This is a genomic window from Aestuariivirga sp., assembly GCF_041738905.1.
Lineage (GTDB): Bacteria > Pseudomonadota > Alphaproteobacteria > Rhizobiales > Aestuariivirgaceae > Aestuariivirga.
In genome coordinates this window covers 1-45690 of sequence record NZ_JBGSOZ010000117.1, presented here as the reverse complement: position 1 = coordinate 45690, position 45690 = coordinate 1, and the positions used below count along the sequence as shown (strand labels likewise).

Here is a 45690-nt window from a genome sequence, read left to right as displayed (position 1 = left end):
GCGGCCAGCGCCGCAATGGCATAGATGGGCTGCGCCGTCGGGCCCATGTGGCCGATGCGCGTGAGCTTTCCCAGCGTCTCGCCACGGCCGGCGGAAAACACCACGCCATAGCGGGCGCGGGCCTCGCGGCGGAGTGCTGCCTCGTCGATCCCGGCGGGCGTCCGGATGGCTGTCGCCGTGGGAGATGCAATGGCTTCACTCGCGGCCCAGAGTTCGAGCCCCATGGCCTTCGCTCCAGCGCGCGTCGCTTTGGCTGTGAGGGCATGGCGGGCCCATACTTTTTCGGGTCCCTCGTTCAGATAGAGATCAAGCGCCATATCGAGGCCGTTGATCTCGGCCACCGAAGGCGTGAAGGGAAACGGCTCCTTGTGGCTCCAGGCATTCTCCCAATCGAGGATCGAGAGCATGGAGGCGCGCGGTGCCGCAGGATTGGCCTTCATCCGCGCCCAGCCACGGTCGCTCACCGCCGCGAGTGTCAGGGCGGGTGGAGCACCAAGGCACTTGTTGGGTCCGGTGATGTAGATGTCCGCCGCGCAATCGTCCGGATGCGTGTTCATGCCGCCGAAGGACGAGACCGCATCGACAATGAGATACGCGCCATGCGCGCGCACCAGCTTGCCGATCTCGTTGATCGGATTCAGCGTGCCCGACGGCGTATCATGATGGCAGACCGAGACGATGCTGATCTCCGGATGCTTCTTCAGCATCGCGGAAACGGAGGCCGGATCGATGGCCTCGTTGTAAGGCACCTCGATCTCGACCAGCTTCGGCGAATAGCGCTTGGCCCAATAGCCGAAGCCCTTGCCGTAGACACCCGAGGCGAGGTTCAGCACGGTGTCATCCGGGGTTATGATCGAGGCTGCCGCTGCCTCAAGGCCCAGCACCGGCTCGCCATGGAGGATCAGCGCGTGGCCCGAGATGCGCAGCGCTTTCGAGGCTTTCTCCACGACGCGTTCATAGTGCATCTGGAAGGCCGGATCGTAGTCATAGAGCACCGTGCGCCCCAGCGCCCGCAGCACGTCGGGGTAGGCATTCACCGGACCGGCGGTCAGGGTGATGACGGGATCGGCGGTTTCCGCGTAGCGCATGGTCGGTCTCCCAGTCTGTCGTCTAGCTGTAGAATTGCGTGCCGGTCTTGTAGGTCTTGAAGTTCTCCAAGTCGTGCGAGAACATCAGTTCGGCGCCGTGGTCTTCCGCCAGCTTCTTCACATGGCGCATCGAGCGCACGCCGGCGACGGGATCGATGTGGAACGAGGCTTGGCACAGCGTCTCGAGACTCTTCTGCGTGTAGGCCGCGTCGATGGTGAAGAGGATGGGCTTTCGCTTGGGGAAATCGACCATCAGCGAATAGTGGCCGATCGAATGGCCGGGCGTGAAGATGAGCTTGACGCCCTTGGCGAGTTCGACGTCACCGTCGATACCTTCAAAGGTGGAATTGGCGCGCGTGGTGCCGGGCAGCAGCTGCGTGGTGGCGCCCCGGGCTTCGGCGGCTTCCGCCGAGAAGCTCAGGTCGGAATACCCCAGGTGCTCGAAAGGCTCGGGGTTGCAGGCCTGCGGGACTTCTGATCTGTGGCATATCTTCTTGGCATGCGGGAAATACTTGTTGCCGCCGCAATGATCAAAATGGAAATGCGAGTTGACGACGACGTCGATGTCCTTCGGCTCGAGGCCCAGCAGCGCCAATGCACCCGGAATGGTCTGGTCCTTCGACTGGATGGGCTTCTCGAAGGGCAGCACCTTCATCACATGGTCGTAGTCGAAGCCGGTGTCGATGAGGAAGCGGCCTTCCTTGTGCTCGACCAGGATCGAGTACACGGGGAACCGGATTTCGCCCGCAGGCCCCCGATTCCAGAAGACATGGTAGCCATCAATCACCAGCGTTCCGCCGTCGAGAAGATAGACCTTGGTATCCGACACAATCGACCTCCAGTGTTTCCGGCGGAACTTAGCGCGCGCCGCGTTGATAGGGTAGTCCGAGGGCAGCCGGCAGGCTCGCCCTGCGGCCGAACAAGATGAGCATGGTCATCACCGCGATGAAAGGCAGCATCTGGATCACGTCGGTCGGCATGTTGATCCCTGCAACCTGCATGGCGGTGGTGAGCGACAGGCATACGCCGAACAGCACAGCTCCCGTCAGCACCCAGATGGGGCGGCCGCGCGCCAGCATGGCCAGCACGATGCCGAGGAAACCAGCGCCATTGGTGATGTAGGGCACGAAGATGCCGGCCCCGATGTTGGCGAGATAGGCGCCGCCGATGCCCGCCATGGCGCCGGTGACCAGAACGGCGATGCTGCGGGTGCGGACGACATCGACGCCCGCCACATCCAGCGCGGCGGGCTTGTCGCCCGCGGCCTGTAGGTTGAGGCCGAGTTGGGTGTGGCGATAGATATAGCCCATTATGAAGACCATCAGCACCGCAAGGTAGACGATGAGGTGATGCTTGAACAGCGCCGGCCCCAGCACCGGAATGCTGGAGAGGACGGGGATCACTGTCACATCAGCCGCTTCGAGGCGGGGATAGGTGCGCGAGAACTGAAAATGATGCAGCAGCGCGGTGAGGCCTTCGCAGGCGAGCGTCAGTCCGATGCCGATGACGATCTGGTTCAGCCCGAGGCGGACGCAGAGCAGCACCATCACCAGCGCAACCGCCATGCCAGCCAGAGCACCGGTGAAAAAGCCGAGCCACAAAGAACTACCGTAGTAAGCGCCGAGGAAGCCCGCATAGGCTCCGCTGATCATCATGCCTTCGATGCCTATGTTGAGGACGCCGGCCTTTTCCGACATCTGCTCGCCAAGCCCTGCGAGGAGCAGCGGCACCGCGGCGGTTATCGCGCCGAACAGAAGTGCGCTGATGAAGACCTGCGTGAAGAGCGCGCTCATGATTTCACTGCACCCTTTAGCTTGCCGGAATGCTGGGTGTAGTATTCGGCAAGCGCCAGCACGATGAGAGTGATCGCCACGAAGACCAGCGTGAAATCCTGCGGCACGCCCAAGCGGCGCGCGGCACTCTCGCCGCCGATCGACAGGATCGAGAACAGGAAGACGAAGGCGATGGCAGCAAAGCCGTTCATCCGCGCGAGGAAGACGACAGGAATGACTGCCATGCCATAGGCCGGGTTCCAGTCGGCGCGGACATTGCCCTGAACCCCGATGATGTCGACGGCGCCCGCCAACCCCGCGAGGCCCGCCGAGAGGGCGAAGACGGCAACGGTAAGCGCTGGAACGGGAAGCCCCGCATGCACGGCGGCGCGCGGGCTCGATCCCACCATGCGCAGGCGCAGGCCAAAGGCCGTCCGCGTCATCATCACATGCACGGCGATGACCACGATCAGGCCCATGATGAGGCCTGACGAAATCGTCGTGTCGAAGAGGCGCGGCAGCCGGTCCTCCACCGGAAGCGTGCGGGTCTGCGGCACGGTCGTTGCGGGATCGAGGAAGACGAGCTTCACCAGGACATTCGCCAGAGAGGTGCCGAGGAATGTCATCATCAGCGTGGTGATGATTTCGTTGACACCCTGATAGGCGCGGAGAAGGGCTGGCAGTAGCGACCAGATGACGGCGACCAGTGCCGAGAGCATGAAACTGATGACGAGGGCCAGCCACACCGGCATGACCGCAACGAGCAGCGGGGCGCTTGCCGCCGCAGTCACCGCACCAAGCAGGAACTGCCCATCGGTGCCGAGGTTCCAGATGCCGGCGCGGAAGGCGATGATGAGGCCGGCCGCGATGAACAGCAGCGGCGCCATGCGGGTGAGCGTCTGCTGGATGCCGACTGAGGTGAAGAGCCCGCGCTGGAGCACATATGAATAATAGGCGAGCGGATCGACGCCCGCAGCCGCGAGAATGATCCCGGCGATGACAAGGGCCACGAGGATGGGACCCACCATCAGCAACACGCGCTGGAACATCATGCTGCGAGCCCGGTCATCAGGCGGCCGACGGCTGTGCGGGCGTTATCGGCATTCTCGACAACGCCTGCGATGCGGCCAGCATCCATCACGGCGATGCGGTCCGACAGCGCGAGGATTTCTTCGAGATCGGTCGAGATCAGAAGCACGCCGAGTCCTTGCGCCGCCACCTTCTTGATCATCTCACGCGCGGCGAGCGTGTTGGCGAGGTCAAGGCCATAGGTGGGCTTGTTGAAGATGATGAGCTTTGCGCCGTCGGCGAGTTCACGGCCGAGAAGCACTTTTTGAATGTTGCCGCCCGACAGTCGGCCGACGGGTGTGCGCGGACTTGGCGTTCGCACGTCGAACTGCTTGATCAATTCGACGGCACGCTCCTCGATGGCGCTGCGCCGCTCGAAACCACGGAGCCAGAAGGGAGGCGAGCCCACCTCCTTCAGAAAGAAGTTCATGGCGACGGGGAAGCTGCCGACGGTGCCTTCGCCCAGCCGGTCATCGGTCAGGTAGCGCAGTCCCGCGACGCGGCGCTGGCCGACGGACAAGCCGCCAATTTCGGTGCCGCCAAGGCTGATGGAACCAGATGCATGAAGCTGGCCCGCGAGTGCTTCCGCGAGTTGCTTCTGGCCGTTGCCGTCGATCCCTGCGATGCCAAGAACCTCACCGGGCGCGATGCTGAAGCTGATAGTTGCGAGGCCCGGATGACCTGGTGCGGGAGCCAGGTTCAGATCGCGGACAGCGAGCAAGGCATCCGCAGAGGCGGGCACATGCCGGGCGCTATGCTGCACGGTCTCCGGATCACCACTGCGCTTGCCGAACATCAGTTCCACGACACCCGATATGACTTCGGCCTCGCCGCGCGAGCGCATGTGATCCGGTCCGATCTCCCCCACCTTGCGGCCGAGCTTGAGGATGGAGATGCGGTCGCCGAAGTCCACGGCTTCCTTGAGCTTGTGGGTGATGAAGATGACGGCCTGTCCCCGGTCCGCCAGGCGGCGCATGAGTGCGCCAAGCTCGGCGATGCCCTGGGGCGTCAGCATCGAGGTCGATTCATCGAGGATCAGCACACGGCTGTTGCGGAGTTGCGCGCGGAGGATTTCGACTTGCTGCTGCTCGCCGAGCGAGAGGCTTGAGGTGAGCGCATCGAGGTCGACCGACATGCCAAGCTGTGTGGAAATCGCAGCGGCGCGGCTGCGGAGTTCGGCGAATTTCGGGCGCTGCCACCAGGGCGCTCCCAGAAGAAGATTTTCCGCAACGGTGAGGCTCGGCACCAGCATCGAATGCTGGAACACGGTGCCGATGCCAAGTGAGAGCGCATGACGCGGCGAGGAAATGCGGGTTTCGGTATTGTCGACGAGGATGCGGCCGCCATCAGGCTGCTGGACCCCGGAGAGCATGTCGATGAGGGTTGACTTGCCCGCGCCATTCTCGCCGAGCAGGACATGCACCTCGCCGCCACGAATGGTGAGACTGACGGAGTCGTTCGCGACGACACCCGGAAACCGCTTGGTCACCTGATCGAGAACGATGATGTCAGGCTTGGCTGCCTTGTCTTGAGACGGCGGAATCACTTCGGCTCCGGAAGACGATGAAAGACCGGGGGCGCTGTTCGCGCCCCCGTTAATGCGTTGCCGGTTCTTATTGAGCGGCGTCAGCGGCGACGTCGGTCATCAATGCGCGCACGGCGGCGGCATCGAAGATCGGCTCGACGGTGATCTTGCCCGCGATGATCTCGTCGCGGAGTGCCGAGATCTCGGCCCAGGTCGCATCCGGAATCTGCGGCGTCTTCAAGAGCTTGATCGAGTCGTCGTTGAGGCTGATCGAGTAGCTCTTGGTGCCGAAGGTATCGGCCTTGAGGTCGTTGATCATGGCGACGTAGACGGGTGTGATGTTCCACACCACGGAAGACAGCAGGTGGCCCTTGTCGATCGGCGTCTTGTCGCCGATCACGTCGATGAACATCACCTTGCCGCCGTCCGCCGCCTTGGTGGTCTCCACCGCCTGCAGCATACCGAAGCTCGAGCCGTTGCCCTGGCCGAAGATGATGTCCGCGCCGGCGGCAATCACCGATTCCGTCACGCGCTTGCCGCCCGCGGCATCACTGTAGGCCGCCGGTCCGATCACCGCATAGCGGACCTTCACGTCCGGGTTCTCAGCCTTGACGCCTTGTGCGAAGGCTGCCGACTGCGAGTTCCATGACGGCGGTTCGCCGGAGACGACGATGCCCACGGTCTTGGTGCGTGTCATCTTGCCCGCGAGGCGGCCGGCCAGAAAGGCGCCCGTATGGCCGCTCAGCGTGTAGTCGGCGACCATGCCCGGCTTGAGGGCATTCGGCGTATCGACGATTGCGACCGGAACCTTCATCTCGGCGCCGATTTCAGGAGCGGCCGTGTTGTAGCCGCTGGCATGGGCAATGAGGAGGCTGGCGCCATCGGTTGCCAGTTCGCGCATGGTGGGGCGCACGTCGCCGTAGCCCAGGCCCTGGGCCACGATCACTTGCACGCCGGTCGCTTCACCAGCGGCCTTGGCGGCATCGACACCCTGCTGGTTCCAGCCGTAGTCGGTGCCTTCTTCAGGCGTGAGGATCGCAATCGACTTTACTTCGGCGGCATAGGCGCTGCCGGCCATCAGGACGCCGAACATCGCGGCGGTGATGGTGGTTTTCAGAGATTTCATTTTTACACTCCCTATTTAGTTTCTTGAGGTTGAAAGACATCGCAGAGTAGTTCAGAGAACAGGCTTCGAAATACAAACGGCAGGACAGTCTGGTGAAGTGGCGGTTAGGTGTTGCAGCGTTCCTCCTCTGGCCCATTCAGGCCCAGGCTGTTGAACTGCGTCATATCGACGTGGTGACGGGAACGGACGGTCTCAACCATGTTCCGGTCGACGTGCGGAACACCGGCGTCGTGCCGCTGTCCTGCACCATCGAGCTCGCGCACTGGTACTCGATCACTCTCGGCGATGCGCTGCCCGGTGGGCGCTCCGTCATCGACCTGTGGTTCGATCCTGCCAAGGGCGCTTATCTGATCCTCAACGGCAAGCAGGAAAATATGCCTGTCGAGTCTGCGTGGTGCGGCATCGCCGGGCGTGCCTACCAGACGCGCACGCCGATCGTTCTGAGCCGCAACACGGGCGCCATCCCGCAGCCCCGCGAAATGACCTGCGCCGCTTCGGGTGACCGTCTCGCCTGCAAGTAACTGGCTGTGCCCGGCCATGGTCAGCCCCGCCCTTCGAGGATGCGGCGGACCGCGACGAGCTTCTTTGCCCGCTCGCCCTGAAGCGCCGGGATGGAGCCAGTCTCATAGCTGAACATGCCGCCGCCACTCTTCAATCCGAGCTTTCCGGCTTCGATCTTTTCCTTCACCACCGGAGCAAGGTCGGCGCGGTTACAGAGATCGGCGTTGAGGAAGCTCGAAACGGACTTGTAGATGTCGAGGCCAGCCATATCGAGAAGCGCCATGGGGCCGATGACGGCGATCTTGTAGCCGATGCCCCATGAGACGCAGGTGTCGAGGTCTTCGGGTTCGATGACGCCGCGCTCGACGAGATCGACGGCCTCGCGCAGCAGCGCGTAAAGCACACGGTTCTCGACGAAGCCGGGCACATCCTTCTTCACCACGACTGGCAGCAGCCCGATGGCGCGGATCAGGTCGCGGATGGTCGATACGGTCTCAGGCGCGGTCTTCTCCCCGGCGATCACCTCGATCATCGGAATGATGTGCGGCGGGTTCGACCAATGCATGCCGACCATGCGCGCCGGGTTGGAGATATGAGCCTGCAGCTTGGTGATCGGAATGCCGGATGTATCAGATGCAACGATGACGGATGGAGCGATAAGCGGATCGATGGCACGATAGACGTCCGCCTTGATATCGATGTTCTCGGGCACGTTCTCGATCACAAGCTCGGCTCCCGCGACGGCGTCGGAAAGCGAACTGGTAAATTTGATTGTGCCCGCACCCCTATCCGGCGCTGCGATGTCGAGGCGGTCGAGAACGCCATCGATGGTGCCGAGCATGGACTTTGCTCTCTCGATGGCCGCTTCCGAAAGATCATAGGCCGTCACATCGATTCCGCCGCGCGCCAGGCGCGCCGCTATGCCGGGGCCCATGGTTCCCAGCCCGATGAGTGCGGCCCGCTTTATCATGCGGTCGCTGCTTTGAAGGCGTCGCGGCCAGCAATCGAGGCCATCCAGCGCTCGAGGTTCGCCATGGCCTTGCGTTCGATCTTGAAATCGAGGCAGCGCTTCATGATGGGGGCGAGTGCGATGTCGGCAATGGTGAGCTTGCCTAGCGCGAGGAAATCCTTCCCCGCAAGATGGCCGTCGATGATGGCCATCTGTGCGCCGAGGTCCTTGGTCTGCTCCTTGTATTCGGCGGTCTGCTCCTCAGGCGTGAGCTTGGCGCCCTTGAAGGCCGCCATGTAGCCGGGGTTGACGGCGGCCAGCAGGAAATCCATCCAGCGCTCGACCTCCGTGCATTCGGCGGGCGTTGCGCCCGTCAATGCAGGGCGCTCCTTGGCGGCCAGATAGCGGAGGATCGTGTTCGATTCCCAGATCGTCGTCTCGCCATCAACCAGCGTCGGTACCTTCGAGGTCGGGTTCAGCGCCTTGTATTCCGGCGTCGCCGTGTTCTCGTACTGGCGGCCATAGTCGAGGCGCTCGAAGGGAACGCCCAGTTCGCCGAGCATGAAGAGCACTTTTTGAACATTGCCGGACGTCTTGCGTCCCAGGAGTTTGTACATTCGGAAATCCTCAATCTTGCGTTTTGGGAAGCGGCTTGTAGACGATCGCTTCCATTTCGATCTTGGTGTTGATCACGGCCTTGGCCTCCACAGTGGTGCGGGCCAGCACGGCATCGCCGATGCCCTGCAGGAAGGCCTTGTTGTAGCGGCCGAAGTCGCGGGTGTCTTCGAGATAGGTGGTGATGCGGACAATGTCGGAGAGCGTTGCACCCTCCTGGGCAATGATGCGCTCGATGGTCTTCAGCGTCGCCAGCGTCTCTTCCTCGATGGTGCCCGAGATGACGTCGTTGTTCTCGTCCTTGGGCACCTGGCCCGACACGAAGATGAAGTCGCCCGCGCGCACCGCCGGATGGAACGGCAGGTTGGGGTTCTTCTTGCCGATGGCGTAGTGGGTGGGAGAGCGTTTGGCGCGGTCAGTCATGGCGATGTCTCACAGGACGCTGGATTCGATGATGTCGACGCCGCCGATGCGGTCCACGAGATAGATCAGGCCGCGGTCATCCGTCGTGACGTCATTTGACGACGAACGATCAGCACCCGGCTGCGGGTCGGGCAAATAGTGGCCCACTTCCTTCGGCGCGAAGGGATCGGTGATGTCGACGAGGCGCAAGCCTTGCGCAAACCATGCGAAGGGAATGATGTTGCCACTGAAGCGCTCGGACGGCTGGTGGCAGCCCATCATCTGCTGCTGCGGCGCGCCATCGGGATCGAGGCCGGCAACCTGGAACGTCGAGATTGGCAGCGGGTTGGTCTCGTCCGTGACGTCGTAGATCCATGTGAAAGCCGGAGGCGACGGCCTGAGCTTCGCCACGTCTTCGTCTGCAACGACCATGATGCGGCGGCCCTTCAGGTCCTGCGGCACGGGCAGGCAGGTGTGGGTCGGATGCGGGAAGCTGGGGCTTGAATTGACATGCGCGATGGCCCTCGGCCTCGACATGTCGGAGATATCGAGAATGAAGAAGCCGTGGTGCCAGTAGCTGACGAAGAGCCTGTCGCCCATGCGGATGGGGTGATGGCAGCGCGGGGACACGTAATTCTCCCACGGATAGGCCTCACCGCCACCGACGTGCTGACCAGGAATCCACCAGCGCCCGACTTCAACGGGATGCGCTGGATCAATCAGATCGAGGATCATCACGATGTTGCCGACATAACCTTCCGCCGTCGGCGAGATATAGGCATAGCGTCCGTCGAAATCGTAGCGATGAACGCCCTTGCCCGCGGTCATCCATTTCGAGATGGGCTTCGGATCATGCGGCTTGCTCACGTCATAGATCGCAAGGCCGCCTGTGAAGTCTTCCGGCCCGCCGGTGCCGAACTTCTCGTGGTTGACGATCATGATGCCGTTCTGGACCCGCACCTTGTGCGAGTGCCAGCCCGGCGGAACCTCGATCGTGGTGATCTTGCGGGGGTTGCGCGGATCGGAAATGTCGAACAGCGTGGTGCCGCTCGGCGGGCGCATGTGGCCCACATACATGACGTTGCCATCGACCCACACCTGCCCGCCGCCCGGACAATCGGCATGGCCGAGAAGCTTGGTGTTATGTGAAGACGCCAAGATCTCAGCTCAGGCGCAGCAGGTCGCCGGCGGTGTTGCGGCCCCAGCGCTTGTAGAGCAACAGGGCACGCTGTGTCGGCGCATCGGTTGCGCCAAAGAAGATCACCGGGTCCTTGTCCGAGCCGTTCACATGTTCGACCCAGCAACCACCGGGAACGGCAAGCGTATCGAACTGGTCCCAGTCATGGCGCTTGCCGTCGATGATCGAATGACCCTTGCCCTTGAAGGGCGCGAGCAGGAGGCTAGCCGTTTCGCGCTGGGGCAGCGTGCGTTCACCCGGACGCAGCATCTGCGCATAGAAGTTGATCGTGTGGAACACCGGCCCACCCGTCGTCGGGTCGATGTAATCGACTACGATGCCCTCATGGGGGTCGCCGTCCCAATCCTTCAATGCGTCAAGCGTCGCCTGCATACGGTCCCAGCGATAGACCCACATCGGTGACGAGAGGCCGCCGCCGCGCCTGTGGTCGAGGAAGCGCGGCTTCAACCCGCCCTCGCCATAGATGCGCTGCGAATAGTCCGCCGGATAGCGCGCGGCCTGCACTTTCTTGGCCACTTCCTTGCCGTTTTCGATCTCGGTGTACTTGTGATCGAAATGCACCGCATGGAGCATCTCGACCAGCGGAAGGTCGAGAACCGACAGGTTCACGGCGGGCTCGCCGCCGACGGTTCCATGATTGTGCCAGGCATCGTTCGGCGTCAGCACCATGTCGCCCGGTCCGAAGATCACGTTCTCGCCCTCGACGCCGGTGAAGTTGCCGGTACCCGTGAGGCCGAAGCGCACGGCACTCGGCGAGTGCTTGTGCGGCGGCATGATCTCGTCGGGGTCATTCAGGCGGTAGGCGGTGTACATGGTGGAGACCGAGGCGCGCTTCGGCGCCAGCCCCGGATTGACCAAGATGAGCGAGCGGCGCTCGCTGTCGTCCATCGTCACGAGGCGTGCCGCACGCTGCAGGAGCGGCTCAATCTCGGAATATTTCCACACGAAGGGCACAGCCTTCGCGGTTGCCATCAGCTGCTTGATTTCGTCATGCTCAACGCCCTGCGAGGTGGCCCAGAACGGAAACATGTTCTTGGCGTAGAGCTCGTCATAGAGGCTCTTCAGGGCGGCCTCCTTCAGAGTGAGACTTTCGGCTGCCGGTTTCGCGGTAGACATTCTCAGGCACCTCTCTGAATGGAAAATTTCAGTAAACCAACCCGACCATAACAGTGGTGGTTGGGATGATCAATGTGAAAAGTTCAACCATATTCAACCAGATTGTCAACCAGAATCAGGCAGCAACCCGTTGCGTAGCGGAGGCTCGGATGAGGTCCGCCGCCTTCTCTGCGATCATGATGACGGCCGCGTTGATGTTGCCGCAAGGCAGGTCCGGCATTACCGACGCGTCTGCAATGCGCAGCCCGGCGATGCCGCGAACCCGCAGCTCGGGATCAACCACGGAAGATGCATCAGAGCCCATGCGGCAGGTTCCGGCCGGGTGGTGAACGGTGATCGACGTCTTGCGGATGTGCTCGTCGATCTCCTCGTCGGTCTGGCATTTCGGGCCGGGCAGGAATTCAGCCGCCACGAATTCCTGCATCGAAGGCTCGGCCGCAAGTTTCCGCGCCACGCGAAACCCGGCACGCAGCGAATCCCAGTCACGGGACGAAGACAGGAAATTCTGGTGAATGAGGGGAGCCGCCGCGGGGTCGGCCGAGGCAAGTTCGATGCGCCCCCGGCTCTCCGGCTGGGTGGCCACGATGCGGGTGGCAAAGCCGTCGGCGAAGGGCTGCTTGAAAGGCGCGAAGTAGGGCCATGCCGCGAGTGGCGCCGCCGTGAACAGGATCTGCACATCGGGCAGCGGTCGCGTGGCATCGCTCTTCAGGAATGCCACCACACCACCGGGCACGTCGGCGGAGAAGCCCCTGCCCGTGAGGTAGGTCTTCATGAAATCGAGGCCGATCCGATCGGCTCGCATCATGCGGAAGAAGGGTCCCGGCGTCTTTCGGCTATACATCAGGATGACCGAGACATGATCCTGCAGGTTCAGGCCTACTTGCGGACTGCCCACCACCGTCTGAACTCCGAGGCGCGCCAGCTCGGCGGGGTCGCCTATGCCTGAAAGCATCAGCAATTGCGGGGTGTTTATGACGCCGCCCGCGAGTATGACTTCGCGCCGGGCCAGGGCCTTCAAGGCCGTACCGCCGCGCGTGTATTCGATGCCCGAGGCGCGGCCGCCCTCGATCAGGATGCGGCTGGCAAGGGCTTCGGTCTCGACCTTGAGGCCGGCACGTTTCATGGCAGGGCGAAGATAGGCAGTCGCCGTACTGGCGCGGCGGCCTTTCTCGATCGTCATCTGAAGACGGCCGAAGCCTTCCTGCACTTCGCCATTATAGTCGTCAGTCTGCGGAAAGCCCGCCGTGCGGCTTGCCTCCGCGAAGGCCTCGATCAGTTCGTCCTTGTATTTGCAGAGTTGGGTGTTCAGCGGGCCATTTCCGCCGCGATAGGTATTGGCGCCCCCCTCCCAGCGTTCGGACTTGCGGAAATACGGCAGGACCTTCTCGTATGACCAGCCGGCCAGGCCCTGGGAAGCCCAGCGATCGTAGTCGCCGCGGTTGCCACGCACATAGGCCATGGCATTGGTGGAGGACGATCCGCCAATCACCTTGCCGCGCGCGCATTCCACCCGGCGGTTTCCGACATTGGCCTCGGGCTCGCAGAAATACATCCAGTCATGGCGGCGCTCGACGAGGATCTTGCCCCAGCCGAGCGGAATGTGGATCATCGGGTCGCGGTCCCAACCGCCCGCTTCAAGGAGGAGGACTGTCGTCTTGCCGTCCTCGGTCAGCCGGTTGGCCAGCGTGCAACCAGCCGAGCCTGCGCCAACGATCACATAGTCGAAACTCGCAGGTGCAGGCATTGAGTCACTCTCGGTGGGCCCGCGCGGCTTGATCGACGCGCCGGAATTCTGACATGGTGAAAGTCAACCACCGCAGGACATGGTTGTCAACCAGATGGTTCTGGCTTAACAGATGGTTCTCGCTTAATATGGTTGCGATTGGTTGATGAATATTGGAGCAGTTGCATTGTCAGTCACCGGCACCCAGGACGCGGGATCCCCTGACACGTCCAGCATTATCGCCGCCATCCGGCAGTTGCGGGAGACGGGCGGCGGACTTCCGTCCGAGCGTGAGCTGGCGGGAAAGCTGAACGTGAAGCGGCACCAGCTGCGCAAGGCGCTCGACCAGTTGCGGAAGTCGGGCGACATCGAGCCGTCGCGGCGCGCTGCCGCCACCCGGCAGCCGCGCCACAACGAAGACCTTGTGCGGGTGACCAACCCGCTCGAAGTGATCGAAATGCGGCTCATTCTCGAGCCGAGCTTCGCAAGGCTCGCCTCGCTCAGGGCTTCCTCGCTCGACATTGCGCAGATCACCCAATGGTCCACGACACGGGCCGACGACAAGCCGGACGAAGTGGACCTCAACTTCCACCTCGCCGTGGCGGCGGCGGCGCGCAACCATCTGGCCCATGACCTTTTCGTCATGCTGCGGCAGATCGGCGTCGATGCCCGCATGAGGGTGGCGCGCGCCACCCCTGCCACCTGCCCCACGCGGATTGCCCAGCGCGACCAGGAGCACCAGCGCATCGCCGAGGCCATTGCATCGCGCGATCCGGAAGCTGCCGAAGCCGCCATGCGGGCTCATCTTCTGCTGGTGCAGCGCCGCATCATCGAACGCTCCAACGCCGGGCTTGCAGCGGCGTGAGCGCTTGACACGCCACTTCGATATTCTCGTCATTGGCGGGGGCTCGGCAGGCTGTGTTGTCGCGAGCCGGTTGAGCGAAGACCCGTCCTGTACCGTGGGGCTGCTCGAAGCTGGACACACGGCAGCAGACCCGGACATCGCCGATCCGTTGAAGTGGACAGCATTGCAGGGCCGAATCTATGACAAGGACTACAGGACGGAGCCGCAACCTTTCACCGCCAACCGGGTTCATTCCTGGGCGCGTGGGCGGCTGCTCGGCGGCTCCATCTGCATCAATGCCATGGCCCATGTGCGCGGTCATCCGGATGATTTCGATTCCTGGGCTGAAGCTGGCGGCACACGCTGGTCCTATGAAGGCCTGCTCGACGGCTTCAGGCGATCTGAGGATTTTTCCGGTCCCCTCACGCCCGCGCGGGGCAAGGGCGGTCCACTTCCCGTATACCTTCCCGACGCCGAGGTGAGCCCGGTGGTGCGCGCCTATATGGCGGCAGGCGAGGTACTCGGCGTGCCGCGCCTCGCCGACCACAACGGACACGAACTTGCGGGGGTCTCTCCCAACTCACTCAACATCCGGGATGGGCGCCGTGTCACGGTGGCGGATGCCTACCTGACGCCTGACGTGCTGAGCAGGCCGAACCTTTCGCTGCTGCTTGGATGCGAAGTGGAACAGCTGACATTCGATGGTCAACGAGCAACCGGTGTGCTCGCCGTGCAGGGCAATGAGACCGTCGTGTTACGGGCAGACAGGATCGTGCTGTGTGCGGGAGCAATCGATACGCCCCTGTTGCTGATGCGCTCGGGGATCGGTGAGCGCTCAGTGCTTGCCAATGCCGGAATAGACTGCCGTCACGCACTTCCCAGCGTCGGGAGAAACCTGCAGGATCACATGCTCGCGCTCGGCAATGTCTACGCCGCACGAAAGCCCGTACCGCCGTCGCAGCTTCAGCATTCGGAATCGCTGATGTATCTGCACAGCGATGACATCACGCGGGCAAGGGGCGCGCCCGACATCGTACTGGCCTGCGTGGTGGCACCTTCGGTCACGAACCAGTTCACGGCACCCGCGTATGGCAGCGCCTACACCATCCTGTGTGGCGTGACGCACCCGACGAGCCGTGGATCGATCACCCCGACCGGTCCGGGGCGAACCGACCCACCACTCATCGACCCGCATTGCAACGAAACCGAACACGACCGCGTGACATTCCGCAAGGCGCTGAAGACCGCAAGGCTTGTGGGGCACCACGCAGCATTGGACGCGTGGCGCGACCATGAGTTTCTGCCCGGCGACGGCGTGTCGAGTGATGATGATCTTGATGCATTCATCGCCCGCAGCGCGTCCACCCATCATCACCCCGCCGGAACCTGCCGGATGGGGACAGGCGGAGACGCGGTAGTGGATGCCGAACTCGCTGTACATGGCGTGCCGGGGCTGAATGTGGTCGATGCCTCGGTGTTTCCATCTCTTACCACGGGGCCGATCCATGCAGCTGTGATCGCGGTCGCGGAGACCTGGTGCGACATGACCCGGAATGGGAAGGTCAACTGAAAGCGGGACTGAAGAGCCTCACAAGGTCGCTCAAGCGGCGGACGGCATGGTCGACGTCATCGCCAATCCATACTTCTGGCGAATAGCCCGCGACGACGAGGCCCGCGGCACGGGCTGACCGAATGCCGGTGCGGCTGTCCTCTACGGCGAGTATCTGCTGACCGGCCAAACCAAGTCTGCGGCAAGCCTCGGCATATGGCAGGGGATCGGGCTTCCCGGCAGCGACGTCATTGAGACTGATCGAAAATTCGATGCAATCGAGGATACCGAGAGAGTCGAGATTGGCATCGACAATCTTCCGGCCGGAGTTGGAAACGCAAGCCTGCCGAACGCCCATCTTGTTCAGTATACGGATGGTTTCGGCGGCACCTGGAATTGCGCCAAGCTCGTCGCGGTGTTCGGCGTAGTAGGATTCGATATCGGCAAGCCATCGTTCCTGGTCGAGCGTTGGCGGCAAGCGGTGGCGGAGTGCTATCCACACGTCGCCCATGTGTATCCCGCGAAATGCCTGTTCTGGAAGGTCGGTCAGGTCGACGCCATGGTCAAGGCTTGCGGCAACGAGTGCGCGATGGTGCAGCGGTTCACTGTCCACCAGCGTTCCGTCGATGTCCCATGCGACAGCGAGAAGCGTCATTGTGTCCCCGCAGATTTCGCAGACAGGCGATGATAGAGTTCGCGGAAGCGCTTGTATCCCGCGTGATAGACGTCTGCCTTGCTACGATCCGGCTCCAGCCGGTCGAGGCGGGTGACAAAGCGGTTCACGCCGGACCAGTCATCGGTGAGTCCCGCGCCAACCGCTGCCGTCCACGCCGCGCCAAGGCAGGAACCGGGATGACCGGCGAGCCGCTGAACAGGCTGCTGCAACACGTCGGCGACGATCTGCATCCAGACCCGGCTGTTGGAGCCACCGTCAGACACCACGTAGTTCTCGGTACGATGGCCCATGTCGTTCAGCACTTCGATGTGATGGACGATGGCATAGGCATAGGCTTCGAGCATCGCGCGCCACAGGTGCCCCATGCCATGCGAAAAGGTGAGACCCTCGAACACGCCGCGCGCGCCCGCATCATGGATCGGCGTCTTCTCGCCAAGGAAATACGGCAGGATGGTGAGGCCGTCGCAGCCAGCCGGAACTTTCTCGGCAAGCGTATCAAGATATTGGTGGACCGTCAGACCGAGATTGGCGGCGGCCTGCGCTTCCAGCCCTGCGAAGGTGTTGGCGAACCAGTTAAGACCGGAACCTCCGGTCGACATGCAGCCATTGGGCATGAAGAGCCCCGGCACCAGATGATAATCGAGAAACATGCGCGGGTCAGGCGCCACGCGATCCGTGGCGATCAGCACATCGACGGAGCCTCCAAATTTCAGCAGCACATCACCCGGATTGACGATGCCGGCCCCGAGTGCCGACGCAATCAGGTCCGCTGCACCTCCGACGACGGGCGTGCCTTCTGCAAGTCCGGTGGACTCGGAGGCCTCGGCGGTGATGTGGCCCAGCACCTCAGGCGACACGGACTTGCGCGGGATTGCATGTCTCGGCACCCGCGCGAAGGCAACGAGGCTGTCATCGATCTGGCCCGTTGCGACATCGACGAAGCCTGCTTCCAATGCCCAGTTCTGTTCGATGGCCTTTTCGCCTGTCAGCCGCCAGTTGACATAGTCATAAGAGCCGAAGACTGTGGCGACGCGGGCATGAATGTGTGGCTCGTTCTGCTCGATCCAGCGGAGCTTGGCGCCAACGAGCTGCTGGTTGATGCCGTTGCCCGCCTTGGCGATGAATGCGGCCTCGTCCCATTCGCTGCGCAGTTCCGCCACCTGTTTGCCGCAACGCCCGTCGCTCTGCTGGATGCTTGGCCGAAGGATCCGATCCATGTCATCGAGCAGCACGACAGCGGGAAGCATTCCGGTGACGCCGACGGCCGCAATCGCACCCGCTTCGATGCCGGCGGACCGCAGCAGTTCCTGGGTGATCGCGCAGACATTGCTCCACCACTGCTGCGGGTCTTCCTCGGCCCAGCCGGGATGGGGCGCGTGAAGTGTGACGGGCCGCGAGGCAACGCCCGCGATCCGTCCCGGCAGTTCGATCAGGATGCCGATGGTCGATGTGGTACCGATGTCGAGACCGAGAACATACGCCATGTGATATCAGCGCAACGTCTCAACGCGTTCCATGAAGCGCTTCACGCGGGCGCCATCGACCGCGTTCCAGGTGATGCCATCGACCTTGAAATGCGTACCGATGATGACACCGCTCGCCAGTGCCAACGTGCTTTTTACGTTTTCCATGTTGACGCCAGTGTTGGCAAAGACCGGAACGTCGCGCACGGTGGAGCAGACTTTCTGCAACTGCGATTCATCCGCAGGCTCACCCGTGACCGGACCCGACACGAGAATGGCATCAGCAAGCGAGGAGAACACAGCGCTCCGGGCGCGGAGCTCGATGGGGCGCTGGTCGAGCGAATGCGCAAACTCGGCATTGATGTTGAACAGCAGCTTCATGTCGCTGCGGCCCAGATTGCGGCGAAGCCTGGCGGCTGCGCCCGCGTCGGGTGCCCAGATGCCCATGTCGGAGGCGAAGACGCCGGTGAAGATTTCGCGCACGAAACTCGCGCCTGTCGCAGCACCGATCGCAACGCTGGCGCTCGGATCCCACAGGTAATTGATGCCGAAGGGCACCTTCAGCATGGGCTTCACGGCCTGCACCACGGCGGTCATCGCGGCCACAGCCTCGGCGGTTGCCTTGAACGCATAGGGACGGTCATTCTCGTTGCCGAACATGATCGAGTCGACGCCACCCGCCTGAAGCTGTTCGATATCGCGCGCAACATCTTCAATCAGCTTGTCCATGCCGCCATCGGCATTGAAGAGTGGCGTTCCAGGCAAGGCCCCGATATGGGCCATGGCAATCACGACCTTCTTCTTCGCACCAAAAAATTCAAACACCATCGTCCCATTCCTTCCGATTATTGAATTGCTGGTTGTTCAGTCCGTGTCCGTCACGATGTCCACACGCACATTTGCGTCTGCAAGCGCCTTGGCGATCTGCGGAGGTGGAGCGGCGTCGGTGATCAGGATGTCAAAACCATCAAGCGGCGCGATGTGGACCAGCGACATGCGCTCGAACTTGGAGGCATCGCAGAGTACCACCTTCATGCTGGAGCGCCGAAGATAGACGCGCTTCATGTCAACGTCCTCGAACGAGTAGTCGAATATCCCGCTTGTCGTCATGCCCGACACGCCGACGAAGGCGATGTCGAACCACAAGTCCTGGAACTGCTCGACCGCGGTACGTCCGCCGATCGACATTTCATCGCGGCGCATGCGCCCGCCGGGCAGATAGACCTCGGCGGTGTGGGCGGCGAGATCGGCGGCGATGCGCACGCTGTTGGTGAATATTTTCGCCTGACTTTCGCCATGGAGCTGCCTCGCCAGCAACAGCGTGGTGGAACCGACATCGAGTGCTATGGTCTTGCAGCCTGCGGCAAGCCGCGCAGCCGCCGCGGCAATGCGCTGCTTCGCCTCGTACTGGCGTTGCAGTCGCGCCTCGAACAAGGGTTCGTCGCGGTCGATCACCGTGCGCCGGTGTTTGCCGGTATCAACGGCGCCGCCGTGAATGCGCGTCAGCCGGCCTTCCTTTTCGAGGTCGACCAGATCACGGCGGATGGTCATTTCGGACACGCGGAGATCCCGCGCAAGCATGCCGACCTGCACCGTGCCCACCGAGGCCAGCTTGCTCAAGATGTGAATGTGACGTTGCTGCGCCAGGGGACGGAACCCAGCAGACGAATGCCGTTCCGGAAGCCGGATCGGCATTCCCCGTTCGCCCTGCCTTTTGACCATCTGCAACATCCTCCAGGCTCGCCTTGTTGCCGGACCGGAAGCTCATCCATAACAAGGATTCGCACAAATTCAAACATCATCCCTCTTGTGTTGTGCGATTTTGTGGACTTATACTCATGGCAATCTTGCGAGGTGCCGCCTTTGCCGAGTTCGCCAACCTTCCCTGAACTTGCCGGAAAACGAGCAATCGTGACCGGCGCCGCCACGGGCATCGGCCGGGCGATTGCCGTGGCGCTGGCTCGGCAGGATGTTCGGGTGGCGATCTGTGACATCAACCTCGAAGCGGCACAGAGGGCTGCTGCGGACATCAAAGGCTCCATTGCCGTGGAGATCGACGTCACCAAGCGCGCCAGCGTGGAAACGGCCTTTTCAAAAGTTCAAAGCCAGTTCGGAAGCTACGACATCCTGATCGCCAACGCAGGTGTTTCGACCATGCAGCACGCGGTCGACCTCACTGACGAGGAATGGGACTTCAACTTCGCGGTCAATGCCCGCGGCATCTTCCTCGCCAACCAGATCGCAGCACGCTGTTTCCTGTCACAAGGTTCTGGCGTCATCGTCAACACGGCATCGCTGGCGGGAAAGGTGGGAGCGCCGTTGCTCGCACATTATTCGGCCAGCAAGTTCGCCGTGCTGGGCTGGACGCAAGGGCTGGCCCGCGAGTTGGCCCCCAAGGGAATCCGCGTCAATGCCGTCTGCCCCGGCTTCGTCAAGACCGGCATGCAGTCGCGCGAGATCGAATGGGAGGCACAGCTTCGCGGCATCACGCCCGAGCAGGTCTTCAACGAGTATGTGGCGCAGACACCGCTTGGCCGCATCGAGACGCCGGAAGACGTGGCGGACGTGGTTGTGTTCCTGTGCTCCGACAGTGCCCGCTTCATGACTGGCCAGGGGGTCAATGTCACGGGTGGCGTCAGGATGGATTGACGCCGCCATGAAAAGATTCGCCAAGGCCGTAATCCCGCACATCATCCTGACAGTGTTTTCACTGGCCATCCTGATGCCGCTGATCTGGCTGCTGCGCGTGAGCCTGACCGACCGCCTGACGGCCTACAAGATTCCGCCCGAGGTCGGCACGCTGGGCCTGATGAACTACTATGAAATCTTCGAGCGCTATGCCTTCGTCAGCTGGTTCTTGAACAGCCTGCTGATCGCGCTGCTGGCGACCGCCATCTCGCTGCCTCTCGCCACCGCCATGGCCTATGCCTTTGCGCGCTTCAACACCGGCGGCTCCCTGCTCCGACTCGGCGTTCTGGCGAGCCAGATGCTGCCGCCCATCATCATCGTGCTGCCGCTCTTCGGCGTCTTCCTGTTCGCCGGGATGCTGCAGAGCCACGCGGCGCTTGTCGTTGCGCACATCACCATCGCGCTGCCGTTTCTCACATGGCTCCTCGTCTCGTTCTTCGAGGGCGACGTCACCCGGCTGGAAGAGGCTGCACGCGTCGATGGCGCCACGCGGTGGCAGGCGTTCCGGCTGATCGCGGTTCCGGTCGCCGCGCCCGGTATTCTTGCCGCGGGCCTCCTGGGCTTCATCCTGAGCTGGAACGAATTCCTGTTCGCGCTGGTGCTGTCTGGCCCCAGCTCGCAGACCTTGCCCGTCGGTCTCGCCAGCCTTGAAACCCATGCCGGCGTTGAAATCGCGCCGCTTGCGGCCGCAACCGTCGTGTCACTGCTTCCCGTCTTCGCGCTGCTGCCGTTCCTGCGCAAACATCTCATCAAGGGACTGTCACTTGGAGCCCTCAAGTGAACAGCATTTACACACCGGGCTAACGAGGGAGACGAAAATGCTGAGAAGGCTTCTGTTTGGTGTTGCGCTTGCTGCCGGACTATCGGCGCCAGCTTCTGCCGAGACCGTCACCATCCTGATGGAGGGGGTTCCCGATACCGAGTACGTCAAGACCCTGGTGCCGGAGTTCACCAAGGAGACTGGAATCGAGGTCAATCTCGAGGTCGTCAACTATGCCGAGATGCACACCAAGCTGGTGCCCCAGCTGGTGGCTGGAAAGGGCAGCTATTCTGCCCTCGTCGTCGACTTCTACTGGGTCGGCGAATTCACCAAGGCCGGCTGGCTGCTGCCGCTGGACGAGCGCATCGCCACGGACAAGTTCGACACCTCGGTCTATGTGCCGAAGATGATGGACCTCGTCGGCAAGGTCGATGGCGTCACCTACATGCTGCCCTTCTACAACTACGCGATGGGCCTGCTGTACCGGAAGGACCTGCTGGCCGACGCCAAGAACCAGGCCGACTTCAAGGCCAAGTACGGCATGGACCTGGGCGTTCCCAAGACATGGGACGAGTATCTGAAGCAGGTCGTGTTCTTCACCAAGGACGGCATGCATGGCGTGGTGAACCAGGGCCTTCGCCCCGACCCGATCGCCATGGAATGGTCGAACTATCTCTTCGCCAATGGCGGTGAGTATCATGACGCCAACTGGAAGGCGACGCTGAACACCGAGGCGGGCGTGAAGGCGGTCGAGCAATATGCGACCAACATCGCGAAATATGGCCCACTGGGCGCTGCAAGCTTCTCCTTCGATGAAGCCTTCAACGTGATGGCGCAGGGCAAGGCCTACAGCTACATCACCTACAACTTCTTCCGCGCCGGAATCGACGATCCCTCGAAGTCGTCCGTCGTCGGCAATGTCGAGATCATGGCGGTTCCCGGCCCGACGCCGGAACAGGGCGGCAGTCTCAACGGTGCATGGGGCTGGGCCATCCCGAAATCCAGCCCGAACCCCGATGCGGCCTGGACCTTCCTCAAGTGGGTCGAATCGCATGAGATCGCGAAGAAGCGCGCCCTGCAGGGCGGCTCGCCGACCCGCACCGACGTGTTCGACGATCCGGAAGTGAATGCCAAGTACCCCTACTCGCAGGCCCTGAAGCAGATGCTGCTGACCAGCCATAACTTCCCGGTCTTCACCTATACGCCCCAGCTCGTCGAAGTGCTGGGCCGCGAACTGAGCCTTGCGGTGGCCGGAGAGAAATCTCCCGCCGATGCGCTGGCCACAGTCGAGACCGAAATGACCGAACTTGCAACGAAGGACGGCAAGATCAAGTAAAGCTGATTGCCGAAACGACCGACATGAACCAGCATCAAACGATCGAGTCTGCCGACAGAAAGTTCGGCTGGTTCATGTCGGCGCCTACCCTGGCCCTCCTGCTTGCCGTCATCCTGTTTCCGGTTTTCTGGGCGCTATTCACCAGCGTCCACGACTACACGCTGATCGCGCCCAACTTCGATACTTTCACGGGCGCCCAGAACTACGTCTCAGCACTTCAGGACGCGGAATTCCGTCACAGCCTGTGGATCACCGCCTTCTTCGTGTTCGTCGTGGTGCTGATCGAATTCGTCATCGGCTTCGGCGTGGCATTGATGCTGAACAGTGTCGAGCGCTTCAAGCCGATCTACTACGGCATCCTGCTCTGCCCGCTCCTGATGAACCCGGTCATCGTCGGGTTGATCTGGCGCATGTTCCTGCACCCATCGCTGGGGATCGTGAATTACCTTCTGAGTGTCGCCTCCATCGCGCCGGTGAACTGGCTGGGGAGCACAAAGGTCGCGATGTGGACCATCGTGATGGTCGACATCTGGCACCAGGTGTCATTCATGATCGTGCTTCTGCTGGCGGGGCTCTCCGCTCTTCCGAAGGAGCCCTATGAGGCGGCGCGCGTCGATGGCGCGGGCACCTTCAAGGCCTTCCGCCACATCACGCTGCCGTTGATGTGGCCCGTCATCATCGTGACGCTCTTGATCCGTCTGATCTTCGCGGTGAAGACCTATGACCTCGTCTACATCATGACGCGCGGCGGGCCGGGCACAGCGACTGACCTTGCCAGCTACTTCATCTATCGAAAGGCTTTCGTCAGCCTGCATGTCGGTGAAGCATCGGCGATGGCCGCCATTCTTCTGGCGCTGGTCCTGCTCCTGACATCCTACCTCTACCGCTACATGCGGAACCTCACCTGACGCCTCACGATTACCAGAAGGCCACCATGGCATCGATCACGCTCAAAGATATCAACAAGACCTACCCGAATGGTGTCTCTGCCGTGCGTGCCGTATCGCTCGACATCAAGGATGGCGAGTTCATGATCCTGCTCGGGCCTTCAGGCTGCGGCAAGTCGACGACGCTGCGGATGATCGCAGGCCTTGAGTCCATCACCTCGGGCGATCTGATGATCGGCCCCAATCGCGTCAACGACGTCGACCCGGCGCAGCGCGATATTGCCATCGTGTTCCAGAACTACGCGCTCTATCCGCACATGACGGTTGTCGACAATCTCTCCTTCGGCCTCAAGCTGCGCGGAGTGGAGGCGAGCGAGATTGCCAAGCGCGTCAAGCGTACCGCTGAAATGCTCGGCATCCAGCCGCTCTTCGACCGCAAGCCCTCGCAGCTTTCGGGCGGGCAGCGCCAGCGCGTAGCGCTCGGGCGCGCATTGGTGCGCGAACCGCAGGCCTTCCTTCTCGACGAGCCGCTGTCCAATCTCGATGCCACGCTCCGCGCGGCCATGCGAACCGAACTCATCAAGCTTCACCGCAATCTCGGCACGACGATCGTTCATGTAACGCATGACCAGGTCGAGGCCATGACGATGGGGGAGCGGATCTGCATCATGAAGGATGGCGAGATCGTGCAGGTGGGCCACCCGATGGATGTCTACCGCAATCCGGTGAACACCTTCGTTGCCGGCTTTCTCGCCAGCCCGCCGATGAACCTGCTGGGCGGGCGGCTGGAAGCTGTTGGCGACGAAAGTGTCAAAGTCCACTCCGGCAGCATCGCCTTCACCATTCCCGCAGCAATGGCCAAAGGTTTCATCAGCCACGCCGGAAAGCCTGTGACGCTTGGCTTGCGGCCCGAGGATTTCTATCTGACGGCCGAGTCCGCAAGGCATACCGCACCGGTCGGCGTCGAGGTGATCACGACCGAGGTGCTGGGGCCAGAGGTCATCCTCGTGGCCAGCACCGGAGGAGAGAATGCTGCTGAAATCCAGGTGCGCATGCCGCGGGACTTCCGCGCCTCACCCGGCGAAAAGGTGATGCTGCATTTCGACCTGAGCCAGATCCAGATCTTCGACATCACGACGACGCGCGCCTTGCCGCGCGTGGCGTAACCGCAGGGGCCACTTCCGGAGACTGCGCTCCGCTTGTAGGATGGGCGCTCTTGCTTACCGCAATATCCCGGAGTGAATGACCATGCCACGCATCAATGCCGACCTTGTCCTCCGGAATGGCACTGTCTGGTGCGGTCATGACGATCCCCATGCGGAAGCCGTCGCGGTCTGGCAAGGACGCATTCTGGCAACCGGTTCATCGGACGATATCAGTGAGCTGATCGGACCCTCCACGACGGTGATCGATCTCGAAGGCCGGCTCGCAACGCCCGGTCTCAACGACAGCCATCTTCATCTCTCGTCCGTGGGCTTGCTCTCGTCATGGGTGGATGCACGGCCGGCAGCGGCACCGACGGTCAGCGGATTGATGGATGCGCTCCGGCAGCGGGCGAACACGCTTGCACCCGGCCAGTGGGTTCTGGCGCGTGGCTATGACCAGACCAAGCTCGACGTGAAGCGCCATCCGTTCCGCGAGGAACTCGATGCGGCGATTCCCGATCATCCCGTGATGCTGGTTCGCACCTGCGGGCATGTCGCCATCTGCAATTCGAAAGCGCTGGCGCTGGCGGGCATCGATGAAGCCACGGCCACGCCGCCCGGAAGCCTGATCGAAAAGCAGAACGGCAAGCTCACCGGCCTTCTTGCAGAGAACGCGATGGAACGGGTCTATGCCGCGCATCCGGCCGCGAGCGAGGACGACCTCGTGGCGGCGATCGAAAGAGGCGGCAAGGTCCTGCTGTCATATGGCATCACCTCCTGCATGGACGCTGCGGTGGGGATGACGGCGGGCTTCACCGAAATCGCCGCCTATCACCGCGCCAAGCGCGAGGGACGGCTGCCGGTCCGCGCCTGGCTGACGCTGCTGGGCGACCCCGGACGCTCGATCGTGCCGCAGTGCCACGCGGCGGGGCTTATCTCGGGCACGGGCGACGACATGCTGATGATCGGTGCCGTGAAGATATTCCTCGACGGTTCAGCCGGCGGGCGCACCGCCTGGATGTCGAAACCCTATCTGGGCGATGACCAGACCACGGGCGTGCGGATGCTCAATGACAACGAGTTGACGGACCTCGTGCTGGACTATCACGGCAAAGGCTATCAGCTCGCCTGCCATGCCATCGGAGACGCGGCGATCGAACAATTGATCACCTCATACGAACGCGCCCTTGAAGCCATGCCAGACCCTGACCGCCGTCACCGCATCGAGCATTGCGGCTTCTCGACCGATGCCCAGCACCAGCGCATGGTGAAGGCCGGGATCTACCCTTGTCCGCAGCAGGTCTTCGTATATGACTTCGGAGATGCCTATCTTTCGGTGCTGGGCGAAGAGCGTGGACATCCGAGCTATCCCATGAAGACCTGGATGGACCTCGGCCTCAAGCCGTCGACGGGAAGCGACGCGCCGGTCTGCGACCCCAATCCGCTTCCGAACATCTATTCGATGCTGACGCGCAAGACCTGGAAGGGCACCGTGATGGATGAGCGCCAGCGTATCACGCTGCCTCAGGCGTTGCAGGCCTATACCGAACACGGCGCCTTCTCGCAGAAGCGGGAGGCGCGGAAAGGGCGGCTGGTGCCGGGGCAACTGGCGGACATTGCGGTCTTCTCGCGCAACCTGTTCAAAGCCACGCCCGAAGAGATACTTGAAGACACGCGCGTCGATCTCACCATTCTCGATGGCAAGGTCGTGCATCAAGCTTGAGACAATCGGGGGGCGGGCTTCCCCTGCGCTGCGATCATGGCGCCCAGCGGCGGCAACCATTGTGCGGCCTCGTGAACAGGCCGAAACCATGCAACCATGGCAACAGGGTCCGGAATGACAGAGAAGGCACGTGGCATCCTGCTGATCATCGCCGCGGTGGGCTTCTTCGGGGCGGTCGATGGCTTCAGCAAGATCCTGATCGAGACGCAGTCCTTCGGTCAGATCATGCTGGCGCGCTATCTCCCGGCCTTCATCGTTCTGATGCTGGTACAGGGTCCGAAGAACTGGAAGGGCCTGTTCCAGACCAATATGCCGGGCCTGCAGATCATCCGCGGCCTGACACCCGCATGCGTGGGCGGACTGATGGTCTTCGCGGTGCGCTACTTGCCGCTTGCGGAGGCAACCGTCATCCTCTTCGCCGGGCCGTTCTTCGTCGTTGCGCTGTCTGGCTGGATGCTGGGCGAGCGGGTCGCCGCATCGAGCTGGATCGGCGTGGCGGTCGGCTTTCTGGCGGTGCTGCTCGTTGCCCGGCCAGGCTTCGATGCGCTCTCCATCTACACGCTGTTTCCAGCCCTCGCTGCGATGTTCTATGCACTGCTCCAGATCTTCTCGCGGAAGCTCGGCGCGGCGGGGGAGAAGGCCCGCACGACACTGGCGTGGACGTTGCTCTGCGGCAGCATCGTGTCGCTCATTCCGGCGCTCATGGACTGGCGGACACCGTCCGCCTTCGACTGGGTCATGCTGCTCTGCCTGGGCGCGACCTTCGGGCTGGGCCAATACTGCCTCACGAGAGCCTTTGCGCTGGCGCCTGCAAACGTGCTGACGCCCTTCACCTATTTCCAGATCCTTTCGGCAGCCGCCTTCGGCGTCGTCGTCTTCCACGATGTTCCCGACATCTGGACGATGGCCGGAATCGCGCTGATCCTTGGTGCTGGAGCCTATGTGTTTGGCCGGAATGCCGTGGGCAAGTCCGCCGCCACGGACTGATCAGGCGGCGCGGCGCTTCAACTCGAGGCCGGCCAGCAACTCGTAGGAGCGCAGCCGCGCCCCGTGGTCATGGATGGCGGAGGCCACCATCAGCTCATCGACGCCGGTGCTTTCCACGAAGTTCTGCAATCCCGCCCTGACCTTCGATGGCGAGCCGACAAAGGAGCACGCCAGCATGCGCGAGGCCTGGGCCTTTTCAGCCGGGGTCCAGTAGGTTTCGATGTCGTCAATCGGTGGCTTGAGATAGCCCCTCGCATTGCGGAACATGTCGGCAAATCGCATCTGGATGGACGTGAACAGCCGTGCGGCTTCCGCATCAGTATCGGCGATGATGACGTTGACGCCCGCCATGGCATGGGACGTCGGGTTGCGTTCGGACGGCTCGAACTTCGCACGATAGATGTCGATGGCCTGGAACAGTGCGTCGGGCGCGAAATGCGAGGCGAAGGCATAGGGGAGGCCCAACATGGCGGCGAGCTGCGCGCCAAAAAGGCTTGAGCCGAGAATCCACAACGGCACATTGGTGCCGGTCCCGGGAACAGCCTGGATCGTCTGTCCCGGCTGCAGGGGCCCAAGCAGGCCTTGCAGTTCAAGCACATCCTGCGGGAAGGTATCGGCGGCTGAATGATCACGCCGCAGCGCCAGCATGGTCTGTCGGTCGGTTCCCGGCGCGCGCCCCAGGCCCAGATCGATGCGGCCGGGATAGAGCGATTCGAGCGTGCCGAACTGTTCCGCTATGACGAGGGGCGCGTGATTGGGAAGCATGATGCCGCCGGCGCCGACACGAATGGTGCTGGTATGCCCCGCGATGTAGCCGATGACGACCGAAGTGGCGGCACTGGCGATGCCGGCCATGTTGTGATGCTCGGCTACCCAATAGCGCCTGTAGCCCAACCGCTCCACGTGGCGGGCAAGCTCGCGGGCATTGTGAAGGGCATCACGCGGCGTGCTTCCCTCGGAAACCGGAACGAGATCGAGAACCGAAAGCTCAACCATGAGACACCCTTCGCGACAGATTCAGTGAATTGACTGGTCAACAGATGGTGGGCCGACTGCTTCACGGCAAGGTGGAGAGACGTTCCAGCATGAGCTGGAAAAACCTGTCCGCATCGATGCGGCCGAGCACGTTGCAATTCTTCCGCCGTCCCGTGACATGCCACCAGTCGACCAGCGTCATGCCGATGGTTTCAGGCGACATGAGTTCGATGGTGACGTTGCATTGCTTCTGCTGGAACAGGTGGGGTGCGAGCAGGAAGCCCGTCACGCAGGCATCGTGTATGGGCCGTGCCTCGGTTGCAAACTTGTGCGAGCCGTAGCGGCGGAAGAAATCCGCCATGTTGGCGGCCTGCACCGCGGTTCTGGTGCCCACGGCCCGCAAGGTGTCGATCCACTCGGGAGTCATCAGGGCGGTATACGTGGAATCGATCGATGCCATGGCCAGCGGCACACCGCTCTCGAAGACCACATGGGCGGCATGGGGATCGACATAGATATTGAACTCAGCGGCAGGCGTTGCATTGCCGCCCTGGAAGAAGCCGCCGCCCATCAGTACCACCTCGCGGATGCGCGGGATGATGCGCGGCTCGAGCGCCATGGCCATTCCCAGGTTGGTCATCGGCCCCAGCGAGCAAACGGTGATCTCGCCTTCCGGCTCCGACATGATCTTGTCGACAAGAAAATTCACGGCGTGCTGGCCTTGCAATGGAGTCACGGGATCAGGCGCTTCCAGCCCGTCGATGCCGGTGGGGCCATGTACATATTCGGCGGTCTTCAGCTTCTTCACCATCGGACCGGGGCAGCCCGCGAAGACCGGCACATCGGGCCGTCCCGCCAGCTCGACGAGTTGAAGCGCGTTGCGCGAGGTGAGTGGGAGCGGCACGTTTCCGCCAACCGTGGTCAATGCCACGACGTCGAGTTCAGCGGGAGAACCGAGTGCAAAGAGCAAGGCAAAGGCGTCATCCTGGCCGGGGTCGGTATCGATGATGATCTTTCGCGCCAATGCTATCTCCCACCTGAAAACGGGGCCTCGTTCTAGGCCTCTGTTGCAGGCGAACATACAGACAGCGACGCATCGGTCAAACCGTGCCATGCGGAGAAAGCGGCGTGGCCATGCCCTTGTCAACATGCCCATTTTCTGAGCAACATTCGCGCTCGTCACGCAGGAGGATCGCACATGCCATCATCATCCAAGGGGGACTTCGACGCCATTCCCATCCTCGACGTCTCGGCCTTTCGCGAAGGCGACGCGGGCGTAAAGGTGATTGCGAACGAACTGCGCGACTATCTCGAAAACATCGGATTCCTCTATATCAAGGGTCACGACGTGCCGCGTGACAGCGTGGAAGCGGTGCGCGCCGAGAGCCGGCGTTTTCATGCGTTGCCGCTCGAGGAAAAACTCAAGCTGAAGATGGACCGCAATTTCCGCGGATACATCCCGATCAATACGTCCACCATCGTCACGTCCTCGGTGGCAAAGGTGACGAAGCCCAACCAGAGCGAATCGCTCATGTTGATGCATGAGGTGGCGGCGGATGATCCTGACGCTCTTGCAAGCAAGCCATTGCAAGGGCCCAACCAGTGGCCCGCTGAAGACCTGCGGCCCGGGTTCAGGCCAGTGATCGAGACCTATGTCGACCAGATGAATGCCCTCGGGCGTCAGATGATGGAGGCGATCACCATCGCGCTCGGCATGCCGAAGGGGTCGATCGCGCCGCACTTCGAAAAGCCGACGACGTTCCTCCGCCTGCTCCATTATCCAACGCAGCGCGAGGAAGACGGACTCTTTGGATCGGCGCCGCATACCGACTATGGCTTCATCACGCTTCTGGCGCAGGACGACGTGGGCGGGCTCGAAGTGAAAAACAAGGCGGAGGAATGGATTCCGGCACCGCCCATTCCGGATACGTTCGTGATGAATGTCGGCGACATTCTTGCGCGCTGGTCGAACGATGTCTTCGTCTCGACACCGCATCGCGTGATCAACCGGTCGTGCAAGGAGCGCTATTCGCAGCCCTTCTTTTTCGATCCTTCCATGGATTCTTTGATCGAGGCATTGCCGTCTTGCGTTTCGGCGCAAAGACCCGCCAAGTACGAGCCGGTGCTCTATGGCGACTACCTGATGGAACGGATCGACAAGAACTACCAGGCCCGCGGCAAGTCTGCCACGGCGGCCTGAACGGCAGAAAGCAAAACATGAGGAGGAACGGCATGACATTCTTTGGATCGCTTTTGAGGGGCGCGGCAATAGCTGCGGTGGCACTGACCTTTGCGGGAACAGCCCAGGCCGCTGAAATCAAGAAATCGCCCGAGGTCGCCGAGACCGGCAAGCTCACCATCGCCAACACGATGGAATACGCGCCCTTCGAATTTGTCGATGAGAACGGCAAGCAGGTCGGCATCAACATCGAACTCGCCGAGGAAGCAGCCAAGATGATGGGTGCAGAGCTTGAAGTGACGCGCATGCCGTTCCCCTCGATGATCCCCGGCCTTGCAGCGGGCCGCTTCAAGATCGCGTGGGAGACATTCTCTGCAACCGAGGAGCGCCTGAAGCAGGTGGACTTCGTGATGTTCATCAAGTCCGGCATCGTCGCCTCGACCACGCCTGACAAGGCCCCCGGGTTCCAGGGGGAGAACAACCTGTGCGGCAAGCGCGTCGGCGTGATCGCGGGTGCCGTATCGGACCAGATCGCGGACCGGCTGAACGAGGAATGCAAGGCCAAGGGCCTGACCGAGCTGACGAAGCAGAACTTCCCGGAAGGCAAGGACATCATCCAGGCACTTCTGTCCGACCGGCTCGACGCAAAGCTCGATGACGCGACCGCCTCGGGCTATTTCGAAGTGACCAGCGGCGGCAAGCTCGTCGTGGTGCCGGGGCTTTATGATGTTGCGCCGCTCGGCGTTGCAGTGCCCAAGGGCGACACGGCCACGGCCGAGATGCTGCGCGCCGCGCTGCAGGCCATGATCGAGAACGGCACCTACAAGACCATCATGGCAAAGTATGGCATGAACTCGGCCATGATCGAAGAGGCCTATATCGTCGACAGCGCCGACAAGATCAGAAAGTAACAGGCAGGAGCGCCCGGCCATGCGACAAGAGCGTGGCCGGGCTCATGATTCTTGCAAGCGCTGACAGGATATGGCGTGACAACAGACAATGCCACGGTGCCGATCGAGCGGCTGGTCGTCGTTCCACGGCGGCAATACGGGTTGTGGATCGGAACGGCCCTAGCGATCCTGCTGCTGTTGCTGGTGGGCAAGGCTCTGGCGACGAACCCGGCCTTCGGCTGGTCCATCGCCGGGGGCTATCTCTTCAATCCCTCGATCCTGCGCGGGCTCGTCAACACGCTGATCCTGACCGTCACCATCATGGCGCTGTCGATCGTGATCGGCACCATCATCGCCATCATGCGGCTGTCGCCCAGCCGCATTCTCAATGCCTTTGCGGGTGTCTACATCTGGTTCTTCCGCGGCACGCCGGCGTTGATCCAGCTCATCTTCTGGTTCAACCTGTCGATTGTCGTGCGCGATATCTCGCTGACCCTGCCGTTCGTGGGCACGGTGTTTTCGGTGAAGACCAACGACTTCATGACGCCGTTCTTTTCAGCCGTTGTCGCCCTGTCGCTGCACGAGGCCGGATACATGGCGGAAATCATCCGCGCCGGAATAAAGTCCGTGCCGAGCGGCCAGACCGAAGCGGCTGGCAGCCTGGGCATGAACCATCGCATGATCCTCAGGCGGATCACCATGCCGCAAGCGATGCGCTTCATCGTGCCTCCCACCGGGAACGAAACCATCAGCCTCCTCAAGATGACCTCGCTCGTGACCTTCATCGCGGTCGACGACCTGCTCTATGCCGCGCAGAGCATCTATGCGCGGACATTCGAGACCATTCCGCTGCTGCTCGTGGTGGCCTTCTGGTATCTCGCCGTCGTGTCGATCATGTCGGTTGCCCAATATTTCATCGAGCGTTACTACGGCCGCAGCGACGCGCGGCAGGAAAGCCCGTTGAATGGCATCTTCCGGCGTGCCTTCACCTTCCGCCGTACACCGCAACCCACATGACGTCGAAAGCGGAGAACCAGCGCCTGTTCGGCGTGCCGGAGAACTCGATGGTCTTCGCGCGCGGCGTGAGGAAGTCCTTCGGGTCCAACGAAGTGCTCAAGGGGATCGACCTCAACGTGCCTGCTGGCTCGGTCGCCTGCATCATTGGCCCGTCGGGGTCTGGCAAGAGCACGTTCCTGCGCTGCATCAACCATCTCGAGGAGGTGAATGGCGGCGTGCTGCTCGTCGATGGCGAGTTCATCGGCTACGACTACCGGAACGGCAAGCTCTATGCCGTGAAGAACAGCCTTCTGTGCCAGCGCCGGGCGGATATCGGCATGGTGTTCCAATCCTTCAACCTGTTCTCGCACATGACGGCACTGGAAAACCTCATCGAGGCGCCAATCATGGTGAAGGGCATGGCACGAGCGGAAGCGCGGGACATGGCACTGGCGCTGCTGGAGCGGGTGGGGCTGGCCGAGAAGGCCAATGCCTACCCGAGGCAGCTTTCAGGCGGGCAGCAGCAGCGCGTGGCGATTGCCCGCGCATTGGCGATGAAGCCCAAGGTGCTGCTGTTCGACGAGCCGACATCAGCACTCGATCCGGAGCTCGTGGGCGAAGTGCTCGTCGTCATGCGGGCTCTGGCCACCAGCGGCATGACGATGGTGGTGGTGACGCACGAAATCGGATTTGCCCGCGAGGTGGGCGACCAGCTGATCTTCATGGACCAGGGACTCGTGGTCGAGTCGGGGCATCCGCGCGAAGTGATCGCCAACCCGGCGTCACCCCGCACGAGGGACTTCCTCTCCCGCGTGCTGTGAACAATTTGGAACAGCCACCAACGCGAACACGTTGCAATCCAGGTCCGGAATCACGTAGTTAGTCCTCCCATTCGGGTTGGAGATCGGAAATGCGCGAAGCGCGGGTGAAACGGCGGCTTGCTGCGATCATGGCGGCGGATGTCGTTGGTTTCAGCCGCCTGATCGAGGCCAACGAGGAAGGCACGCTCAAAGCCTTGCGGCAGCACCAGCGCAAGTTCTTCGAGCCGTTGGTGGCCCAGCATGAAGGCCATCTGTTCAAGAACATGGGCGAGGGTTTTCTCGTGGAGTTCGGCAGCGCCTTCAACGCCGCACAATGCGCCATCGCCATCCAGCGCGGACTGGCGGGCCGCAATTCCGGGGTGCCGGAAGACCGGCACATCAAGCTGCGGATCGGGATCAACCTCGGCGATGTGATCGTGCAGGGCGAGGACTATTTCGGGGACGACGTCAACATGGCGTCGCGCCTTGTGGGGCTGGCGCAACCAGGCGGCATCGCGTGTTCGGCCGGAATCCGCAACCAGATCGGCCAGAAGCTTGACGTAGCGTTTCTCGACCAGGGCGAGAAGACGGTCAAGAACATCTCGCAGCCCGTGCATGTCTATCTCATCAATCTGCAGGATGGCCCTTCCGCAGACATGCCGCCGCAGCAGGCGGGGCCTCAGCCGAGGTTTCGTTCCGGCAAGCCTTCCGTCGCCGTGCTGCCCTTTGCCAACATGAGCGGAGAGCCGGAACAGGAGTATTTCTCCGACGGCATTACCGAAGACATCATCACCGATCTCTCGAAAGTGTCGGACCTCTTCGTGCTCAGCCGCAACACGGTGTTCCGCTACAAGGGCAAGCCCGTCAACATGGAGCAGATCGCAAACGATCTCGGCGTAGCCTATCTGCTGCACGGCAGCGTCCGCAAGGCCGGTTCGAAGGTCCGCATCACGGCGCAACTCATCGAGGGCGCCAGCGGCGGACATGTGTGGGCCGATCGCTATGACCGTGACATGACCGACATCTTCGACCTTCAGGACGACATCACCAAAACCATCGTCGATCAACTCAAGGTCAAGCTGCTGCCGCGCGAGCGCAAGGCGATCGAACTGGCGCCGACGCGCAACGTGGAAGCCTATACCTATTACCTCCGGGGCCGCGAGAATTTCCATCGCGGCACGCGCAATCACTACCTGCTCGCCAAGCGCATGTTTGCCAAGGCCATCGAACTCGATCCGAACTATGCGCGCGCCTATGCGGGTCTCGCGGATTGTGACGCCTTCCTCTACATGGACTACAGCGAGGACGTCGCGGCGGACGTGCTGAAAAACAGCGAGAAGGCGTTGGCACTCCAGGAGGACCTCGTCGAGGCGCTGGCGTCTCGTGGTCTGGCGCTATCGGTGGCGCGCCGGTATCAGGAGGCGGAACGCGAGTTCGAACGCGCCACGGCGCAGGACCCCAACCAGTTCGAAGTTCACTTCTTCCATGGCCGGTCTTGCTACGCTCAAGGCAAGCTGGAAAGGACGGCGCAGCTTTGGGAACGCGCCGCCGAGATCAAGCCCGACGACTATCAGGCGCTCATCCTGCTCAATCAGGTTTATACCTCGCTCGGAAAGCCCGACGACGCCAGGCGCGCGGCAGTGAGCGGCATCGAGCGGGCGGAACGGGCGTTTGCAAGAAACCTCGACAATCCGCGCCCTGCCTACTTCATCGCGACGGCGGCCGCCAAGCTGGGTGAATCCGGGCGGGCCCAAGACTGGGCAAGGCGTGCGCTTGCCATCGCGCCCGACGATTATCTCACGCTCTACAATATCGCCTGCTTCTACAGCGTCAGCGGGCAGATCGATCAGGCCTTCGACCTGCTTGCGAGGCTGCTTCCTCTCAGCAATGCCGAGATGCGGGACTGGATCCTCCACGATTCGGATCTTGATCCGCTGCATGACGATCTGCGATGGGAGCAGGTCAGGTCAGTGGCGGCACCCGCCATCTGAATTCTGGCGGCGTTTGCAACGGCCCTCCCTTCACGCAAGTTTGTCTTCGCGTTAACCTGTGTGGATCAAACGTTCGGACAACATCGGCGATTTGGCCTGCCAGCCGGAATTTGCCGCGACTTCTCCGCAATGGAATGCTAGCGACATCTCCACCAAGGCTTCGCGATCATCCGCGGCCAGAAAGATGACCTCTGACAAACTCCGTTTCCTCACCGGTGCAGCCCGCCTCCTGGGTGTCCCGGCTCGCAGCGTACCGCCATCCCAGCAACCGCCGCGCCATCATCGAAGTGGCAGTCACCGCCATTCCTTTCGTGGCCCTGTGGGTCATGATGGCCTTCCTTGCCCAGTACAGCCTGTGGCTGGTGCTGCTGCTGGCGGTTCCAACGGCGGGCTTCATGGTGCGCCTGTTCATGATCCAGCACGATTGCGGCCACGGGGCGATGTTCTCGTCGCGGCGTGTCAATGACTGGGTCGGCCGCATCCTCGGCGTAATCACGCTGACACCCTACGACTTCTGGCGCCAGTCGCACGCCCTGCATCATGCGGGCTCCGGCAATCTCGACCGCCGAGGAGTTGGCGACATCGATACGCTGACCGTCAGGGAGTATCAGGCCCGAGGGCTTCTGGGCCGTCTGGCCTACAGGATCTACCGGCACCCGCTGGTCTTGTTCGGCGTGGGGCCGGCCTATCTCTTCATTGTGCGAAATCGCGTGCCGTTCGGAGTGAAGGGGTCGGGCGCCATGCCGTGGACGAGCACCATGCTCACCAATCTCGCGATCATCACCCTGTCGGCGCTGATGATCTATCTGGTGGGCCTGGGCAGCTTCCTTCTCATTCACGTTCCCGTGGTTCTCATCGGCGCTTCGATCGGCGTGTGGCTATTCTATGTGCAGCACCAGTTCGAGACCACGACCTGGGAACACGAGCCGGCCTGGACCCATGGAGAGTCGGCGCTACATGGCAGCTCGTACTACGACCTGCCCAGGCCGCTGATGTGGATGACGGGCAATATCGGCATCCATCATCTCCACCACCTCAGCAGCCGCATCCCGTTCTACAGGCTGCCGCAGGTTCTGAGCGATCATCCCGAACTGAAGGGCATTGGCCGCATCACGCTCTGGGAAAGCCTGAAATGTGTCCGCCTCACCTTGTGGGACGAAGACCGCAAGCGCCTCGTCCCGTTCGGCTGAAAGTGGATCAGCCGTCGGACCGGGTGATGGTCTTGACCGGTCCGCGGCTGTTGCCGGACATTTCGGCGATCTTGCGATCCTGATCCATGATGGCCGTCTTGGCATGGGCCTCGCCGTGCTCCTCGATCTCGGCGGCCGCCACCTTGCGGCGCGAACTCCGCGTGCCGTCTTCATATACCACGTCGAAGAACACGAAGCCTTCGGCCACCTTCTGTTTTTTCTTTGCCATCGGTCATGTTCCTTTCAAGGCGTCCGGCAGGGCCGGACAGCCGGGTTCGAAAGGCTTCTCCACGCCTTTGGCCCCTTTGTCCAAGGCTTTCTTTCAGCGCCGGATGGGATGGTCCCTAGCGGATCATGTAGACCTTGCGGATCGTCTCGTGGACGCGGCAGGTGCCCTTCCAGTCCTGCGGGAAGAAGGCAACCGTGCCCGGCACGATCTCGATCACCTCGCCCGATTCATGCGTGTAGGTGCAGCGCCCCAGCAGGAAGTGGCAGAACTCGTCGCGCGTGACGTGGCAGTTCCAGAAGCCCGGCGTGCAGATCCAGATGCCGGTTTCGCTTTCGCCATTGGGGCCCTTGAACAGCACGATGCCGCTGGTGTGGGAGGCGCCCTCGATCATGGTGGGGATGACACCCCAATCCTTGAAGGGACCGGCGTAGGTCTCGGGGCTCACGAGATGGGGGGCGGATGATTCAAGTTTCAGGGTCATGGGTCAGCTCAGCATGTAGACGTTGCGCATGGTGTCGTGAACGGTGCAGGTGCCCTTCCAGTCGGCCGGGAACAGCACCACGGTGCCGGGCACGATCTCGATGACCTCGCCCGATTCATGGGTATAGGTGGCGCGGCCCGAGACGAAATGACAGAGTTCGTCGCGCGGGATTTCCAGCGGCCAGGTGCCCGGCGTGCATTGCCACAGGCCCACTTCGGGTTGGCCATCGGGGCCCTTGTGCAGCAGCACGCCATCGCTCTTGGAGTGTCCCGCGATGGGGTTGGGCTGGTGGCCCCAATCCTTCAGCGGCCCGGCAAAGGCTGCTGGGCCTTCAAGGTGCGGCGCAGAGGAATCAAGCTTCGTGGGCATCAGCCGAGCTTCCGGCGCGTGAGTGCGTCGATCACCTTGGCGGCCTTGGTGGGCCCGTGCTTGGCGCGCATCGATTTCGAGGTCTTCTTCAGCTTTGTCTTCATCTTCTTGTCGGTGAGCATGGTCATCACCTTCTCCTCAAGTTCCGCGTCGGTCCAGTCGTAACGGTCCATCTTGAAGCCGTGGCCGGTTTCCTGAACGCGGGTGGCATTGTCATGGCCATCCCACACATAGGGCATGATGATCGCGGGCTTGCCGAAATACAGGCACTCGGTGAAGGAGTTGTTGCCGCCATGGTGGATGACCGCATCGACCTGCGGGATGACAGACGGTTGGGGAAACCAGCTGTCGATGATGACATTGGGCGGGATATCGGAGTACTGGTCCTTGTAGTCGCCGACATTGACCAGCGCGCGCACCGGCATCTTGCCGATGGTGACGATCAGGCGCTTCAGCAATTCGGTGTCACCAGAACCCAGCGAGCCGAAACTGACGTAAAGCAGCGGCTTGTCGTTGTTCGCCTTGAAGCGCGGCACGTCATAGGGCTTGTCCTTGCGGACGCAGCCCTCGAGATACTGGAACTGGCGGGCGGGCAGCTTGTGCCTGCGTTTGAACTTCACGGCACTCGGGTAGAGCAGGATGTTCATGTGCGGGCTCGCCTCGAAGAACTGGCCCAGCGGGTACTTCCGCTCGCCCACGGATTTCAGGAAGGCGTTGAAGTTCTCGTGGATGGGCTTGATGACCGCGTTGAAGTGCTGGCGGTAGGCCGCATGGGCCTTCTTGTCCTTGGCCCCCGCTCCTGAGAGATGGGGTGGAATATCGGGGTCCTCGATCTCGTTCTCCGAGCACGAGATGATACGCACCCAAGGCTTCCTGCTTTTCTTGGCGTAACGCTTGATCGCCGGAAACAGGATGACGTTGTCGACGCAGACCACATCGGGCTTCACCATGTCGAGCACGCCGGGCAGGTCTTTCTCGGCCCATTTCGCGGTCTCGACGATCATGCCCCAGCAGTCCTTCACGTAATTGTCGATCTGCTCGTAGGGTGTCTTGCGGAAATTGGGGATGTGGCCGTTGATGAAGTCCACCCAGAACTTCGCCATCTCCTCGGGCGGCATGGGCTCCGAGAGGTTCACCGGATGCGCCTCGAAGCCATAGCCCTTGTAGACGTCGAGGAAACCGGGGTCGGACAGGAACACGACCTTGTGGCCGAGCTTTTCCAGCGCCTGCCCGATGCCGACTGAATTCAGCGCGGGCCCGAAGGCGGCCTCGGGGAAGAGTGCGATCACCTTCTTCTGTTTCTTGCGGGCAGCGGGTTTCTTCTTCACTGCCGCCTTCTTTACTGCCACCTTCTTTATTGCCTTTGCCATCTGTGCCTCCCTGATTTGTCCTGAATAGCAGAGCGCTCACGCGCCCGGAATACGCCCGCGATTCAAGCGCTGGGCCGCGAAGACCATGACGAAGCTGACGGCCATGACGATCGAGGCCATGGCGTTGATCTCCGGCGTCACGCCAAAGCGGATCATCGCGTAGATCTGCATCGGCAGCGTGGTGGACGACTGGCCGGCGCCAGCCGTGAAATAGGCGATGATGAATTCATCAATCGAGAGCGTAAAAGCCAGCAGGGCCGCGGCGATCACGGCGGGGGCGATCAGGGGGAAGGTGATGCGCCAGAACGTCACCAGCGCGGAAGCGCCGAGGTCGCGCGAGGCCTCATTCAGCGACCAGTCATAGGACTTGAGCCGGGCGCGCACCACCGCGCAGACGAAGGCGATGTTGAACACGACATGCGCCATGATGATGGAGTGGAGGCCCAGCGTGAACTTGACCAGCGTGAAGAACGAGAGAAGCGCGATCGCCAGCACGATGTCCGGGATGATCATCGGCGCGAAGAGGAGCGCCTCGCGGGCGGCCGATGGCCTCGCACGCTCGACGCCCAGCGCCAGCGTGGTGCCGAGTGCCGTGGCGATGAGCGTCGACCACACGGCGACGATGATCGAGTTCCACGCGGCGCCTGTGATCTTCGGGTTGGCGGCGAGCTTGCCATACCATTCGAGCGAGAACCCGCCCCAGGCGGTGGGGAGTCCCGACTTGTTGAGCGAGAGCACCATCAGCACCGCGATTGGCAGATAGAGAAAGGCATAGACGGCGCCCAGGTGGATGTTAAGCGCGCGCATGTTCGCCTCGCGCATTCTCACCACGCGCATGAGCGGTGGCCATCGCCTGGAGGAAGAGCAGGATCATCATCACCGCGATGAGAAGTGCGGAGAGCGTGGCGCCGAAGGGCCAGTCGCGCGCCGAGAGGAACTGGTCGTAGATGAGATTCCCCAGCATCTGGAACTTGCCGCCGCCCAGAAGGTCAGGCGTCACGAAATTGCCGATGGAAAGCACGAAGACGAAGACCGCACCCGCCGCGACGCCAGATGCTGTCAACGGCAGCGTGATGCGGAAGAATGTGGCGAGTGCTCCGGCACCGAGATCGCGCGAGGCCTCGGCATAAGACAGATCGAGGCGTTGCAGGGAGGAATAGATCGCGAGGATGACGAAGGGCGTGTAGCTGTAGACGAGTCCGAGGATCACGGCGGGCACGTTGTAGAGCAAGGGCAGCGGCTCGGCTGTGAGGCCGGAGGCAATCAGCAGATTGTTGATGAGGCCCGCCGGGTTCAGCAGCACGATCCAGGCATAGGTGCGGATCAGGTAATTGGTCCAAAACGGCAGCATGGCGAGGAAAAGAAGTGCTGTCTGGCGTCCAGCGGGGGCCTTCGCAATCGCGTAGGCCGCTGGATAGCCGATCAGCAAGGCGATGAGCGTTGACACGCCCGCGATGATGGCGCTGTCGAGGAAGATCGTGAGATAGAGCGGATCGAAGGCGCGCGTAATGTTGCCGAAGGTGACGGCGCTCCAGTCGATGCCGCCATAGATGCCGCGCTCGAAGAAGATCAGCACGAAGATCAGCAGGCAAGGAACGACCATCAGCGCCGTCAGCCACAGGAGGCCCGGCGCCATCAGCAGAATTGATGAGAGGCGCTTCGACATGCGGACGCATCCCTCCCCCGGACTGATGCCGGGAGAGGGAGCCTGCCCGTTACTTGGCGGCCATAATCTCCGACACGGTCTTCGAGAAGGCCTTCATGCCATTGCCGAGATCACGCAGCTGCTCGAACTTCAGGAGGTCGGCCGGCGAAATGGCCATGTTCGGATATTGCGTCAGCATGGCCTTGTCGATCGCTTCCATGCCGGCCTTGTTGGGGGTCTTGTACATGATGTTCTCGACCACCCACTTGCCGTTCTCGGCATTGAGCACGAAGTCGATGAACTTGTGGGCGGCCTCGGGATTCTTCGAGGCCTTGGTGATGACGATCGAGTCGACCCAGAGATCGGAGCCTTCCTTGGGGATCACGTACTTGATCTCGGGCTTTTCGGCGATGCCGTAGTTGCACCAGCCGTCCCACGCATGGACCAGAGAGGCCTCGCCCGACACGAGCTTCGAGTAGAAGGTGGTGTCGTCATAAGCCAGCAGCGCGCGCTTTGTCTCGATCAGCTGGTCGCGCACCTTGTCGAGGTCGGCTTGCTCGGTTGTATTGACCGACATGCCGTTGGCAAGGAAGCCCGCCGCCATCAGCCAGCGGTCGGTCGAGAGCATGGTGATCTTGCCCTTCAGGTCATCGGCTGGCTTCAGCAGGTCGTTCCAGCTTGCGGGTTCCGTCTTCACGATGTCGGAGCGGTAGCACAGTCCCGTGGTGCCCCAGGTGTAAGGCACCGAGAACGCATTGCCCGGATCGTGCTTCAGCTGGGCCGCTTCGGGGTAGAGATTCGCGAGGTTGGGCACCTTGGCATGATCGACCGGCGCCACGAGGCCCAGATTGTTCAGTGCTTCGGCAAAGGGCGACGACACGAAGAGCACGTCATAGCCCTCGCCGCCCGATGCGGTCACCTTGCCCATGATTTCTTCGTTGGTGGCATGAACCGAAATTTCGAGATCGATGCCCGTCGCGGCCTTGAACTTCTCGGCCATGTCCTTCGGCATGTAGCCATCCCAGTTCGAGATGACCAGTTTTTCGGCAAGTGCGGCCGTCGATCCCGAGACCATGAGCGCCGCCCCGAAGGCTGCGGCGATAAGACTTGTGAACTTCATTATGCGTTCTCCCTGCGTTTTGTTGTTGGGAACAGACTAGGAGAAATCAGATCGGCGGTCGAGAGGCTCGATGCTGTCGCGGAACGGGATGACCCCGGGACCATTGGCACCTGCGAAACGGCGGCCTAGAGTCTCCATCATCACCCTCAATGGAGATCTCCACCATGTCCACCGTCGCCCTTCGCCCCGACGCTGAATCCGATCCGCGCGTGAACGCCGTGTTCGACGATATCCGCGCCACGCGGAAATCGGATTTCATCAACAATTTCTGGCTTTATCTCGCCTTCGATCCGGCGTTGCTGGAAGAGACCTGGTATGGCGTGAAGAAGGTGATGGCCGAGCCTTCGGCTCTCGATCCGCTCACCAAGGAACTGATCTACATCGCCGTCTCGATCACCAACTCCTGCAGCTATTGCGTCCACTCGCACACGGCCGCCGCGCGGGCCAAGGGCATGACGGACGCCATGCACGCGGACCTGCTTCGCGTTGTCGCTACGGCAGGGCGTACCAACCAGCTGCTGAACGGACTTCAGGTGCCAGTCGATCCCGTTTTCAATCTCGGCTGAGTGCCAGCCTTGAGTTATCGGGTGATGACGCCTCGGGACAGCACCGTCCAGACTTCGAGTCCGGGTTGAGGATCATGGCCGGGGTGGTCGCGCAGGGAGCCTGGAGTCAGGAACGCATCGTGCTGGTGTTGCCGGTGCGCCCGACATCTTCGTGCCGAGGGGGTTGCCGGAAGGCTAGCATATCGGGGAACTCACGCCCATCGAGAGCGAGATCAAGCTGCCGAAAGTCTCCGCCGGACCTGTTCAACTCGACTGCCATCGACCATGCGCCAGGGTTTCGCCCGGCCCAGGCTCGTTGGGATCCTCTTCCGTAAGCCAGAGCGCTTCGGGCCTGGCCTTGTCACAGCCTTGGGCACCGAGGTGCTCAACGTCGCGGCCAGCAAGCCTTGTACGATTGACAACGAGTGCGACTGCACGATTCCGGTGCATAGCGAGCAATTCGGGCTCGATGCCGTGCTGGTGGAGATCAGCCCGAGAGGTCTTCCGCCAACGCCTGCCATTCCGCAGCTATGTTCGCCGCCTTCCGGCGACCGCAACGGCGATACCAGTAACCGGCATTCGACTCATCACCCTCGATCCAGTGCACCAGCGCGTGAACCGAATCATGGGCGCGGTCGCCCTCCTGCATCTGGCAAAGCTCGTGCGCCTTCTCCCAATGAGGCCCCATGATGAGGCCTCCCTTCTTCAGCCACCACAAGGCTGCCAGTGGCCGCGCCAAACCGGCAGGCGGAGTGTCCTTCCCGAAGTCAGTCAATGCCTTGTCCATCGTGCAATCCTCCGACTCGTGTTTCAGTCTGGCCAATCTGCCTCCATGCTGCAACACTGCAAGTGAGAAGGAGTTCATTCATGGCGCAATCGCTCGTCTTGAAGGCCCGCATGGGAAAGGCGCTCAGGCTTCCGATGGGGAGCCTGATCCGCATCGTGAACACGCATGGGCGCCAGGTCGTCGACACCTGGGCATTTGCCGAGACTGACATCAGCGAGTTCATGTCGATGGAACACAGCCGCGTCCACATGGGCCGGGTCAATCCCGTGGCAGGCTCCGTGCTGCTCACCAACCGGCGGCGCCCCGTGCTGACGATTGTGGAAGACACATCGGGCGGGGTACACGATACGATGCTCGCCGCTTGCGACATCTATCGATACCAGATGCTGGGCTGCACCACTTATCACCGCAACTGCACCGACAACCTGCGCGAGGCGCTGGGCGAACTCGGTCTCGTGGCAACAGAAACGCCGTCTCCCCTCAACCTGTTCCAGAACTCGTCGATCAAGCCGGATGGCGCGCTCGTCATCGAGCCACCGATCGCGCCCGCCGGAACGCACGTCACGTTGCGCGCCGAAATGGATATCGTGATCGCGTTTTCCGCCTGCCCGCAGGACATGGCGCCCACCAATGGCGCCGACATGATGCCGAAGGACGCGGAGATCATCATCCTCTGAAGCGGGTTCACGCCGTCTTGTAGTGCTCGCGCTTGCGGCGGTTCATGTAGTCGCGCAAGGCCTCGTCGATAGCGGGGTCGATCGGCGGCTGCTCATACTCGGCCAGCATCTTCTTCCAGATCACATTGGCGCGCGCTGAGGCGTCGACCTTTCCGCGTTCGATCCAGGTGTCGTGATTGTCCCAGTTGGAGAGCAGCGGCGCATAGAAGGCCGTCTGGTAGCGCTCCATGGTGTGCGGCGTGCCGAAGAAGTGGCCAGCAGGCCCCACGTCGCGGATCGCGTCAAGGGCCAATGTTGCGGTCGAGACCTCGAAGGGTTCGAAATAGGCTGACATCATCTGCAGCATCTCGGCATCGACGATGAGCTTCTCGAAGGAGGCGGTGAGGCCGCCGCCGAGCCAGCCTGCCGCGTGGAGCACCATGTTGGCGCCACCCATGAGCGAGCCCCAGAGCGACATGGCGCTTTCATAGGCGGCCTGCGCGTCGACGTCGTTGGCGGCCGTGACGTTGCTCGACCGGAAGGGCACGCCGATCAACCGCGCCAATTGCCCCGACGCCTGCGCGGCCTGTGTGTATTCCGGCGTTCCGAAGGCGGGAGCACCGGACTTCATGTCGACGTTGGAGGTGAAGCCGCCATACATCACGGGCACGCGCGGCCGCACGATCTGGCAGAGCACGATGCCTGCCATCGCCTCGGCATGCTGCTGCACCAAAGCGCCGGCAATCGTGACGGGCGACATGGCGCCCGACAGCGTGAAGGGCGTAATGACATTGACCTGGCCGTGCTCGGCGAAGGTGATGAGCCCCTCGGCCATCGGCACGTCGAGTTGCAGCGGGGAGTTGGTGTTGATGATGGCGGTGAAGACCGGCATTCCGGCGTGGAGATTTTCGCGGTTCGTGCCAAGCGAGATCGCCGCCATTTCGAGACCGTCGATGGCGCGGTCGGTGCCAAGGCCTTGCGGCTGCCAGTTCTTGTCCATCAGCGTGATCTCGGCATAGTGGAGATCGAGGTGACGGGAGTCGGCCGGAAGGTCCAGCGGCTCGAAGGGGCCGCCGCCTTCCTGGTGGATCGTGTTGATCGACTGGATGAGGCGGATGTAGTCGCACATCTCGGCATAGGTTCCGGCGCGGCGGCCGCGGTCGCGGTCCATGACATAGGCGGGACCGCCCACCGACGACAGGATGCAATACCGGCCGCCGACCTTGAGGTTGCGCTGCGGATTGCGGGCGCGGAGTTCGAACGCGGGCGGAACGGTTGCAAGGCGCTCCATGACCATGGCGCGGTCGAAACGCACGCGCATGTCGGCTTCGTCAACGCGGGCTCCGGCGCTGGCATAGAAAGCCCTCGCCCGGGGCTCGAGCACCCGCATGCCGATTTCCTCGAGCACCGTGAGGGCGGCCTCGTGAATTGCTGTCACGTGATCAGCGCTCAGGATTTCAATCGGCGCATAGGGCCGCTGCAGCAGGTTCCATGGCCGTTGCTGAAGGCCACCAACAGTGCGGGGCGCGCGGCGCGTGCGGCGGGACTCGTGGGCTTCGCTCATGTGTGCAGGCTCCCGACCGGCGGACGTTCACGGCGGAGCGGCGCATTGCGCGGCGGCTCCCCGAAGCCGCGTGCAAACCTGTGGCCGCTGTAGACGGCATCGGCGATGAGGCCGGGGGCAAGGCAATCGCCAATGCGGACAAGCGTGGAGAACCGGGCCCCTTCAAGGCCGGATAACTGATGATAGAGCGTGTCGTCGGGCAGCCGCCCCGTCACGAGCACCACGGTTCCGCAAGGCAGCTGCTCTTCACGCCCCGTATAAGCGCAAGCGAGGCGCAGGCGATCCGCTTCGCGGCCTGCGATGAAGCGCGACGGTTTCAGCGTCACGCCGATTTCCAGAAGCCGCTTCTGGATGAAATATTGTTCGTCGGTCATCGCCGACCAGGACGATACGGTGGCTGCAGGCGTGACGAGCGTGACCTCATGACCGGCGAGCTTCAGCTTCTCGGCCAGCGCGCCGCCCATGAAATAATGCTCGTCGTCATAGATCACGACCGGGCCTTCAATCGCAGCACCGGCAAAGACGTCGTCGGGGGTGAGCGCGCCCGGGCACTCAACGGGCACTTCGCCCATTGCACCCACGCCATCGTTGCGCCAGTGGCTGCCGGTCGCCAACACGACATGCGCGACGCCGAGATCGGCGATGTCGCCGGCGCTGAGGTCGCTGCCGAGAAAGACTTCGGCATTGGAATATTTCGTGAGCATGTGCTGGCGGTGGTCGCGCACGCGCATCCAGTTTCCCAGCCCTGGCAGGCTGGCCTCG

Annotated in this window: 45 protein-coding genes and 1 pseudogene; 18 read left to right on the top strand and 28 right to left on the bottom strand. The window is 62.2% G+C overall.

Features of this window, described 5'->3' with window-relative positions:
• The 6 genes from ppaT to ACEW8Q_RS10860 all read right to left on the bottom strand — a co-directional run.
• Positions 1 to 1088: pyridoxamine--pyruvate transaminase (gene ppaT, locus ACEW8Q_RS10885; RefSeq protein WP_373504078.1), on the bottom strand; the 1088-nt coding region annotated here is incomplete at its 3' end.
• A 22-nt stretch (positions 1089 to 1110) separates the two neighbouring features.
• Complete coding sequence (locus ACEW8Q_RS10880) at positions 1111 to 1917, bottom strand: N-acyl homoserine lactonase family protein (protein ID WP_373504077.1); 807 nt, start codon at positions 1915 to 1917, stop codon at positions 1111 to 1113.
• 28 nt (positions 1918 to 1945) lie between these two features.
• On the bottom strand, positions 1946 to 2881 hold the full coding sequence (locus ACEW8Q_RS10875; RefSeq protein ID WP_373504076.1) for an ABC transporter permease: 936 nt from the start codon (positions 2879 to 2881) through the stop codon (positions 1946 to 1948).
• Positions 2878 to 3912 (bottom strand): ABC transporter permease, encoded by a 1035-nt coding sequence (locus ACEW8Q_RS10870; RefSeq protein ID WP_373504075.1) that lies wholly within the window; start codon positions 3910 to 3912, stop codon positions 2878 to 2880. The genes ACEW8Q_RS10875 and ACEW8Q_RS10870 overlap by 4 nt, the downstream gene beginning before the upstream one ends.
• A complete protein-coding gene (locus ACEW8Q_RS10865; RefSeq protein ID WP_373504074.1) occupies positions 3909 to 5474 on the bottom strand; it encodes an ABC transporter ATP-binding protein in 1566 nt (521 codons plus the stop codon). Before ACEW8Q_RS10865 ends, ACEW8Q_RS10870 begins: the two co-directional genes overlap by 4 nt.
• Before the next feature lie 67 nt (positions 5475 to 5541).
• The gene (locus ACEW8Q_RS10860) at positions 5542 to 6579 is read right to left on the bottom strand and encodes a BMP family protein (RefSeq protein WP_373504073.1); all 1038 of its coding nucleotides are present in this window, start codon (positions 6577 to 6579) and stop codon (positions 5542 to 5544) included.
• A 92-nt stretch (positions 6580 to 6671) separates the two neighbouring features.
• Between ACEW8Q_RS10860 and ACEW8Q_RS10855 the strand changes: the two genes are divergently transcribed.
• Positions 6672 to 7100 carry a hypothetical protein gene (locus ACEW8Q_RS10855; RefSeq protein WP_373504072.1) on the top strand — a complete coding sequence of 143 codons (429 nt, stop codon included), beginning with the start codon at positions 6672 to 6674 and terminating at the stop codon, positions 7098 to 7100.
• A 20-nt stretch (positions 7101 to 7120) separates the two neighbouring features.
• On the opposite strand, the gene fhmpcd1 is transcribed toward ACEW8Q_RS10855, so the two are convergent.
• From fhmpcd1 to ACEW8Q_RS10825, 6 genes are all read right to left on the bottom strand, one after another.
• Positions 7121 to 8050 (bottom strand): 5-formyl-3-hydroxy-2-methylpyridine 4-carboxylate 5-dehydrogenase, encoded by a 930-nt coding sequence (gene fhmpcd1 / locus ACEW8Q_RS10850; protein ID WP_373504071.1) that lies wholly within the window; start codon positions 8048 to 8050, stop codon positions 7121 to 7123.
• Entirely contained in the window at positions 8047 to 8646 is a 600-nt protein-coding gene (locus ACEW8Q_RS10845; protein ID WP_373504070.1) for a glutathione S-transferase family protein, read from the bottom strand. Before ACEW8Q_RS10845 ends, fhmpcd1 begins: the two co-directional genes overlap by 4 nt.
• Positions 8647 to 8656: 10 nt before the next feature.
• Positions 8657 to 9067 (bottom strand): RidA family protein, encoded by a 411-nt coding sequence (locus tag ACEW8Q_RS10840; RefSeq protein ID WP_373504069.1) that lies wholly within the window; start codon positions 9065 to 9067, stop codon positions 8657 to 8659.
• Positions 9068 to 9076: 9 nt separating this feature from the next.
• Positions 9077 to 10204, bottom strand: a complete 1128-nt coding sequence (locus ACEW8Q_RS10835) for an LVIVD repeat-containing protein (RefSeq protein WP_373504068.1) — start codon at positions 10202 to 10204, stop codon at positions 9077 to 9079.
• 4 nt (positions 10205 to 10208) lie between these two features.
• A complete protein-coding gene (locus ACEW8Q_RS10830) occupies positions 10209 to 11360 on the bottom strand; it encodes a cupin domain-containing protein (protein ID WP_373504067.1) in 1152 nt (383 codons plus the stop codon).
• Between the two features lie 115 nt (positions 11361 to 11475).
• Positions 11476 to 13104, bottom strand: coding sequence for a GMC family oxidoreductase (locus ACEW8Q_RS10825; protein WP_373504066.1), 1629 nt, complete (start codon positions 13102 to 13104; stop codon positions 11476 to 11478).
• 145 nt (positions 13105 to 13249) lie between these two features.
• On the opposite strand from ACEW8Q_RS10825, the gene ACEW8Q_RS10820 reads away from it, so the two are divergent.
• Complete coding sequence (locus tag ACEW8Q_RS10820) at positions 13250 to 13948, top strand: FadR/GntR family transcriptional regulator (RefSeq protein WP_373504065.1); 699 nt, start codon at positions 13250 to 13252, stop codon at positions 13946 to 13948.
• Between the two features lie 4 nt (positions 13949 to 13952).
• Positions 13953 to 15497 carry a GMC family oxidoreductase gene (locus ACEW8Q_RS10815; protein WP_373504064.1) on the top strand — a complete coding sequence of 515 codons (1545 nt, stop codon included), beginning with the start codon at positions 13953 to 13955 and terminating at the stop codon, positions 15495 to 15497.
• Here ACEW8Q_RS10815 and ACEW8Q_RS10810 read toward each other — a convergent pair.
• From ACEW8Q_RS10810 to ACEW8Q_RS10795, 4 genes are read right to left on the bottom strand one after another with little or no spacing between them, the layout of a single operon-like run.
• Positions 15490 to 16131 (bottom strand): HAD family hydrolase, encoded by a 642-nt coding sequence (locus tag ACEW8Q_RS10810; RefSeq protein WP_373504063.1) that lies wholly within the window; start codon positions 16129 to 16131, stop codon positions 15490 to 15492. The genes ACEW8Q_RS10815 and ACEW8Q_RS10810 overlap by 8 nt on opposite strands.
• Complete coding sequence (locus ACEW8Q_RS10805) at positions 16128 to 17636, bottom strand: FGGY-family carbohydrate kinase (protein ID WP_373504062.1); 1509 nt, start codon at positions 17634 to 17636, stop codon at positions 16128 to 16130. The genes ACEW8Q_RS10810 and ACEW8Q_RS10805 overlap by 4 nt, the downstream gene beginning before the upstream one ends.
• Positions 17637 to 17642: 6 nt before the next feature.
• Positions 17643 to 18443, bottom strand: a complete 801-nt coding sequence (locus ACEW8Q_RS10800) for a BtpA/SgcQ family protein (RefSeq protein ID WP_373504061.1) — start codon at positions 18441 to 18443, stop codon at positions 17643 to 17645.
• A gap of 36 nt (positions 18444 to 18479) precedes the next feature.
• Positions 18480 to 19310, bottom strand: coding sequence for a DeoR/GlpR family DNA-binding transcription regulator (locus ACEW8Q_RS10795; RefSeq protein ID WP_373504083.1), 831 nt, complete (start codon positions 19308 to 19310; stop codon positions 18480 to 18482).
• A 168-nt stretch (positions 19311 to 19478) separates the two neighbouring features.
• Between ACEW8Q_RS10795 and ACEW8Q_RS10790 the strand changes: the two genes are divergently transcribed.
• The 7 genes from ACEW8Q_RS10790 to ACEW8Q_RS10760 all read left to right on the top strand — a co-directional run bounded on the left by ACEW8Q_RS10790 (position 19479) and on the right by ACEW8Q_RS10760 (position 27141).
• Positions 19479 to 20264, top strand: a complete 786-nt coding sequence (locus ACEW8Q_RS10790; RefSeq protein WP_373504060.1) for an SDR family NAD(P)-dependent oxidoreductase — start codon at positions 19479 to 19481, stop codon at positions 20262 to 20264.
• A 7-nt stretch (positions 20265 to 20271) separates the two neighbouring features.
• Complete coding sequence (locus tag ACEW8Q_RS10785; RefSeq protein ID WP_373504059.1) at positions 20272 to 21084, top strand: carbohydrate ABC transporter permease; 813 nt, start codon at positions 20272 to 20274, stop codon at positions 21082 to 21084.
• 37 nt (positions 21085 to 21121) lie between these two features.
• The gene (locus ACEW8Q_RS10780) at positions 21122 to 22399 is read left to right on the top strand and encodes a sugar ABC transporter substrate-binding protein (RefSeq protein ID WP_373504058.1); all 1278 of its coding nucleotides are present in this window, start codon (positions 21122 to 21124) and stop codon (positions 22397 to 22399) included.
• 23 nt (positions 22400 to 22422) lie between these two features.
• On the top strand, positions 22423 to 23307 hold the full coding sequence (locus ACEW8Q_RS10775) for a carbohydrate ABC transporter permease (RefSeq protein ID WP_373504057.1): 885 nt from the start codon (positions 22423 to 22425) through the stop codon (positions 23305 to 23307).
• A 26-nt stretch (positions 23308 to 23333) separates the two neighbouring features.
• Positions 23334 to 24452, top strand: coding sequence for an ABC transporter ATP-binding protein (locus ACEW8Q_RS10770; RefSeq protein ID WP_373504056.1), 1119 nt, complete (start codon positions 23334 to 23336; stop codon positions 24450 to 24452).
• Between the two features lie 82 nt (positions 24453 to 24534).
• Positions 24535 to 26154, top strand: coding sequence for an amidohydrolase (locus ACEW8Q_RS10765; RefSeq protein WP_373504055.1), 1620 nt, complete (start codon positions 24535 to 24537; stop codon positions 26152 to 26154).
• Positions 26155 to 26268: 114 nt separating this feature from the next.
• A complete protein-coding gene (locus ACEW8Q_RS10760) occupies positions 26269 to 27141 on the top strand; it encodes a DMT family transporter (RefSeq protein ID WP_373504054.1) in 873 nt (290 codons plus the stop codon).
• On the opposite strand, the gene ACEW8Q_RS10755 is transcribed toward ACEW8Q_RS10760, so the two are convergent.
• Together ACEW8Q_RS10755 and ACEW8Q_RS10750 are read right to left on the bottom strand one after the other, a co-directional pair.
• Positions 27142 to 28137: an LLM class flavin-dependent oxidoreductase gene (locus tag ACEW8Q_RS10755; protein WP_373504053.1), complete on the bottom strand. Its 996-nt coding sequence runs from the start codon at positions 28135 to 28137 to the stop codon at positions 27142 to 27144.
• Positions 28138 to 28198: 61 nt separating this feature from the next.
• Positions 28199 to 29146, bottom strand: coding sequence for a nucleoside hydrolase (locus ACEW8Q_RS10750; RefSeq protein ID WP_373504082.1), 948 nt, complete (start codon positions 29144 to 29146; stop codon positions 28199 to 28201).
• A 168-nt stretch (positions 29147 to 29314) separates the two neighbouring features.
• On the opposite strand from ACEW8Q_RS10750, the gene ACEW8Q_RS10745 reads away from it, so the two are divergent.
• From ACEW8Q_RS10745 to ACEW8Q_RS10720, 6 genes are all read left to right on the top strand, one after another.
• A complete protein-coding gene (locus tag ACEW8Q_RS10745) occupies positions 29315 to 30316 on the top strand; it encodes an isopenicillin N synthase family dioxygenase (protein ID WP_373504052.1) in 1002 nt (333 codons plus the stop codon).
• A gap of 32 nt (positions 30317 to 30348) precedes the next feature.
• Entirely contained in the window at positions 30349 to 31206 is an 858-nt protein-coding gene (locus tag ACEW8Q_RS10740; protein ID WP_373504051.1) for an ABC transporter substrate-binding protein, read from the top strand.
• A gap of 75 nt (positions 31207 to 31281) precedes the next feature.
• Positions 31282 to 32202 carry an amino acid ABC transporter permease gene (locus tag ACEW8Q_RS10735; protein WP_373504050.1) on the top strand — a complete coding sequence of 307 codons (921 nt, stop codon included), beginning with the start codon at positions 31282 to 31284 and terminating at the stop codon, positions 32200 to 32202.
• A 47-nt stretch (positions 32203 to 32249) separates the two neighbouring features.
• Positions 32250 to 33002, top strand: a complete 753-nt coding sequence (locus ACEW8Q_RS10730; RefSeq protein WP_373504081.1) for an amino acid ABC transporter ATP-binding protein — start codon at positions 32250 to 32252, stop codon at positions 33000 to 33002.
• 89 nt (positions 33003 to 33091) lie between these two features.
• A complete protein-coding gene (locus ACEW8Q_RS10725; protein ID WP_373504049.1) occupies positions 33092 to 34972 on the top strand; it encodes an adenylate/guanylate cyclase domain-containing protein in 1881 nt (626 codons plus the stop codon).
• A 191-nt stretch (positions 34973 to 35163) separates the two neighbouring features.
• The gene (locus ACEW8Q_RS10720) at positions 35164 to 36162 is read left to right on the top strand and encodes a fatty acid desaturase (RefSeq protein WP_373504080.1); all 999 of its coding nucleotides are present in this window, start codon (positions 35164 to 35166) and stop codon (positions 36160 to 36162) included.
• 7 nt (positions 36163 to 36169) lie between these two features.
• Here ACEW8Q_RS10720 and ACEW8Q_RS10715 read toward each other — a convergent pair whose 3' ends face one another.
• From ACEW8Q_RS10715 to ACEW8Q_RS10685, 7 genes are all read right to left on the bottom strand, one after another.
• Positions 36170 to 36391, bottom strand: a complete 222-nt coding sequence (locus tag ACEW8Q_RS10715) for a hypothetical protein (protein ID WP_373504048.1) — start codon at positions 36389 to 36391, stop codon at positions 36170 to 36172.
• A 115-nt stretch (positions 36392 to 36506) separates the two neighbouring features.
• Positions 36507 to 36782 carry a cupin domain-containing protein gene (locus ACEW8Q_RS10710; RefSeq protein WP_373504079.1) on the bottom strand — a complete coding sequence of 92 codons (276 nt, stop codon included), beginning with the start codon at positions 36780 to 36782 and terminating at the stop codon, positions 36507 to 36509.
• A 93-nt stretch (positions 36783 to 36875) separates the two neighbouring features.
• Entirely contained in the window at positions 36876 to 37241 is a 366-nt protein-coding gene (locus tag ACEW8Q_RS10705; protein ID WP_373504047.1) for a cupin domain-containing protein, read from the bottom strand.
• A complete protein-coding gene (locus ACEW8Q_RS10700) occupies positions 37241 to 38611 on the bottom strand; it encodes a glycosyltransferase (protein ID WP_373504046.1) in 1371 nt (456 codons plus the stop codon). The genes ACEW8Q_RS10705 and ACEW8Q_RS10700 overlap by 1 nt, the downstream gene beginning before the upstream one ends.
• Before the next feature lie 36 nt (positions 38612 to 38647).
• Positions 38648 to 39418 carry an ABC transporter permease gene (locus tag ACEW8Q_RS10695; protein ID WP_373504045.1) on the bottom strand — a complete coding sequence of 257 codons (771 nt, stop codon included), beginning with the start codon at positions 39416 to 39418 and terminating at the stop codon, positions 38648 to 38650.
• Complete coding sequence (locus tag ACEW8Q_RS10690) at positions 39405 to 40277, bottom strand: ABC transporter permease (RefSeq protein WP_373504044.1); 873 nt, start codon at positions 40275 to 40277, stop codon at positions 39405 to 39407. The genes ACEW8Q_RS10695 and ACEW8Q_RS10690 overlap by 14 nt, the downstream gene beginning before the upstream one ends.
• A 49-nt stretch (positions 40278 to 40326) precedes the next feature.
• The gene (locus ACEW8Q_RS10685; protein WP_373504043.1) at positions 40327 to 41376 is read right to left on the bottom strand and encodes a spermidine/putrescine ABC transporter substrate-binding protein; all 1050 of its coding nucleotides are present in this window, start codon (positions 41374 to 41376) and stop codon (positions 40327 to 40329) included.
• 164 nt (positions 41377 to 41540) lie between these two features.
• Here ACEW8Q_RS10685 and ACEW8Q_RS10680 point away from each other — a divergent pair, with 164 nt between their 5' ends.
• The gene (locus ACEW8Q_RS10680) at positions 41541 to 41942 is read left to right on the top strand and encodes a carboxymuconolactone decarboxylase family protein (protein ID WP_373504042.1); all 402 of its coding nucleotides are present in this window, start codon (positions 41541 to 41543) and stop codon (positions 41940 to 41942) included.
• A 466-nt stretch (positions 41943 to 42408) separates the two neighbouring features.
• Here ACEW8Q_RS10680 and ACEW8Q_RS10675 read toward each other — a convergent pair whose 3' ends face one another.
• Entirely contained in the window at positions 42409 to 42744 is a 336-nt protein-coding gene (locus tag ACEW8Q_RS10675) for a hypothetical protein (RefSeq protein ID WP_373504041.1), read from the bottom strand.
• Between the two features lie 44 nt (positions 42745 to 42788).
• On the opposite strand from ACEW8Q_RS10675, the gene ACEW8Q_RS10670 reads away from it, so the two are divergent.
• Positions 42789 to 43385 (top strand): DUF1989 domain-containing protein, encoded by a 597-nt coding sequence (locus ACEW8Q_RS10670; RefSeq protein WP_373504040.1) that lies wholly within the window; start codon positions 42789 to 42791, stop codon positions 43383 to 43385.
• Positions 43386 to 43392: 7 nt separating this feature from the next.
• Here the strand turns inward: ACEW8Q_RS10670 and ACEW8Q_RS10665 are convergent, their stop codons facing one another.
• Together ACEW8Q_RS10665 and ACEW8Q_RS10660 are read right to left on the bottom strand one after the other, a co-directional pair.
• Entirely contained in the window at positions 43393 to 44928 is a 1536-nt protein-coding gene (locus tag ACEW8Q_RS10665; RefSeq protein WP_373504039.1) for a trimethylamine methyltransferase family protein, read from the bottom strand.
• Positions 44925 to 45690, bottom strand: a pseudogene (locus ACEW8Q_RS10660) (NADH:flavin oxidoreductase); the annotation flags it as partial. The pseudogene ACEW8Q_RS10660 and the gene ACEW8Q_RS10665, both read right to left, overlap by 4 nt.

Bases quoted from the DNA above. Each gene is read 5' to 3' on its own strand.
- ACEW8Q_RS10875 (WP_373504076.1), bottom strand. From the start codon at position 2,881: ATGAGCGCGCTCTTCACGCAGGTCTTCATCAGCGCACTTCTGTTCGGC.
- ACEW8Q_RS10870 (WP_373504075.1), bottom strand. From the start codon at position 3,912: ATGATGTTCCAGCGCGTGTTGCTGATGGTGGGTCCCATCCTCGTGGCC.
- ACEW8Q_RS10860 (WP_373504073.1), bottom strand. From the start codon at position 6,579: ATGAAATCTCTGAAAACCACCATCACCGCCGCGATGTTCGGCGTCCTG.
- fhmpcd1 (WP_373504071.1), bottom strand. From the start codon at position 8,050: ATGATAAAGCGGGCCGCACTCATCGGGCTGGGAACCATGGGCCCCGGC.
- ACEW8Q_RS10845 (WP_373504070.1), bottom strand. From the start codon at position 8,646: ATGTACAAACTCCTGGGACGCAAGACGTCCGGCAATGTTCAAAAAGTG.
- ACEW8Q_RS10840 (WP_373504069.1), bottom strand. From the start codon at position 9,067: ATGACTGACCGCGCCAAACGCTCTCCCACCCACTACGCCATCGGCAAG.
- ACEW8Q_RS10830 (WP_373504067.1), bottom strand. From the start codon at position 11,360: ATGTCTACCGCGAAACCGGCAGCCGAAAGTCTCACTCTGAAGGAGGCC.
- ACEW8Q_RS10825 (WP_373504066.1), bottom strand. From the start codon at position 13,104: ATGCCTGCACCTGCGAGTTTCGACTATGTGATCGTTGGCGCAGGCTCG.
- ACEW8Q_RS10820 (WP_373504065.1), top strand. From the start codon at position 13,250: ATGAATATTGGAGCAGTTGCATTGTCAGTCACCGGCACCCAGGACGCG.
- ACEW8Q_RS10810 (WP_373504063.1), bottom strand. From the start codon at position 16,131: ATGACGCTTCTCGCTGTCGCATGGGACATCGACGGAACGCTGGTGGAC.
- ACEW8Q_RS10805 (WP_373504062.1), bottom strand. From the start codon at position 17,636: ATGGCGTATGTTCTCGGTCTCGACATCGGTACCACATCGACCATCGGC.
- ACEW8Q_RS10800 (WP_373504061.1), bottom strand. From the start codon at position 18,443: ATGGTGTTTGAATTTTTTGGTGCGAAGAAGAAGGTCGTGATTGCCATG.
- ACEW8Q_RS10795 (WP_373504083.1), bottom strand. From the start codon at position 19,310: ATGCCGATCCGGCTTCCGGAACGGCATTCGTCTGCTGGGTTCCGTCCC.
- ACEW8Q_RS10785 (WP_373504059.1), top strand. From the start codon at position 20,272: ATGAAAAGATTCGCCAAGGCCGTAATCCCGCACATCATCCTGACAGTG.
- ACEW8Q_RS10780 (WP_373504058.1), top strand. From the start codon at position 21,122: ATGCTGAGAAGGCTTCTGTTTGGTGTTGCGCTTGCTGCCGGACTATCG.
- ACEW8Q_RS10775 (WP_373504057.1), top strand. From the start codon at position 22,423: ATGAACCAGCATCAAACGATCGAGTCTGCCGACAGAAAGTTCGGCTGG.
- ACEW8Q_RS10770 (WP_373504056.1), top strand. From the start codon at position 23,334: ATGGCATCGATCACGCTCAAAGATATCAACAAGACCTACCCGAATGGT.
- ACEW8Q_RS10765 (WP_373504055.1), top strand. From the start codon at position 24,535: ATGCCACGCATCAATGCCGACCTTGTCCTCCGGAATGGCACTGTCTGG.
- ACEW8Q_RS10760 (WP_373504054.1), top strand. From the start codon at position 26,269: ATGACAGAGAAGGCACGTGGCATCCTGCTGATCATCGCCGCGGTGGGC.
- ACEW8Q_RS10755 (WP_373504053.1), bottom strand. From the start codon at position 28,137: ATGGTTGAGCTTTCGGTTCTCGATCTCGTTCCGGTTTCCGAGGGAAGC.
- ACEW8Q_RS10745 (WP_373504052.1), top strand. From the start codon at position 29,315: ATGCCATCATCATCCAAGGGGGACTTCGACGCCATTCCCATCCTCGAC.
- ACEW8Q_RS10740 (WP_373504051.1), top strand. From the start codon at position 30,349: ATGACATTCTTTGGATCGCTTTTGAGGGGCGCGGCAATAGCTGCGGTG.
- ACEW8Q_RS10730 (WP_373504081.1), top strand. From the start codon at position 32,250: ATGGTCTTCGCGCGCGGCGTGAGGAAGTCCTTCGGGTCCAACGAAGTG.
- ACEW8Q_RS10725 (WP_373504049.1), top strand. From the start codon at position 33,092: ATGCGCGAAGCGCGGGTGAAACGGCGGCTTGCTGCGATCATGGCGGCG.
- ACEW8Q_RS10715 (WP_373504048.1), bottom strand. From the start codon at position 36,391: ATGGCAAAGAAAAAACAGAAGGTGGCCGAAGGCTTCGTGTTCTTCGAC.
- ACEW8Q_RS10710 (WP_373504079.1), bottom strand. From the start codon at position 36,782: ATGATCGAGGGCGCCTCCCACACCAGCGGCATCGTGCTGTTCAAGGGC.
- ACEW8Q_RS10705 (WP_373504047.1), bottom strand. From the start codon at position 37,241: ATGCCCACGAAGCTTGATTCCTCTGCGCCGCACCTTGAAGGCCCAGCA.
- ACEW8Q_RS10700 (WP_373504046.1), bottom strand. From the start codon at position 38,611: ATGGCAAAGGCAATAAAGAAGGTGGCAGTAAAGAAGGCGGCAGTGAAG.
- ACEW8Q_RS10695 (WP_373504045.1), bottom strand. From the start codon at position 39,418: ATGCGCGCGCTTAACATCCACCTGGGCGCCGTCTATGCCTTTCTCTAT.
- ACEW8Q_RS10690 (WP_373504044.1), bottom strand. From the start codon at position 40,277: ATGTCGAAGCGCCTCTCATCAATTCTGCTGATGGCGCCGGGCCTCCTG.
- ACEW8Q_RS10685 (WP_373504043.1), bottom strand. From the start codon at position 41,376: ATGAAGTTCACAAGTCTTATCGCCGCAGCCTTCGGGGCGGCGCTCATG.
- ACEW8Q_RS10680 (WP_373504042.1), top strand. From the start codon at position 41,541: ATGTCCACCGTCGCCCTTCGCCCCGACGCTGAATCCGATCCGCGCGTG.
- ACEW8Q_RS10670 (WP_373504040.1), top strand. From the start codon at position 42,789: ATGGCGCAATCGCTCGTCTTGAAGGCCCGCATGGGAAAGGCGCTCAGG.
- ACEW8Q_RS10665 (WP_373504039.1), bottom strand. From the start codon at position 44,928: ATGAGCGAAGCCCACGAGTCCCGCCGCACGCGCCGCGCGCCCCGCACT.